At 65.2% G+C, this 54,040-nt stretch carries 61 protein-coding genes (1 of these 61 cut by a window edge); 18 read left to right on the top strand and 43 right to left on the bottom strand.

From position 1 onward, the window contains the following. Positions 1-21: 21 nt before the first annotated feature. Complete coding sequence (locus tag J0X27_RS16995) at positions 22-1,674, bottom strand: long-chain fatty acid--CoA ligase (RefSeq protein ID WP_207270326.1); 1,653 nt, start codon at positions 1,672-1,674, stop codon at positions 22-24. A 180-nt stretch (positions 1,675-1,854) separates the two neighbouring features. Next, entirely contained in the window at positions 1,855-2,496 is a 642-nt protein-coding gene (locus J0X27_RS16990) for an SDR family oxidoreductase (RefSeq protein ID WP_207270325.1), read from the bottom strand. Positions 2,497-2,660: 164 nt separating this feature from the next. Here J0X27_RS16990 and J0X27_RS16985 point away from each other — a divergent pair, with 164 nt between their 5' ends. The 3 genes from J0X27_RS16985 (at position 2,661) to J0X27_RS16975 (ending at position 6,511) form a co-directional block, all read left to right on the top strand. Then, a complete protein-coding gene (locus J0X27_RS16985) occupies positions 2,661-3,707 on the top strand; it encodes a phytoene/squalene synthase family protein (RefSeq protein ID WP_207270324.1) in 1,047 nt (348 codons plus the stop codon). Between the two features lie 344 nt (positions 3,708-4,051). Beyond that, positions 4,052-4,267: a hypothetical protein gene (locus J0X27_RS16980; protein ID WP_207270323.1), complete on the top strand. Its 216-nt coding sequence runs from the start codon at positions 4,052-4,054 to the stop codon at positions 4,265-4,267. 414 nt (positions 4,268-4,681) lie between these two features. Next, positions 4,682-6,511: a DUF11 domain-containing protein gene (locus J0X27_RS16975; RefSeq protein ID WP_207270322.1), complete on the top strand. Its 1,830-nt coding sequence runs from the start codon at positions 4,682-4,684 to the stop codon at positions 6,509-6,511. A gap of 126 nt (positions 6,512-6,637) precedes the next feature. Here the strand turns inward: J0X27_RS16975 and J0X27_RS16970 are convergent, their stop codons facing one another. Beyond that, on the bottom strand, positions 6,638-7,255 hold the full coding sequence (locus tag J0X27_RS16970) for a class I SAM-dependent methyltransferase (protein WP_207270321.1): 618 nt from the start codon (positions 7,253-7,255) through the stop codon (positions 6,638-6,640). 305 nt (positions 7,256-7,560) lie between these two features. Between J0X27_RS16970 and J0X27_RS16965 the strand changes: the two genes are divergently transcribed. The 4 genes from J0X27_RS16965 (at position 7,561) to J0X27_RS16950 (ending at position 11,369) form a co-directional block, all read left to right on the top strand. Next, positions 7,561-7,998, top strand: coding sequence for a DUF2085 domain-containing protein (locus J0X27_RS16965; protein ID WP_207270320.1), 438 nt, complete (start codon positions 7,561-7,563; stop codon positions 7,996-7,998). Positions 7,999-8,058: 60 nt separating this feature from the next. Continuing rightward, complete coding sequence (locus J0X27_RS16960) at positions 8,059-8,490, top strand: TM2 domain-containing protein (RefSeq protein ID WP_207270319.1); 432 nt, start codon at positions 8,059-8,061, stop codon at positions 8,488-8,490. Positions 8,491-8,631: 141 nt separating this feature from the next. Next, positions 8,632-9,471, top strand: coding sequence for an ion transporter (locus J0X27_RS16955; protein ID WP_207270318.1), 840 nt, complete (start codon positions 8,632-8,634; stop codon positions 9,469-9,471). 515 nt (positions 9,472-9,986) lie between these two features. Further along, positions 9,987-11,369 (top strand): FAD-dependent oxidoreductase, encoded by a 1,383-nt coding sequence (locus J0X27_RS16950; protein ID WP_207270317.1) that lies wholly within the window; start codon positions 9,987-9,989, stop codon positions 11,367-11,369. Positions 11,370-11,443: 74 nt separating this feature from the next. Here J0X27_RS16950 and J0X27_RS16945 read toward each other — a convergent pair whose 3' ends face one another. Beyond that, positions 11,444-11,905 (bottom strand): pyridoxamine 5'-phosphate oxidase family protein, encoded by a 462-nt coding sequence (locus J0X27_RS16945; protein WP_207270316.1) that lies wholly within the window; start codon positions 11,903-11,905, stop codon positions 11,444-11,446. A 446-nt stretch (positions 11,906-12,351) separates the two neighbouring features. Here J0X27_RS16945 and J0X27_RS16940 point away from each other — a divergent pair, with 446 nt between their 5' ends. Further along, positions 12,352-13,608 (top strand): Glu/Leu/Phe/Val family dehydrogenase, encoded by a 1,257-nt coding sequence (locus J0X27_RS16940; RefSeq protein WP_207270315.1) that lies wholly within the window; start codon positions 12,352-12,354, stop codon positions 13,606-13,608. A gap of 112 nt (positions 13,609-13,720) precedes the next feature. Beyond that, positions 13,721-14,488 (top strand): DUF6517 family protein, encoded by a 768-nt coding sequence (locus tag J0X27_RS16935; RefSeq protein ID WP_207270314.1) that lies wholly within the window; start codon positions 13,721-13,723, stop codon positions 14,486-14,488. Between the two features lie 45 nt (positions 14,489-14,533). Here the strand turns inward: J0X27_RS16935 and J0X27_RS16930 are convergent, their stop codons facing one another. Next, positions 14,534-15,676: an acyl-CoA dehydrogenase family protein gene (locus J0X27_RS16930; protein ID WP_207270313.1), complete on the bottom strand. Its 1,143-nt coding sequence runs from the start codon at positions 15,674-15,676 to the stop codon at positions 14,534-14,536. 55 nt (positions 15,677-15,731) lie between these two features. Then, positions 15,732-16,892 (bottom strand): DUF7544 domain-containing protein, encoded by a 1,161-nt coding sequence (locus tag J0X27_RS16925; RefSeq protein ID WP_207270312.1) that lies wholly within the window; start codon positions 16,890-16,892, stop codon positions 15,732-15,734. A 176-nt stretch (positions 16,893-17,068) separates the two neighbouring features. Here J0X27_RS16925 and J0X27_RS16920 point away from each other — a divergent pair, with 176 nt between their 5' ends. Beyond that, positions 17,069-17,878 (top strand): RIO1 family regulatory kinase/ATPase domain-containing protein, encoded by an 810-nt coding sequence (locus J0X27_RS16920; protein WP_207270311.1) that lies wholly within the window; start codon positions 17,069-17,071, stop codon positions 17,876-17,878. A 370-nt stretch (positions 17,879-18,248) separates the two neighbouring features. Here J0X27_RS16920 and J0X27_RS16915 read toward each other — a convergent pair whose 3' ends face one another. The 11 genes from J0X27_RS16915 to J0X27_RS18015 all read right to left on the bottom strand — a co-directional run bounded on the left by J0X27_RS16915 (position 18,249) and on the right by J0X27_RS18015 (position 22,964). Beyond that, a complete protein-coding gene (locus J0X27_RS16915; protein ID WP_207270310.1) occupies positions 18,249-18,500 on the bottom strand; it encodes a DUF3194 domain-containing protein in 252 nt (83 codons plus the stop codon). Then, the gene (locus tag J0X27_RS16910; RefSeq protein WP_097378803.1) at positions 18,501-18,896 is read right to left on the bottom strand and encodes a prefoldin subunit beta; all 396 of its coding nucleotides are present in this window, start codon (positions 18,894-18,896) and stop codon (positions 18,501-18,503) included. Positions 18,897-18,969: 73 nt separating this feature from the next. Then, the gene (locus J0X27_RS16905; protein WP_207270309.1) at positions 18,970-19,503 is read right to left on the bottom strand and encodes a DUF2243 domain-containing protein; all 534 of its coding nucleotides are present in this window, start codon (positions 19,501-19,503) and stop codon (positions 18,970-18,972) included. A 68-nt stretch (positions 19,504-19,571) separates the two neighbouring features. Next, positions 19,572-19,838 carry a KEOPS complex subunit Pcc1 gene (locus J0X27_RS16900; RefSeq protein ID WP_207270308.1) on the bottom strand — a complete coding sequence of 89 codons (267 nt, stop codon included), beginning with the start codon at positions 19,836-19,838 and terminating at the stop codon, positions 19,572-19,574. 5 nt (positions 19,839-19,843) lie between these two features. After that, positions 19,844-19,978 carry a DNA-directed RNA polymerase subunit P gene (locus J0X27_RS16895; protein WP_006181151.1) on the bottom strand — a complete coding sequence of 45 codons (135 nt, stop codon included), beginning with the start codon at positions 19,976-19,978 and terminating at the stop codon, positions 19,844-19,846. Between the two features lie 18 nt (positions 19,979-19,996). Continuing rightward, positions 19,997-20,260, bottom strand: a complete 264-nt coding sequence (locus J0X27_RS16890; protein ID WP_207270307.1) for an eL43 family ribosomal protein — start codon at positions 20,258-20,260, stop codon at positions 19,997-19,999. Between the two features lie 74 nt (positions 20,261-20,334). Continuing rightward, on the bottom strand, positions 20,335-20,541 hold the full coding sequence (locus J0X27_RS16885) for a hypothetical protein (RefSeq protein ID WP_207270306.1): 207 nt from the start codon (positions 20,539-20,541) through the stop codon (positions 20,335-20,337). Positions 20,542-20,672: 131 nt separating this feature from the next. Beyond that, positions 20,673-21,419 (bottom strand): DUF2103 domain-containing protein, encoded by a 747-nt coding sequence (locus J0X27_RS16880; RefSeq protein WP_207270305.1) that lies wholly within the window; start codon positions 21,417-21,419, stop codon positions 20,673-20,675. Between the two features lie 175 nt (positions 21,420-21,594). Continuing rightward, positions 21,595-22,434, bottom strand: coding sequence for a 5'/3'-nucleotidase SurE (gene surE, locus J0X27_RS16875; RefSeq protein ID WP_207270304.1), 840 nt, complete (start codon positions 22,432-22,434; stop codon positions 21,595-21,597). Between the two features lie 26 nt (positions 22,435-22,460). Further along, positions 22,461-22,712: a zinc ribbon domain-containing protein gene (locus J0X27_RS18020; protein ID WP_224214536.1), complete on the bottom strand. Its 252-nt coding sequence runs from the start codon at positions 22,710-22,712 to the stop codon at positions 22,461-22,463. A gap of 84 nt (positions 22,713-22,796) precedes the next feature. Continuing rightward, positions 22,797-22,964 carry a DUF8108 domain-containing protein gene (locus J0X27_RS18015; protein WP_224214537.1) on the bottom strand — a complete coding sequence of 56 codons (168 nt, stop codon included), beginning with the start codon at positions 22,962-22,964 and terminating at the stop codon, positions 22,797-22,799. 133 nt (positions 22,965-23,097) lie between these two features. On the opposite strand from J0X27_RS18015, the gene J0X27_RS16865 reads away from it, so the two are divergent. Next, a complete protein-coding gene (locus tag J0X27_RS16865; RefSeq protein WP_207270303.1) occupies positions 23,098-23,619 on the top strand; it encodes a DUF8173 domain-containing protein in 522 nt (173 codons plus the stop codon). 10 nt (positions 23,620-23,629) lie between these two features. Here J0X27_RS16865 and J0X27_RS16860 read toward each other — a convergent pair whose 3' ends face one another. The 5 genes from J0X27_RS16860 to J0X27_RS16840 form a co-directional block, all read right to left on the bottom strand. Next, a complete protein-coding gene (locus J0X27_RS16860; protein WP_207270302.1) occupies positions 23,630-23,956 on the bottom strand; it encodes a hypothetical protein in 327 nt (108 codons plus the stop codon). A gap of 86 nt (positions 23,957-24,042) precedes the next feature. After that, positions 24,043-24,339, bottom strand: a complete 297-nt coding sequence (locus tag J0X27_RS16855) for a hypothetical protein (protein WP_207270301.1) — start codon at positions 24,337-24,339, stop codon at positions 24,043-24,045. 58 nt (positions 24,340-24,397) lie between these two features. Beyond that, on the bottom strand, positions 24,398-25,765 hold the full coding sequence (gene truD / locus J0X27_RS16850; protein WP_207270300.1) for a tRNA pseudouridine(13) synthase TruD: 1,368 nt from the start codon (positions 25,763-25,765) through the stop codon (positions 24,398-24,400). Between the two features lie 84 nt (positions 25,766-25,849). Beyond that, on the bottom strand, positions 25,850-26,623 hold the full coding sequence (locus J0X27_RS16845; RefSeq protein WP_207270299.1) for an ABC transporter permease: 774 nt from the start codon (positions 26,621-26,623) through the stop codon (positions 25,850-25,852). After that, on the bottom strand, positions 26,620-27,609 hold the full coding sequence (locus tag J0X27_RS16840) for an ABC transporter ATP-binding protein (protein WP_207270298.1): 990 nt from the start codon (positions 27,607-27,609) through the stop codon (positions 26,620-26,622). The genes J0X27_RS16845 and J0X27_RS16840 overlap by 4 nt, the downstream gene beginning before the upstream one ends. Positions 27,610-27,976: 367 nt before the next feature. On the opposite strand from J0X27_RS16840, the gene J0X27_RS16835 reads away from it, so the two are divergent. Further along, positions 27,977-28,933 carry a TIGR03557 family F420-dependent LLM class oxidoreductase gene (locus tag J0X27_RS16835; RefSeq protein WP_207270297.1) on the top strand — a complete coding sequence of 319 codons (957 nt, stop codon included), beginning with the start codon at positions 27,977-27,979 and terminating at the stop codon, positions 28,931-28,933. A 63-nt stretch (positions 28,934-28,996) separates the two neighbouring features. Here J0X27_RS16835 and J0X27_RS16830 read toward each other — a convergent pair whose 3' ends face one another. Then, positions 28,997-30,622, bottom strand: a complete 1,626-nt coding sequence (locus tag J0X27_RS16830; RefSeq protein ID WP_207270296.1) for a potassium channel family protein — start codon at positions 30,620-30,622, stop codon at positions 28,997-28,999. Between the two features lie 139 nt (positions 30,623-30,761). On the opposite strand from J0X27_RS16830, the gene J0X27_RS16825 reads away from it, so the two are divergent. Together J0X27_RS16825 and J0X27_RS16820 are read left to right on the top strand one after the other, a co-directional pair. Further along, positions 30,762-31,778: an aldo/keto reductase gene (locus J0X27_RS16825; RefSeq protein ID WP_207270295.1), complete on the top strand. Its 1,017-nt coding sequence runs from the start codon at positions 30,762-30,764 to the stop codon at positions 31,776-31,778. Positions 31,779-31,896: 118 nt separating this feature from the next. Further along, a complete protein-coding gene (locus tag J0X27_RS16820) occupies positions 31,897-32,367 on the top strand; it encodes a cupredoxin domain-containing protein (RefSeq protein WP_207272107.1) in 471 nt (156 codons plus the stop codon). Between the two features lie 136 nt (positions 32,368-32,503). Here J0X27_RS16820 and J0X27_RS16815 read toward each other — a convergent pair whose 3' ends face one another. Continuing rightward, on the bottom strand, positions 32,504-33,700 hold the full coding sequence (locus tag J0X27_RS16815) for a M24 family metallopeptidase (RefSeq protein WP_207270294.1): 1,197 nt from the start codon (positions 33,698-33,700) through the stop codon (positions 32,504-32,506). 102 nt (positions 33,701-33,802) lie between these two features. Between J0X27_RS16815 and J0X27_RS16810 the strand changes: the two genes are divergently transcribed. From J0X27_RS16810 to J0X27_RS16800, 3 genes are all read left to right on the top strand, one after another. Then, on the top strand, positions 33,803-34,957 hold the full coding sequence (locus J0X27_RS16810) for a LolA family protein (protein WP_207270293.1): 1,155 nt from the start codon (positions 33,803-33,805) through the stop codon (positions 34,955-34,957). 207 nt (positions 34,958-35,164) lie between these two features. Beyond that, positions 35,165-36,463, top strand: coding sequence for a 3-phosphoshikimate 1-carboxyvinyltransferase (gene aroA, locus J0X27_RS16805; RefSeq protein WP_207270292.1), 1,299 nt, complete (start codon positions 35,165-35,167; stop codon positions 36,461-36,463). Positions 36,464-36,736: 273 nt separating this feature from the next. After that, positions 36,737-37,879 (top strand): thiolase family protein, encoded by a 1,143-nt coding sequence (locus J0X27_RS16800; RefSeq protein ID WP_207270291.1) that lies wholly within the window; start codon positions 36,737-36,739, stop codon positions 37,877-37,879. Between the two features lie 61 nt (positions 37,880-37,940). Here the strand turns inward: J0X27_RS16800 and J0X27_RS16795 are convergent, their stop codons facing one another. The 5 genes from J0X27_RS16795 to J0X27_RS16775 all read right to left on the bottom strand — a co-directional run bounded on the left by J0X27_RS16795 (position 37,941) and on the right by J0X27_RS16775 (position 41,904). After that, complete coding sequence (locus J0X27_RS16795; protein WP_207270290.1) at positions 37,941-38,372, bottom strand: toxin-antitoxin system TumE family protein; 432 nt, start codon at positions 38,370-38,372, stop codon at positions 37,941-37,943. Between the two features lie 3 nt (positions 38,373-38,375). Then, positions 38,376-38,900 (bottom strand): DUF7342 family protein, encoded by a 525-nt coding sequence (locus J0X27_RS16790; protein ID WP_207270289.1) that lies wholly within the window; start codon positions 38,898-38,900, stop codon positions 38,376-38,378. 85 nt (positions 38,901-38,985) lie between these two features. Continuing rightward, entirely contained in the window at positions 38,986-39,561 is a 576-nt protein-coding gene (locus J0X27_RS16785) for a DoxX family membrane protein (protein WP_207270288.1), read from the bottom strand. A 277-nt stretch (positions 39,562-39,838) separates the two neighbouring features. Next, complete coding sequence (locus J0X27_RS16780; protein ID WP_207270287.1) at positions 39,839-41,011, bottom strand: MFS transporter; 1,173 nt, start codon at positions 41,009-41,011, stop codon at positions 39,839-39,841. A 326-nt stretch (positions 41,012-41,337) separates the two neighbouring features. Beyond that, positions 41,338-41,904: a tRNA (cytidine(56)-2'-O)-methyltransferase gene (locus J0X27_RS16775; protein WP_207270286.1), complete on the bottom strand. Its 567-nt coding sequence runs from the start codon at positions 41,902-41,904 to the stop codon at positions 41,338-41,340. 211 nt (positions 41,905-42,115) lie between these two features. Between J0X27_RS16775 and J0X27_RS16770 the strand changes: the two genes are divergently transcribed. Further along, positions 42,116-42,592, top strand: coding sequence for a cupin domain-containing protein (locus J0X27_RS16770; protein ID WP_207270285.1), 477 nt, complete (start codon positions 42,116-42,118; stop codon positions 42,590-42,592). An 80-nt stretch (positions 42,593-42,672) separates the two neighbouring features. Here the strand turns inward: J0X27_RS16770 and J0X27_RS16765 are convergent, their stop codons facing one another. From J0X27_RS16765 to J0X27_RS16700, 14 genes are all read right to left on the bottom strand, one after another. Next, positions 42,673-43,425: a hypothetical protein gene (locus J0X27_RS16765; protein ID WP_207270284.1), complete on the bottom strand. Its 753-nt coding sequence runs from the start codon at positions 43,423-43,425 to the stop codon at positions 42,673-42,675. A 184-nt stretch (positions 43,426-43,609) separates the two neighbouring features. Continuing rightward, positions 43,610-44,593: a PLP-dependent cysteine synthase family protein gene (locus J0X27_RS16760; protein ID WP_207270283.1), complete on the bottom strand. Its 984-nt coding sequence runs from the start codon at positions 44,591-44,593 to the stop codon at positions 43,610-43,612. A 59-nt stretch (positions 44,594-44,652) separates the two neighbouring features. After that, a complete protein-coding gene (locus J0X27_RS16755) occupies positions 44,653-45,354 on the bottom strand; it encodes a TOBE domain-containing protein (RefSeq protein ID WP_207272106.1) in 702 nt (233 codons plus the stop codon). A gap of 75 nt (positions 45,355-45,429) precedes the next feature. Beyond that, positions 45,430-46,233 carry an ABC transporter ATP-binding protein gene (locus J0X27_RS16750; RefSeq protein WP_207270282.1) on the bottom strand — a complete coding sequence of 268 codons (804 nt, stop codon included), beginning with the start codon at positions 46,231-46,233 and terminating at the stop codon, positions 45,430-45,432. 2 nt (positions 46,234-46,235) lie between these two features. Next, complete coding sequence (locus J0X27_RS16745; RefSeq protein WP_207270281.1) at positions 46,236-46,907, bottom strand: ABC transporter permease; 672 nt, start codon at positions 46,905-46,907, stop codon at positions 46,236-46,238. 43 nt (positions 46,908-46,950) lie between these two features. Continuing rightward, the gene (locus tag J0X27_RS16740; RefSeq protein WP_207270280.1) at positions 46,951-47,874 is read right to left on the bottom strand and encodes an ABC transporter substrate-binding protein; all 924 of its coding nucleotides are present in this window, start codon (positions 47,872-47,874) and stop codon (positions 46,951-46,953) included. Positions 47,875-47,958: 84 nt separating this feature from the next. Then, entirely contained in the window at positions 47,959-48,186 is a 228-nt protein-coding gene (locus tag J0X27_RS18010; RefSeq protein ID WP_224214538.1) for a hypothetical protein, read from the bottom strand. A gap of 177 nt (positions 48,187-48,363) precedes the next feature. Further along, complete coding sequence (locus J0X27_RS16730) at positions 48,364-49,197, bottom strand: hypothetical protein (protein ID WP_207270279.1); 834 nt, start codon at positions 49,195-49,197, stop codon at positions 48,364-48,366. A 70-nt stretch (positions 49,198-49,267) separates the two neighbouring features. Beyond that, positions 49,268-50,035: a hypothetical protein gene (locus J0X27_RS16725; RefSeq protein ID WP_207270278.1), complete on the bottom strand. Its 768-nt coding sequence runs from the start codon at positions 50,033-50,035 to the stop codon at positions 49,268-49,270. A 44-nt stretch (positions 50,036-50,079) separates the two neighbouring features. Continuing rightward, positions 50,080-50,529, bottom strand: a complete 450-nt coding sequence (locus tag J0X27_RS16720) for a hypothetical protein (RefSeq protein ID WP_207270277.1) — start codon at positions 50,527-50,529, stop codon at positions 50,080-50,082. Further along, entirely contained in the window at positions 50,526-51,590 is a 1,065-nt protein-coding gene (locus J0X27_RS16715) for a hypothetical protein (RefSeq protein ID WP_207270276.1), read from the bottom strand. Before J0X27_RS16715 ends, J0X27_RS16720 begins: the two co-directional genes overlap by 4 nt. Positions 51,591-51,693: 103 nt before the next feature. After that, positions 51,694-52,977: an outer membrane protein assembly factor BamB family protein gene (locus J0X27_RS16710; RefSeq protein ID WP_207270275.1), complete on the bottom strand. Its 1,284-nt coding sequence runs from the start codon at positions 52,975-52,977 to the stop codon at positions 51,694-51,696. 2 nt (positions 52,978-52,979) lie between these two features. Continuing rightward, complete coding sequence (locus tag J0X27_RS16705) at positions 52,980-53,351, bottom strand: DUF3209 family protein (protein ID WP_207270274.1); 372 nt, start codon at positions 53,349-53,351, stop codon at positions 52,980-52,982. Between the two features lie 43 nt (positions 53,352-53,394). Next, positions 53,395-54,040 carry the 3' portion of a CbiX/SirB N-terminal domain-containing protein gene (locus tag J0X27_RS16700; RefSeq protein ID WP_207270273.1) on the bottom strand. 587 nt of this gene lie beyond the right edge of the window, so 646 of the gene's 1,233 nt are visible here — the last part of the coding sequence; its start codon lies beyond the right edge, outside the window — the gene reads right to left on this strand; the stop codon is at positions 53,395-53,397.

The raw sequence follows: 54,040 nt of genomic DNA, 5'->3' as shown, positions 1-54,040 counted from the left end.
AAAAATCGGCAGCCGCTCGCCTCAGTTCTCGTCCGGCGCGGCGTCTTCCGGAACCTGCCCCTCGACGAGGGACTGGTCGGCGTACTCCTCGCGGATGTCCTTCTTCGAGAACTTGCCCGTCGCCGTCTTGGGCACTTCCTTGATGAACTCGATCTCGTCCGGGAGCCACCACTTGGGGTACTCGTCGGCGAGCATCTCGTTGATCTCGGCGACGAGCGCGTCCCGATCGGCACCCTCGGCGGGAACGACGAACGCGACCGGTCGCTCCTGCCAGCGCTCGTGGGGCACGCCGACGACGGCCGCCTCGGCGACGCCGTCGTGGGCCATGATCGCGTTCTCGAGTTCGACCGAGGAGATCCACTCGCCGCCGGACTTGATCACGTCCTTCTCGCGGTCGACGATCTTGATGTAGCCGTCCTCGTCGACGGTGACGACGTCGCCGGTCTTGAGCCAGCCGTCCTCGAAGTCCGTCTCGTTGGCCTCGGGGCGCTTGAAGTACTCCGTCGTCACCCACGGCCCGCGGATCCACAGTTCGCCGAACTCCTGTCCGTTCCACTCGATCTCCTCGCCGTCGTCGTCGATGACCTTGAACTCGAGACCGGGAACGACCAGCCCTTGCTTGCCCCGCTTTTCGACCTGCGTGTCGTAGTCCGCGTTCTGCAGGTCGGACTTGAGGTGCGAGACCGAGCCGATCGGAGCCATCTCGGTCATCCCCCAGGCGTGAAGCACCTCGACGCCCTGGGTGTCGAACCACTCGATCATCGATTTCGGTGCCGCCGAGCCGCCGACGATGACGGTATCGAGCGTCGAGAGGTCGACGTCGTTCTCCGAGCAGTACTCCATCAGTCCCAGCCAGACGGTCGGGACGCCCGCGCTGATCGTCACGCCCTCGTTTTCGATGAGGTTCGCGAGGTCTTCGGGCTCGGGAGAGGGGCCGGGGAAGACCTGTTTGGCCCCGCCGGCGGTCGCCGTAAACGGCATCCCCCAGGCGTTGACGTGGAACATCGGCACCACGGGCATGACGACGTCGTCGTCGGCCATCGGGATCCCCTGTGGCGTCTGGGAGGCCATCGTGTGGCTCCAGAGCATCTGCTGGGTGTATTCGACTCCTTTCGGGTTGCCGGTCGTCCCCGAGGTGTAACACATCCCCGCGGGCTGTTCCTCGTCGACGTCGGGCCAGTCGTAGTCGGTCTCGTGGCCCTCGATGAACGACTCGTAGGGCGTCGCCTCGAGGTCGTCGGCCGGCTGGCTGCCCATGACGACGAAGTCGACGCCGTCGAACTCGTCGTCGGCGTCGGCGACGGCACCCGCGAGTTTCGGTGCGAGCGACTGGTCGACGAAGATCAGTTCGTCGTCGGCGTTGTCGACGATGAACTGAATGTGTGCGTCGGGGAGCAGTGGGTTGATCGTATGGAGCTGTGCCCCGATCGATGGCACGGCGAAGTACGTCTCGAAGTGACGGGAGTGATTCCAACAGAAGGTCCCGACCCGGTCACCCTCCTCGATCCCGTACTCGTCGAGCGCGTTCGCGAGTTGGCTCGTTCGATCCTCGTACTCACCGTACGTGTATCGTTGCATCCCGTCGTGATTCCGGGAGACGATTTCCGTATCGGAATACAGCTTGCTTGCCCGCCACAAGAACGGCCGAAGCGTTTGATCTGTACCTGCTGGCATTTCGTCTTACATAGAGGGACAAATACTGTATTATTCTTTCCATACATACGCTGGCATTCGTGTGTATCTTACAGATGATAATATGTAATATGGAAAACATAATGAAAATATATTCGCCACCGAGCGCCCATGATAGCCAGAGCAGGCTGCTATCGTCTGTGCAGTCCGTCAACGACGGGGTCAGCTCGAGCCGACGGTCTCGAGTGCGTCCTCGATCGGGTCGTCGCCCGACAGGATCTCGAACGTCTCGCCGAAGACGGGTTCGAAGTCGATCGCGGCCACGAGCGTCCGCGCGACGTCTTCGCGGGGAATGTCTCCTGATCCCAGCTCGAGCCCTGTGCCGGCCCGAATCTCACCGGTGCCGGGCTCGGTGGTCAACTCGCCCGGACGGACGATCGTGGCGACCAGCTCGCTGTGTCGAAGGTACTCGTCGGCCTCGGCTTTGGCGATCAGGTAGTCCCGAAGCGGCTCGGGTCCCGCCGCCGGGTCGTCGGCACCCATCGAACTGAGCATGACGAACCGGTCGACATCCGCCGCGATCGCGGCGTCGATCAGGCTGATCGCACCGTCCCGATCGATGCCGTAGACGTCCTCGCCGCCCGAGCCGGCCGCGAAGACGACCGCGTCACAACCCTCGACCGCGTGATCGACCGCTTCGGTCAGGTCCGCGACGACCGGCTCCCCGCCCAGCTCCCGCATCTCTTCGGCCTGGGATTCCTCTCGGATCATCGCTCGAGCGGTGTCGTCACGCTCGGCGAGTCGTTTCGTCACGTGCTGTCCGACCTGTCCGTGAGCGCCGGCAACGAGTACGGTCCGGGTCATGGTATCGCTTCGCCGGTCTCCCCCATACGACTTGTGCTGGCTCCGCTGGGTTCGCTCTCGTCGACGCCGATCCTCCAGGTTCCACGTCGCGTCAGCCACCGGTCGGAAGATCACGCCGCGACCGGGGTGTTTTTCCCGGATGGTCACCAAACTAACTCGAGTAGATGACCACGGGCCAGCCCGAACCCCCCACTGACGCCGATCTCGAGTGGTGTTACGACGCGGTTCACGGCGTTTCGCGGACTTTTTCGATCACGATCGATCGGCTCGAGGAGCCGATGGCCAGACACATCTGTGTCGGCTACCTCCTCTGTCGGATTGCTGATACGATCGAGGATGCGGGGCATATTCCCCCGGAGACACAGACCGAACTGCTCGCGGCGTACGACCGGTTGCTCGATCCCGACGCGTCGGGATCGGTCGCGGCGTTTATGAACGACGTCGAGCCGTGGATTCCCGACGAGCGAACGGAAGACTGGAAGGTCGTCGCCGAAACACCGCGGGTCCTACGAACGTTCGAATCGTTCGACGAGGAGCCCCGCGAGATCATGCGCGGACCGGTCCGCGAACTCGTCGACGGAATGGCGATGTTTACCGATCGGTACGCCACCGAGGGCGGGCTCCGGCTCCAGACGATCGAAGAACTCGAGGAGTACTGCTGGTACGCCGCCGGCACCGTCGGGACGCTGATCACCGGACTGGTCGCCCGTGGCACCTCCCAGGACCGAGCCGACGAGATGCGGGAGAACGCCCGCTCGTTTGCCCTGCTCTTGCAACTGGTCAACATCGCGAAAGACGTCGAAGACGATTACCACGAGGAGAACAACGTCTACCTCCCCGCCGAGTGGCTCGCTGCGGAAGACGTCGACGCCGAGTCGGTCACCGACGAAGCCCACCACGGTGGCGTCACGAACGTCATCAAGCGAGTGACGGGCCGCGCCGAGCGATACCTCGACGATGCCCAGCGCTACCTCGAGGTCGTGCCCGAACGCCACGGCAACCGGCTCTCGGCGTGGGCGATTCCCTACCTGCTGGCGGTCGGGACGCTCCGCGAACTCCGCGAGCGCCCCGAGGACGTCGTCCGCGAGGGCGATGTCAAGGTCTCCCGCGCCGAGGTGTACGCCCTCCTCCAGCAGTTCGAGGACGGCGTTTCGCGGTCGAGGCTCGACGAACTTCGCTCCACGATGTCGGAACAGCCCCTTCACCAGTAGCGGGCGGTCCGACGGCGTACTCGTGGCTCTCTCGAACGGTCTCGGCTCGACCGCGGTCACGGCGAAACCGTGGTCGGTCGTCGAACCCGTGTCATCGTGGGGCCCAGCCGAACGGATTCCCGATCGAGCCGGTGCCCGTCGACCCTGACGCCGACTCCGACGAAACGGGCCGTTTTACCGGATTCTGCTCCCCGTATTCCCGGTGCTGATTTCTAGCGGTGAGAGTCGCCCTGAACGTTTATCCCCGAGGTCCGAATAGGAGCGCGATACAGCTGCCGGACGGCCAGGGAGCAGCCCGACTCCGTTGACGAGCACCGCTTTCGACGAACCCGACACGTGCCGATATGAACGCCCAACACCCCTCTCAGTCCGATACCGAACCGACGGTCGACCGAACGACGACACGAACGCCGCCGCCCCCCTCGAGCGATCACACGGATTCCCGACGGGCGATCGATCGTGCCCCGCGAACCTTCTCCCATCGGCGGGCGGGGCGACTCGAGAACCTGATCGACGAGTGGAACGCGGCGTTTGCAAGCGGGACTCCACGGAACTCCTGACGACTCCGTCTGCGAGCGCGAAGGTATTCCTGGAACGCCAAATGAGGGCCTCCCGGAACGCCGGGTGGGAGCCACGTTCGGGAGGACAGTTTTTCCACCGGCGACAGGGTCGACGGGGCACTCCGACGGGATCGATACGGCGACCAACCGGGCAGTGTCGATCCCCGAACCACGACCATATATCAAATAAACATATATTCAATGGGAAAGTATTTATCAGCTTCTCGCCCACCTACAGCAGGTCGCACTCGGTTGTTGTCGAGACGACGATAACAGGCCGAGTCGCAGAGAGTAACCAATGATCTCCAGACACAGTAGGCAGCGGCGGCACCGTGCAGACCCCTCCCGACAGGGACGGTGGGACGACACCGTTTCGAACTCGCGATCACAACCGGGCGACGACTCGAGGTTCCGATGACCGACGAGGGGTCGATCTCTCGAAGGCGCATCCTTCGGGCGATGAGCGTTGGTAGTGGCGTGGCAGTGGCCGGCTGTCTCGGCGGTGGTGGGGGCGGATCCTGTACCGATCTCAGTCTCGATCTCCGGACCGGGACGACGAACGGCACGCCCGATACGTTCGGGACGACCGACTCCGAGTGGCGCGTCGTCAGTTCACCCGACGGGACGACGGGACAGGCAGTGAGCGTCGAGCCGGTTGATCCGTGGGTCACGCTGCCGACCGCAAACTGGATCGATCCGTACGGCACCGGTGGGTGGCCGACCACTACGGACCCCCTCGGAGACTACGTCTACGAGATCGATTTCGAGGTCCCGGAGGACTGGAGCGACGAACAGTGTGAACTCCGGATCCACCAGTGGTCGGTCGACGACGACGCGACGATCGAACTCGAGGGACCGTCCGGAACGGTGACCCTCGCCCAGGACTCGGGTCACGCGACGCTGAAAGGGCCAGTGACCCAGCCGGTTAGCCCCGGTCAGTACACGCTGAGAGCCGAAGTGGCCAACGCCATGACGGTCACCGGGCTGTTGATCGACGCGGAGTTGGTCTGTACCTGTGACGACGAGCCGAGCGACGAGGCGTGTGATCTCTCGATAGCCAAAGAACACGTCGGAGACGGAAGCCCGGTTGCAGTCGGCGAGACGACCGAATTCGAGATCACGGTCTGTAACGACGGCGACGGTACGTGCCGGCCGGGCCCCGTCACAGTCGTCGACGACCTGCCCAACGGACTGTCGTCCGTCACCCATACCGGCAGCGGCTGGAACTGTACCGAAAGCGGCGGGGTCGTCACCTGCGAACACCCCAACACGAACGGCCTAGGCCCCGGGGACTGTCTGCCGACGCTCACGCTCGCCGTCGACGTCGTCGGCGGCGACGATATGGACGACCGGATCGTCAACTGTGCCACTGTCAAGCAGGGGGACGCGAGCGCGAGCAACAAGAGCGACTGTGCGACGGTCCCGATCGTGAGCGACGGAACTGGGGACGGCGCGTGCGATCTGGCGATCACCAAGACCCACGACGGAACGCACGTCACGCCGGGAGACACGACGACGTTCGAGATCAGCGTTTGCAACGACAGCGAGCACCGCTGTCGCGGATCGGTCTCGGTCGTCGATCCGCTCCCGAACGGTGTGAGCTTCGTCTCCGGAAGCGGGAGCGGCTGGACGACCGCGGACAACAACGGGGTCGTTACCGCTACCCATCAGAACAGCGCCAGTCTGGCACCCGGAGACTGCCTGCCGACGCTCTCCCTCGAGGTCGAAATCGGCTCGATGGACGAAACGGGCGATGCGATCGTCAACTGTGCGAGCATCGACGGCGACGATGCCGACCCCGACACCAACCGCAGTTGTACCACTGTCCCAGTTCGTCCCGCCAGCGACGGCTGTGACGGCCTCGAGATCGAAAAGCGGACAGGCGACCAATTCAGGTACGGACAGCAGGCGACATACGAGATCGACGTCTGTAATACCAGCAAGCGACACTGCGATGGCCGTATTACCGTGACTGACGACCTTCCGGGCGGAATTTCGTTCGTCTCCGCGTCCGGGAGCGGCTGGAGCGCCTCGGTGGCCGGCGGAACCGTCACTGCGGTCCACTCGAACGCCACCGGACTCGGACCGAGTGACTGTCTCCCGACGCTCACGCTAACCGTCGACGTCGCACCGGCAGCCCAGTTCCCCGGCGGCTCCGACGGTATCCGCAACTGTGCTCGGCTCTTCACCGACGGCACCGTCGTCGACGAGGGGTGTGTCTCTCACGTGATCACGAACGAGTAGGCACGGATTGTACTTCGTGCAACACTGGTTTCTCGGTCCCAAGACGGGATCGTTCCAGCATCCGGCGGCTATCGAACCGACTGTTCATCCCGCCGGAACGATCACAGTGCTCAGCGGCCAGTCGCGTTACTGTTGGGGAGGACGGAACGCTCGAACGGTATCCCGCTTGTCGGATCTGGCGGCGACCTCGACGAACCCCAGATCGGTGAACACGCGGTTCCAGTTGCGGTGATACAGGGGAAACTCGTCGTCGACGTATTTCACGTCGGGTTCGGCCGACTCCGAGTCGTCGCCCTCGTTCTCGATCGTGATGAGGAGATCGTCGGTGATCCGGGCCAGATCCTCGAGTACCCCCTCGGCCTCCGGGGGAAGGTGCTGGAGCGTCTCCACCGAGTAGACGACGTCGAAGTGACCGTCCGCGAACGGTTCGATGGCGGCTTCGATCGTGTCGTGATAGAACGTGCCGGTCGCGGCGAGGTCGGGATAGGTCTCCGCCATCACGTCGAACGCGTCGTCGTTGACATCGATACCGGCCAGGTTCTCGAACCCGTGTTCGAGCAGGTACGCGAGGTGGCGACCCGAACTACAGCCGACTTCGAGAATAGCGGCCTCTCGATCGACGAACCGCTCGAGGATACTGCGGACGGACTCGCTGCGATGGTCCGCCCCGTAGTCGGCGTAATACTCCGGCGAGTACACCCCGGACCGTTCTGCCCACTGTCGGTGGACCTCCTTAGAATTCACGTGTACTATCCCCGGCGCGCACCTAAAGTCTAGTCGACTCGTCCCGGTCATCGCCGACCGTTGTCGTGTGGTCGGCAGCCGACGGCGGATCGAATTGCTCGACGAACCGCCCGGCGAGTGCTATCGACGGCAGTCGGGATCGGCTCTGAGCGATGACGGACTCCCGAGATCGGCTGTGAGTGGAGCGCAGGGCCCCCTCTCGTCCGGACAGCGCACCGATGGTGGAACCGCCCACGAGAGGGCAGTCCAAGCCCGTCTCGCCGCTCGTCCAGTAGATACATGTCGTCTCTCCGAGAGGGACGACTATGCGGATCGATACCGCAGAACTACGAGAGGGTCTGGCCGAAACGCGACGATTCGCGCTCGCACACCATCTCCCGTCCGAACGCTATCGGTGCTATTCACCCGTTCTGTTGGGCCGTCGCGTTCATCTCTGTGCGAGATGCCTGGGAATCTATCCCGGACTCCTCGCGGGCTTCCTTTCGCAGTTCCTCGTGTTTCGAGAAGCGGATGCCCTTCTCGTCGTCGCGTTATTTCCACTCCCCGCTCTCATCGATTGGGCAGTCACGACGTTTCGTGATCGTCGGGGCTACAACGGCGTTCGGACCGTGACCGGTGCGTTACTCGGCTACGGCTACGGCCTTGGCCTCTCGTTGGTACTGTTCGAATCGAATCTGGCCGTTCTCGGAATCGGTAGCTGCTATGGAATTATAGCCGTCGTGTCGATATATTACGCGTGGTGACTGGATTGCAAACGATCAGTTACTTATGTCGAGTATACGAATCTATCACGAGATAAAAATATGAAGCACTGCATCAATTGCGGCGAGCAGATCGACGACGAAGCCGAGGTGTGCACCAACTGCGGGGTCAATCAGCAAACGTCTCTCGAGAGCGGGCACGAAGACCGAGGCGAAAACGAGAAGTATTGTATTAATTGCGGCGAGTTGATCAATAAGCAGGCGGAAGTGTGTCCGGACTGTGGCGTTCAACAACCCTCTCTCGGCGGTACCGACTCGGAGAAGGTCGCGGCCGGCGTTTTGGCGCTGTTGCTCGGCGGATTGGGCGCACACAAGTTCTATCAGGGCAACGTGAAACTCGGCGTCATATACTTGTGCTTCTTCTGGACCGGTATCCCCGCACTGCTCGGTCTGATCGAAGGGATTCTGATATTGGTCGCCGACGACGCCGAATACGAGGCGAAGTACGCCGACGGGAGCCTCCTCGGACGATAAGGCCGTCGACCGACGACGCCACCCGTAATATATTTTCTCTCGACGATCCCGAGCGATACCGGATCCGCCACGCTCGATTCGTCGGTTTCGGACCGGTAACCAGAGAACCTACCTGTCCCGCTCGAGGAATGTGCCCATCGAATGTCCACTGATCCGTCGCCCACGGGCCACGACTGGCGCGACCTCGTCCGCTATTATCTGTTGGATCACCGGACCCCGCTCGGGAAGGCGATCGACATCGTCCTGTTGGCGTTGAACCTCGTGTTCGTCGTCGTCTTCGTCGCGGAGACGTATCCGCTTCCCGCCGGCCTACAGGTCGTCCTCTGGCGGCTCGAGGTCGGTATCGCCGCCGTGTTTCTGGTGGAGTACGTGCTCCGACTGTACGGTGCCAGGGATCGCCTCGAGGAGGTCCGAAACCCCTACGCCGTGGTCGACTTGCTTGCGATCCTCCCGACGCTCCTCGTAGTGGTCCTGCCGGGAGTCGCGACGGTCGCCAACATCGGTTTTCTCCGTTCGGTCCGGGTCGTTCGCGTGCTTCGATTCTACCGGTTTACGCAGGACGCGGAGTTTTTCTTCGGGACGATCTCGGACGACGCGTTGCGGGCGCTGAAACTACTGTTGACGGTGCTGGTACTGCTGTTCGTCTCCGCGGGCCTGTTCTACAGCGTGGAACACGTTGTCAATCCCGATGTCCGAACGTTCGGCGACGCCTTCTACTACGTCGTCGTGGCGCTGTCGACCGTCGGGTTCGGGGATATCGTACCGGTGACGACTGCGGGACGGTGGGTCACGGTGGCGTCGATCCTGGCCGGGATCATCGTCATCCCCTGGCAGGCCAGCAAGATCGTCCGCGAGTGGACCGACAGGGAGAAAGTCGACATCACGTGCCCGAACTGCGGCCTGTCACACCACGACCCGGACGCCTCACACTGCAAGGCGTGTGGCCACGTCATCTATCAGGAACACGATTCGCGCAGCTAGATCGACCGTCGTAATCTCCTTGGCGAGACGGTTCTCGATCGGCAACTGTAGATCTCTCGAGTGGACTGACTGCCTCGAGACGCGACAGAGTACCGTTCCACCCGTCGACAGCGGGGCCGGCGGGGATCGGACCGCCGAATTCGACTCCCCAGTGCAGGCGTGGACCGCCACTGGCGGTTCACGAACGGGCCAGTATCGGTCTCGAGTACCGCCGTCGCCGGGGCAGCCCCGATAGTACGTCGACTGTCGATACTGCTGCGGGTGAACGACACCGTCCGGGCCCGATCAGGCGAGGAAAGCGGTAATCAGTGGCCAAAAACGCGGCTCATGAACGATCCTCGAGTTACCTTATATGGGCATTTCAGCGTCTGAAACGCGATTCTTCGGCACCGCTCGCATACCCGAACCTACAGTCGTCGATGGGGGAGTCGACGATCAACGAAAGCCCGATCGAAAAAATATGAGTTATCAGTGTGGAGTCGAGCGTATGCAATACAGAGCCACACGATCCAACAATGTCTGGTAAATACGACTTGGTAATCGTCGGCGGCGGTATCAGTGGCGCGTCCCTGTTGTACACGACCGCGAAGTTCACTGATATCGACTCGATCGCGCTGATCGAGAAGGAATCCGAGATCGCAGCGATCAACTCTCACCACACGAACAACTCCCAGACCCTCCACTTCGGGGACATCGAGACCAACTACACGCTCGAGAAAGCCGAAGAGGTCAAAGAGGGCGCGGAACTCCTCGCGGGATACCTGGAGAACTACGATCCCGACCGGGAGATGCACGCCAAGCGCAGCAAGATGGTGCTGGGCGTCGGCGAGGAAGAGGTCGACAAACTCGAGCAACGCTACGAGGACGAGGGCTTTGGCGACCTCTACCCGAAACTCCGCCCGATCGACCGCGAGGAGATCGGCGAGATCGAACCCAAGGTCGTCGAGGGGCGCGACCCCTCCAAGGATATGCTCGCGTTGCAGACGCCCGACGGCTACGTCGTCGACTACGGCGAGACGACGAAGTCGTTCGTCGAGGAGGCGGAAGCAGAGGCGGCCGTCGACGTCTTCACCGGGACGGAAGTCACGGACATCACGCCGACGCTCGATGGCTACACGATCGAAACGGACGCTGGACGCTTCGACTGCGACGCCACCGTCGTCGCCGCCGGCTCCCACAGCCTCCAGATGGCCAAGGAACTCGGCTACGGTCAGGACAAGGTCCTGCTCCCCATCGCGGGGAGCTTCTTCCTCGCGGACGATTTCCTGAACGGCAAGGTCTACACGCTCCAGATGAAGAAACTGCCTTTCGCCGCGGTCCACGGCGACGCGGACGTCCACGACGGCAGTATTACGCGGTTCGGACCGACCGCGAAACTCGTTCCGACGCTCGAGCGGGGTCGCATCTCCACTGTCGAGGACTTCCTCGACGTGTTCGGACTGAACGCGGCGGCGTTTTTGAGCTACGCCAACATCCTCTCGGACCGGATCCTCCTGCCGTACGTGCTCCGCAACCTCGTCTACGACCTCCCCGAGGTCGGCCGGAAACAGTTCCTGCCCCACGTCCAGAAGGTCGTCCCGAGCGCCGAACTCGAGGACATCGAACGCGCGAAAGGCTACGGCGGCGTCCGACCACAGATCGTCGACACCAAGAACAAGTCCCTGGACATGGGCGAGGCCAAGATCGTCGGCGACGACGTCATCTTCAACATCACGCCGTCGCCGGGTGCCTCGACGTGTCTCAAAAACGCGATGCGGGATACGCACACGCTGCTCGAGTTCCTCGACGGCGAGTACGAGTTCGACGAGGAGGCGTTCAGGTCGGAGACGATCGACAACTTCCCGCGTGCCGACGAGTCCGACGATCCGAAAGTGGTGACGCCCAGCGCTGACGACTGATTCGGTCACCCCTCCCAAGTGACTGGAGTCGTCGCCAGAACTGCTGTCCGGAGCGGAGACTGCGATTCTACCCGTCAGGTCGATTCGTCGTCCGAGTCCGCACGCATTCGATCGGCGTAGTCCCAGCTGTAGATCTCTCGAGGCTCGATTCGAATCCCCACCTCCTCACGATCGTCGGCGAGCAACCACTGTGCGAGCGACGAGTCCGCCCCGCCGAGGTAGCGTTCGACGAGCTCCCGCAGGACCGGCTTGCCGTCGGGAGCGATGTCGACGGTTCCGTTCCCTCTGATTCCCCGATAGGGAATACGGTTCGTCGAGATGTCGAAGGCGATCTCCGGATCGTGACGAAGGAACCGGACGATGTCCGCGTTCGCTCCCGTCGCACACTCGAGCGACCCGTTTCGGTAGCGATACCACAGCGTGACGACCCACAGCGATCCGTCGGGCCGGTGCGTGGCGATCCGGATCGGAATCGTCGCCTCCTGTAGAAAGGCCTCGACCTCGTCTTCAGTCCAAGCGCCACGGAAGTCGGTCATACTCGAGCCGTTCGCGTCGGAGTTTGAAAAAGTTCGACCCCAACGATGGGGTTCGTCGGTTGGTCGGTGGCCCCGTCTCGTACGTGAGCGAGCTATCGTCGGGACGCTATCGACTGGGCCCTCGGGACGCCGTTCCTCGCAGCCCGATCAGGTCGACCCCATCAACGAGGTGTTTACGTCCTCGGCTACGGAACGCGAGTGGGCCGACCGCGTCCGCGAGGCGAAACGCGAAGCCGATGCCGCGGGACGGGGCGGCTTCGCGGTCGCGGGGTGATGATCGACGCGCCGCCGATCGCACACACAGAGCGGATCCGGCCGAGGTTGCCGACGATATTTGAACGATTGTTTAGAATATAAGGTCGTTATTACAATCAATGTGATTGAGTCCCCCGTTCCATGGTAGACATTCGCTACGTTTATCCATCGGTCGGGGAAACTAGCCGCGTATGAGCGAGGATACCAATCCGTTCGAGAGCCTGCAATCGCAGATCGACGACGCTGCAGCGTACCTCGATGTCGGCGACGACGTCATCGAGCGACTCAAACACCCCGAGCGAGTTCTCGAGACCAACCTCACGATCGAACGCGACGACGGCGACCTCGAGCGATTCAAAGCGTTTCGGTCGCAGTTCAACGGCGACCGCGGGCCGTACAAGGGCGGCATTCGCTACCACCCGCAAGTCTCCCGCGACGAAGTCAAAGCGCTGTCGGGCTGGATGACCTACAAGACCGCGATCGTCGACATCCCACTCGGCGGCGGCAAGGGCGGCATCGTCATCGATCCCGACGACTACTCCGAGAGCGAACTCGAGCGTCTCACCCGGTCGTTCGCGAAGGAACTCCGGCCCATGATCGGCGAGGACCGCGACGTGCCCGCACCCGACGTGAACACCGGCCAGCGGGAGATGAACTGGATCAAAGACACCTACGAAACCCTCGAGAACACGACCGAGCCGGGGGTCATCACGGGCAAGGCCCTCGACTCCGGCGGGAGCGAGGGGCGCGTCGAAGCGACCGGCCGTTCGACGGTCCTCGCGGCACGCGAGGCCTTCGACTACCTCGACAAGGACCTCGAGGGCGCGACCGTCGCCGTGCAGGGCTACGGGAACGCCGGCTGGATCGCCGCCAAACTGATCGACGAGATGGGGGCGACCGTCGTCGCCGCCAGCGACTCGAGTGGCGGCATCTACAACCCCGACGGCTTCGACCCGGTTGCGGCGAAAGACCACAAAAACGAGACCGGGAGCGTCGTCGGTTTCGAGGGAAGCGAGGAAACGGTCACGAACGCGGACGTGCTCACCCTCGACGTCGACCTGCTGATTCCCGCCGCCCTCGAGAACGCGATCGACGCCGACCTCGCCGAGGAGGTCGAAGCGGACGTGATTTCGGAGGCCGCGAACGGGCCACTGACCCCGAACGCCGACGCCGTGCTCGAGGACAAGGACGTCTTCGTCATCCCGGACATCCTCGCGAACGCCGGCGGCGTCACCGTCTCCTACTTCGAGTGGGTGCAAAACCGCCAGCGATTCTCCTGGTCGGAAGAACGCGTCAACGAGGAACTCGAGGGCGTCATCGTCGACGCCTTCGACGCGCTGGTCGACACCTACGAGGAACACGACCTCGAGAACCCCCGAACCGCGGCCTACGTCGTCGCGATTCAGCGGGTCGCCGACGCCTTCGAGGAAGCCGGAAGCTGGCCCTGACGGATCGTCGTCACGAATCGTCGCTCTCACGTCAACCGACGCACTCTTTCGGATTGACAGACGTTCGGTGTTCCAACAAGCACTTACCATCCGGACCGTCATCTGCACGGAAATGAAACGACGAAGCGTTCTCGCGGGAGCCGGCGTCGGTACGATCGCGAGCCTCTCGGGGTGTCTGGGCCTGCTCGGGATGGACGAACACGAGTCCTCGCCGGCAGGCGTCGAGGGGGGCGCTCGCGAGGAGACCGGGTACGAACAGGTCGCGATCGAGGAACTCCCCGTCGACCGGGACGTCGGCGTCGGTCCAGTAAGCGAGACCGTCTCCGTCGTGAACTACATGACGACCCACGAGAAGGCAGTGGATATCGCTCCCCTGGAGCAACGCCAACGCGCGGCCGCCTTCAACGTCGTGACGTCGCCACAGGTCTCCGTTCTCGGACAGGAACTCAACCCCCTAGAGGAGATGTCAACCGGAGAACTCGTCGATCTCGTCAGGAACAACTACGACGGCATCGAGAACATTTCCCGCGACGAGGACGCCGAGATCACGGTCCTCGGGCAATCGACGACCCGAACACGGTTTACGGCCGACGCCGAGTTCGATGGACACAGCATGGACGTCGACGTTCACGTGACCGAAGCGGTCGACGCCGACGACGATCTGCTCGTGACCATCGGTGTCTACCCCCAGCAGCTCCGACCCCAGGAGGAAGCCGACATCGTCTCGCTGGTCGAAGCCGCGACCACCGGCGTCGACGAGGCGGCCTCAACCGACGGGTCCGGCTCCGACGGGAGCGAGACGGAGAGCGGCGACGCCGAAACCGACAGCGACGACGAGAGCGGGGCCAACGAAACCGGCGACGACGGAATCCTCGGTTGAGTCCGTTCGCCGGTTCGCGTCGGGAGCCTCGGCGAGCGACCGCCCTCAGAGGCCGAGTTCCCGGCCGATGACGAGGTGCTGGATTTCGCTCGTCCCTTCGCCGATCTCCATGAGTTTCGCGTCGCGGTAGAACCGCTGGGGGGCGAAATCGGTCGTGTAGCCGTAGCCACCCAGAACCTGGACGGCGTCCTCGGCGACCTCGCGGGCGGCCTCGCTGGCGTCCAGTTTCGCGAGGGCGGATTCCCTGGTGACCGGCTCGTGCCGGTCGTACGTTCGGGCGGCCCTGTGGGTGAGGAGGCGCGCCCGCTCGGTCTTGCGGTGCATGTCGACGATCGTGTCCCGGATCGCATCGAATTCACAGATCGGCTGGCCGAACTGCTCGCGTTCTTTGCTGTAGTCTTTCGCGTGTTCGTAGGCACCCTGTGCGAGTCCGGTCGAGAGCGCGGCGATCGAGATCCGGCCGCCGTCGAGGGTCTTTTTCGTCTGCTCCCAGCCCTCTCCTTCCCCACCCAGCAGGCGGTCCTCGGGGAGGCGTACGTTCTCGAGCGTGATTTCGCAGGTCGGCGAGGCGTTGAGTCCCATCTTGTCCCAAACGGTGGTCACCTCGAAGCCGTCGTCCTCGCGTGGATCCACGATGAACGTCGAGATGCCGTCGTAGCCCGCGTCGGGGTCCGTAACCGCCTTCACGAGGATCGATCCCGCCTCGGAGGCGTTCGTGATGAACTGCTTGGTGCCGTTTACCACCCACTCGTCGCCCTCCCTTCGAGCGCGGGTGTCCATGTCCGAGGCGTCCGAACCGCTGTCGGGTTCGGTCAGCGCCCACCCGCCGACGTACTCGCCCTCGGCGAGGGGTCGGAGCCAGCGGCGCTTCTGGGCGTCCGTACCGAACAGTTCGATCGGTTTCGACGCGAGCGACGTATGTGCGACGTAAGAGAGACCGATCGCGCCCGAGACGCGGCCGAGCTCCTCGGCGACCAGCGCGTACATCAGCGTATCGCCGCCGAGACCGCCGTACTCCTCGTCGATCGGGACACCCATCATGTCGAGTTCGGCGAGTTGCTCGAATATCTCCGCGGGGAACCGGTGGTCGTCCTCGATCTCCTGGGCGATCGGCTCGATCTCCCGCTCGCAGAAGTCCCTGACGGTCTCCCGGATCATCCGGTGTTCGTCGGGCAGGTCGAACTCCATACGTGGTCCTTGTTAGCGCTCGAGATAAGCGCACCGACGGACCGCTCTCGAGGCCCTATCGCCAGTCGTCCTCGTCGCTGTCGCCCCCTTGATTTCGATCCCCCGGCTCGTCGTCCCATCGATCATCGTCTCGGTCGTCCCTCCCGTTCGATCGATCCGAGTCGGGACCATCGTCGGGGTCGAACCCGCTGGAGCCGTTTTCGTCCCCGCGACCAGTTCGGTCGATGGGGCCACCGCCGCCATCACGGACCGCCTCGCGTCGGTCGGGAATGAGATCGAAGTCGCCCTCCGTATCGCCGAGGACCAACAGCGCGTAATAGCGGAAGTACGTCGTGATCGGAACGGCGAGTAGCAACGCCAGAACCGTAAACAAGAGCAGACCGACGATGGCGACGAGGATCGCCAGAATCGCGCCCACGGTATCGAGCGTGACGACCAACAGGAAAACGACGATCCCGAACGGAATCGCCAGTATCAGCCCGCCGAACGCGATGACGAACGACGCCGCGATTCCGACGACGAACTGGAGGATCCAGACTAGCAAGAGATACACGACGTACTCGGCCCAGTTCGCTTTTATCGTCGTCCAGAACCGGCTCCAGGAGTCGAGGACGCCACGATCCTCGAGCAGCATGACCGGCGTGACGAAGTCGGTGGTAAATCGCATGACGATGGCATAGACCAGCCCCAGCGCGAGCGCGTACAACAGATAGGGGACCAAGAGCACGATCGTCGCCCCACCGAATCCCGCGTCCATCGACAGGAACAGCAACACGGCCGGGGCGATAGCGAAGAGGCCGACCACCACTCGCAGCCCCAATCGGAACGCGAACAACCACAGCCCCTTCCCCAGGTTCGCCGAGAAGTACCGCCGCACGTGGACCTCGGACGATCGAAGCGACTCGAGGAAGACGAACTCCATGACCGCAGCGATGGCCTCGTAGACGAGCCAGAGCACCAGCACGATCGCGAGAATCACCAGGACCCAGAACAGTACCTCTTCGGTGAGAACCTCCTCGGTCGGTTGCTCACCGTCGACCGTCGGACCCTCGGGTCCCGTGTCGGTGTTCCCACCGGGAAACCCCGGCGCACCGAATCCCAGCGAACTGACGAAAAAGACGACGAGCGCGAGCCTGAGCCAGGTGCCCCGCCGAACCGGCGTCAGTCGATTTCGGGTAACGTCTATCGCATCGCTGATGTCGTCGATGGCGTCCATACTGCTCGACAGTTCTATCCCATCGGTGAAAATGATGGTGTTTTGACGAACCCCCGACTGGGGAACCGAGGTCGGTCGGCTCCGTAGCGATCACGCCCCGACTGAAACCCTGGGCGGACACCTTCTCCCAGCAACACTTCGTGGAACATTTAACGCCGACCCGCGACAGGTTCGGTATGGACATCCGCCGGCTCGCACGAGGGACCGTCGAGTGGAGCCGTATCGAGCGTGTGGTCCGCACGCTGGCGGATCGCTACGACCGCGAGTGCGTCCGCGTCGAGTTCCTCGAGGCCGACAACTGGCTCTCGACGCCGTGTGTGATCGACGACGAGTGGTTCGTCAAGATCGTCTCCCGACAGAACGCCCTGGTCCACGCGGTGTTGACGACCGGCCGGAACGTCGGCGCGTTCTCCTCGGGTACCGAGGGCTTTTTCGATCGGTTCGACACGCCCCGCGAGATGGTCGAACACGAGTACGAGGCGACCGAACGCATGCAGGAGATCGGCCTCAACGCGCCACGGCCGATCGACGCCTTCGAGGTCAACGGACTCGGCGTGCTCGTCCTCGAGTACCTCCCGGAGTTTCGATCGCTCGACGACGTGCCCGACGACGTCGTCGTCCAGCGCGCCCCGGAGTTGTTCGCCATGCTCGCGACGCTCCACGAACACGGGCTGGCCCACGGCGACCTGCGGGCGGAGAACATCCTGCTCTGTAACGACGAGTTCTACTTCATCGACGCGACCAGCGTCCACGACGACCGGGTCGACGAAACGACCGCGTACGACCTGGCCTGTGCCCTCGCCGTCCTCGAGCCCCGGATCGGGCCACGGGAGGCCGTCGACGCGGCCGCGACGGCCTACAACCCTTCACACTTGCTCTCGGCGCGGGAGTTCCTCGATTTCGTCCGGCTCCGCCCCGACCACGAGTTCGACTCGACGACGCTTCGCAGCGAACTCGAGAAGGTGGCCGACCTGAGCGGGGAGTAAGTGAGCCGACCGCGACGGACGGGCGGGCCGGCGAGGGGACGGAACCGACGCCGGAGGATACGACGAAGGCAGGCGCGGAGCGCCACGGGGACCGCTGAGACGGTTTGGTGTCCCGACTTCCCGGTGGGACCGCAGGGTGGTTCCGGTCCCACCGGCACTGACGGACAGGAGACCGTATGACACACGCCACCCTACAGGCCGAGGATGACGACCGTTCGGCTCGCGGGCGGTCAGGGTTCGCCACCTTTCCTGCCGATTGGAACGGCGGTCGCGACGCGTCGGCTGGGAGACTGGAACCCTTGGGTCGTCGACCGATCAGCGGTCCGCGACGACCGGAGGAAGCGTGTGCCGTTCGCCCTCGAGTCCCGCGTTAGGCCTCGAAGAGGTCGTCGACCGCGCGTCGCGCCGCGAGTGCAGCGTCGTCGGCGACCCGTTCGGGGTCGGCGTCGTCCTCCTCGGGCGCGTTGAGGTAGACGTCGACCTCGAGGACGCCGTCCTCGAAGACGACGGTGACGTCGTAATCGCGGACGGCGGACTGCTTGTACTGTGAAAAAATAACGTCTTCAGCAGCGTCGGCGGCCGTCCGAACGACGGTCTCGTCCGACGGCTCGTCGGTCGACATTTATGCGCCGCCAGCGCCCGGGCCGCCTGGGCCGGCCGGGCCGCCGCCCATGCCGCCGCCGAGGAGGTCCTCGAGCTCGTCCTGCAGGCTCTCGAACTGGTCCTGAACGCGATCTTCCTGTTTCTCGAGGGTCTCGAGGCGGATCTCGAGGGAGTCGACCTTGTCCTCGAGGTCCTCCTCGGCCTGGTCGTAGTCGGTCTCGACGAGGAGTTCGCCGACGTTCCGGTACATGGTCGTTCCCTCGTCGATGTTCTCGAGTTCGTCGAGGGCGTTCTGGGCCTCGGTGAGACTCGATTCTGCTTCCTGTTTCTGGACGGCGACTTCCTGTGCCGTCTCCTGGAGGTCCTGTAGCTGCTCGATTTTCTCCTGTGCTTCCGGCGGCAGGTTTCCTTGCATATCTCGACCGTCGCCCTCCGGACTGATAAAGCCAAGCTTTGTCTTCCGCCCCGGCGGTCGGACTCCTATCGCGTCAGTCCGTCGTGACCGCCTCGTCACTGGCCGTCGGCGTCACCGCGCTGTCGGTTCGGATCACGAGGTATCCGCCACCGAGGAAGAGCACTCCCCAGAGCAAGAAGAGCACGTCCCAGAGGACGATCGGTCCCGGGCCGGCAGGCCAGACGTGGTGAATCCTGAGCAGCTGATGGTTCACCAGTCCTTCGACCAGGTTGAAGACGCCCCACCCCATGATCACTGCACCCAGCAACGTCCGACCGGAGTTCGGAACCGGGTGGAACCGCCACGCTCGAGAGAGCAACACGACGCCGATGATCGTAAACAGGTACGTCGCGAGGTGAAAGAGCCCGTCGGCCACCACGTTGAGTTCGAGGTCGGTCGCGACGCTCGCCGCCGGATGGGACGAGAGCATGTGATGGAGCTGCAGGATCTGGTGAAAGACGATTCCGTCGAAGAAGCCGCCGAGACCGACGCCGAGTGCGAGGCCGGCGATCACCAGCGGCTTCGCGTCCCGTCGCAGTCCGAGCCACGGTCCGTCCCGTTCGGCCATACGGCGGATTCGGCGACGACGACGAAGACCGCGTTGCCTGCCGGTACAGGGCTGGCTCGAGCCACTCGCTACTGGGAATCGAGAATACCGACACCCACGTCGGCGGTCCGCTCCGCGACGTCGACCAGCGAAAACCAGGTGTTCAGCGCCGCTCGCAGCGCGATCACGTCGTCGGCGTCGATCTCGACGACCACACGTGTGCCCTCCCGCTCGAGAGTCGTTTGCGAGCGCTCGTCGTCGATTTCGCCGATTTCGCGGGCGACGCTCGCGGCGACGAGTCGGGCACGTGACGCGGTCTCGTAGTCGAACTCGAGGGTCGCGTCGTGAGAAGCCACGCTGGTTACTGGACGTCGACTTCCTTCACGTCGCGGCTGCGTTCTTTCAGGAGTACGCGGTGACCACAGTAGGGACAGCGGACGCCACCGTACTCGTCGAGCTGGACGTCGCGTTTACAGCGAGAACATTTGTAACTCATACTGGGTATCGGAACGCGTTATTCGTCGTCCTCTGAGAGGGCAGCGCGGATCGAGCGCTGGACGGTGCGGCCCGCGGGGGTTTCCGGACGGTACGCGCCGCCGGTAAAGACTTCGCCGGTCTCCTCGTTCTTCCAGATGCCGGTCCCGACGCGTGTCACGTCGTCGCCGTCGACCTCGGCGTTCTGCATGTCGTCTTCGATCTCGCTGACGCGACGTCGTGCGACGCGGCCGTAGCGAGCACCGAAACGGCCTGCGCTACCGACCTGTCCTTTCTTGGCCATAGTACTCCCCTCTATCGGCAGCGGATTCTTAAACCTGTTGAGTCACGGCAGTCTCCCAGCCGGTCGCCCATCGGTCACGACCCGCCGATCCGTGCGGCGACCGGCCACGCGAGTAGTTCCACGAAGACGAGGGCGAGCGCGGCGAGGTATCCAGCGATCGCAAGCGGTGCGGCGAGCAGTCCCGTCCCAAAACCCGTCACCCCGATCAGCGTCCGAACGAGGAGACCGCTGACCGCCAACAGCGGGATCAGCGTCAGGACGGCGTCCGGTCGATCGAGCATGGCTAATTATATCTAATTACAGCCGGCCCGTTAAGCCCGGGACAACCAGCAGGAACTGACACTTCCATCGGGCCGACACAATATTTGCCTCGAGAATCCCCCGACCGCGAAACCGTCACCGATACCGGACCTCACTGAAATTCCGCGTCCGCGAGCACGTCGTTGAGATCCTCGCGGATCCGTTCGCCCATCTCCCGGTCGCGGGCGGTCGTCACGACGCGGTTTTCCTGGACGCTCGAGCCATCTCGGAGGAGCATGCGCACGTTGCCGCCGTCGTCAGCGCGGGTCACCTTCGCGCGCATTCCCGATTGGGATCCCTTCCCGCCGGCGTCGATGGGGCCCGGAATCACCTTCTTGACGTGGGGGTGGTCCGCGACGGCGTGGATGGCCCGCATCCCCGTTCGGCCGCCGATGAGCGTCGAGTGACTGCCGCTGATCTTCTCGGACGGCGGCGTCTCGACGACGTCGAGCGCGCGATTCCCGCGGCGCTCGAGGACCGCCATCACGGGATCGTCGTCGTCGACGCGATAGAACGGGTAATGGACGTCTTTCCGAACCGCGCGAATCACGTCTCGCGTCCCGCCGGCGTAGACCTCTTCGGGCCGCTTGCGCCGGATCTCGTCGCCGATCAGGCCCGCGAAGTTCCGGAGTTCGATCGGCTCGTTCTCGCCGTCCTCCGGGGTCGTCGTGATCGTCGTCCGACCGAGAACCTGCTCGTCGGCATCAGCGCTGGGGTCGTCGGGTTCGCCGGCGAGCATCGTGATGGTCGCCCTGTCGCGTGCCGCCTCGAGGACGATCGCCTCGGTGTTTTCCTCCCGGCAGACCAGACAGAAGTCCCCGGGTTTCTCGAGGGGCGATGCGCAGTGACGACACTCCATACCCGTTCTTGTCGGGACGGATGTAAAACAGGCCTGTTTTCGACCGGACCAGATAGTCGAGACCGTTCGGCTGTCGGATCTCCCGAAATTCGATCTGACGGTCGACTCGATACGGGGTCCGGAGTAGCCGCTCCCGGCGGCACTCGGTCCGTCGGTTCCGGCGTTTCCGTCCGCGTCACAGAATGTCGCCGAGAATCCGACGAACCGGCTCCGTGTCGACGACGTCGTAGGGGACCCTGAGCGGGGAAATCGACACCGCCTCCTCGAGGAGGGCGTGCCGATCGGTGTCCTCGTCGTCGGGAATGTCCCGGTTCGCCATCTGCTGCCAGAGCCGGTTGGTCAACTCGAACCCGCCGTTCTCGAACGCGGCGTCCATCTCGTAGACCTCCGTCGGGCGCGTGATCGCGACGCCGTTTGGCTCGCAGTCCGGCCGCGGGACGTTCACGTTCAGGTAGTCGACGCGGTCGAACAGACCGGTCCCGGCCGCCCCACCGACGAGCGCGGCGGCGATCTCGCCCGCTCGCTCGAAGTCCGTCGGCTCGAGGTCCGCGTCGTAGCCCAGCGTATCCATCGAGACGGCGATCGACGGCGTCCCGAGGAAGGCCGCCTCCATGGCGGCGCTGACGGTTCCCGATCGGGAGAAGACGTAGGCACCGAGGTTCGCACCCGAGTTACAGCCCGAGACGACGATATCGGGTGTGGGCTCGAGGGCCTTGGCCCCGACGATGGCACAGTCACAGGGCGTGCCATCGATCGCGTAGCCGAGTTCGTGGTCGGTGTGGGGGACCGCCGCGGTGAACGAGTCCGCTGCCAGGTCCAGCGAGAGGTCGTCGTCGGTCGACGACCGCGTCCGACCATAAGAGAGCGACCGACCCACCGCGCTGCGGTTTCGGTCGGGCGCGACGACCGTGACCGTCCCGACCGCCGAGAGCGCGTCGTGCAGCGCCCGGATACCGGGCGCGTCGATCCCATCGTCGTTCGTCAGGAGAATGTGGGGGTCCGAGTCCAGTTCCATTGCCTAGTCGTTCGATAGCGGGCGAGCTACGTATGGGTTCGGTTCCGTGGGGTCCGGGACGAGGGGGTGTCGGCTGCGTCGGCGAATTTCGTCCCACAGGCCGAACAGTACCGTGCCCCCTCGGAGACCACCGCATCACAGTCGGGACGGACGACGCCCTCGGTTCGGTCGGGACCGGTCTCGAGGTCGTCGCCACAGGCCGGACAGTACGCGGCCGACGACGGAACGGCCGCGCCACACGACGGACTGCCGTCGGGTCGTCCCGGAGAACGCGACACTCGGATTTCGAGACGTATAGTAGCCACTGAAAGTCAATGCACACCTGACCGCATGATGGCGTTGCGGTCAGTGTGTCAATCGTTTCAGTGGCTACTATAGTTGTACGCACCCCAGGCGACGTTGCCCAGCCCCATCGAGAACCGGACGGTGGGGACGGCGACCTGGACGTGTGAGAGTACCGACCCGAGCTTGCGATCGACCAGTACGACCCGATCCGGCGTCTCCTCCTCGATCGTCCACCCCTGGACCACGAGGTCGTCGATCTCCCGCTGCAGGTGTTTGCTGTGAATACGTGTGAGAGGACGCGAACGGCCAAAAGGCTGTCAGCGAACTCGGGTGACCGCCATCGCCCTTATCTATATGCTCGTCATCTGTTCAGGGACTATGATCGGATTCGGGGAGGCGGGCCTCGCAGTTGGGGTGATCGCGCAGGCTGCCCCTGGCGTGGACATCGATATCGGCACGACCGGCGGACTCCTCGGGGGCGCGATCGGGGCCTTTCTGACCACGCTGGTCGTCGGCGCGATCCTGGTCGCCGTCGGTCCCGAGTATACCGAGCGGATGATGGGCGACGTTCTCGAGGAGCCGATCGGCTCGTTCCTCTACGGGATCGCGTCGCTGCTCGGGATCGGCCTGCTGATACTGCTCCTTCTCGTCACGATCGTCGGGATCGTCGTGGCGATTCCGCTGTTCCTGCTGGCGTATCTCGTCTGGGCGATCGGCGGCGCGATCGCGTATCTCGCCGTCGCCGATCGACTCGTCGGGCGCAACGACGAGTGGCTCACGCAACTGCTGGTCGCCGCGGCGATAAGCGGCGCGCTCGCAGTCACGGGCGTCGGCGGCGTTCTCGCGATCTGTATCGGTGCCGCCGGCTTCGGTGCCGTTCTTCGAGACGTACTCGAGTGAGAGCGTGGGGTCACTGCAGGAGCGCCGATACCCGGTCGATCACCGGGCTGTGCGAGACGCCCATCGCGCGGTACATCCGCCCTTGCACGAGAATCGAGACGAGCATCCCGCAGGCGAGAATCGTCGGATACCACGTCGTCGGGATGCCGTTCCAGTGGACCCACGACGCGCTGGCGATACCGCAGACGGTGAACGCGATCGAACTGACGAGGTGCAGCCTCGAGAGCAGCGGTTCGCTCGCTCGTTGTGCGGTGGTGTAGATGCGCTGTTCGGCCAGCCCCAGCACCCCCTGAACGACGTACAGAGCGGACAGAACCAACGAGAACTGTTCGAACATACGGGTTGGCTATTCGTGACAGTCGTATAACTATTTTGCCGCTTGCTTCCCAGCAGTCCCGCCGAGGGCCGAGCGGGCCGTCGGCGTCACCACGGCAGATAGCGCCGAACCCGAGCCACCAGCGACGGCTCGTGACGGACGCGGAGCGTGGTTCCCGCGGCGTCGAACACCGCCTCGGTCGCGGGGATCCGCTCGCCGTCCGGAAGGAGAACGGACTGCTCACCGGCCGGAACCGTTCCGCCGCTGCTCGCACGGAACAGCGACCGCGAGCGTCCCGTCGGCTCCGGGACGGGCTCGCTGTACTCGATTTCGTACACCGTCGCTCCATCGACGGTCGTCTTCTGCCAGTCGACGATCTCGCGGGTCTCATCCGTCCCGATCATTCCGATCAACTGGTGGGTGTGACGACACTCGACGTATTAGTTCTCCGGTGAATCGATCTCAGCCGAGGTCGATGGGATCCACCTTCAGATACTCGCGCGAGACGACCGTCGCGTACGACCCCTTCGGCAGCGCGAACGCGAGCGTCAGCGGCTCCGTCTCGAGGCGCAGATCCGTCCGCAAGAGCATCGCGCGCCGGGCCCCCGTCGAGCCGAACTCGCCGGGCAGATCGAAGTCCGCCGGCTCGAGGCCCAGTTCGTCGAGGACGGCGCGTTCGATCTCGCCCTGTTCGCCGTCGGCCAGTTCCGTTTCGGTGCCGACCAGCGGCGCGGTGACGAACGCCCGGCCGCGCTCGCAGTGGCGGGTCACCGAGTCGACCCGGCGCTCGTCGACGCGCTGGAGCCGGTCGGTGTCGGGGAGTTCGAGCCCGTCGGGCGCGTCGGTATCGGCAAAACAGACGACATCGCCGGCGACGGGGCGATCGAACGGGAGCCCGCGCTCGAGCCGTTCGGAGAGCATCAGGTTGAACGCGTAGGACTGTGCCGCGTGGACGAACAACCGCTGGAGATTCGAGGGGACCCGCTCGAGGGCCTCCCGAAAGGCCTCGGGGCCTGGCTCGCCGTCGTGTTCCGCGAGGGCGTGGATCATCGAGCGCTCGTAGCGGAGCCGACGTGGCACTCGCTCGAGGGCTTCCTGCCAGTCGCGGGTCTCCTCGACGAAGGCCCGGGCCTCCTGCGTGGATTCGGGTTCGGCTTCGGTGGGGTTCCCGAGGTAGGCCATCACTGCGCCCTCCCAGTCGTCGCGGGCGATCGCGAGGCCCACTTCGTGGGTGACCGGCCGACGGCTGCCGAAGCGCTGCTGGCCGAAGAAGTTCGGAACGCCGATCGAGACGGCCGAGTCGTCGGCGTCGACGCCATCGCCGTCGGTCTCGAGCCCGCCGAAGTTGCACAGTTCGTCGGTGATCGCCCCAGCGTTGTCGGGGCGCTCGGGATCGGTGACCACCAGTTCGAACGCGTTACCCGCGAGGTCGCCGAACTCGAGGTTTCGGCCGGCCTTGCCCAGTACTTCGATCTCGACGTCGTCGATCTCGGGCAGGTCCTCGGGATCGGCCCCGTAGACAGAGAACAGTTGCGTCGTCACGGCGTACTTGTCCTTCGTCCCGGCCCAGTTGACCCGCTCGCGAGAGATGCCGAGCGCGTCCGAGAGCCGCGAGGCGAAATCGTTGGTATCCCACCCTCGCAGCGTCGCTCGAAAGACGAGGTGGGGGTAGGCGTCCGTCGGCGCGTCGACGGGTTCGGTGTCGAAGCGCTCGAGTTCGCGGACCCGGAAATCGGCGTCGTCCTCGCGGAGACGGCCGCCGACGCCGTCGGTGTCGCTGACGTAGTACTCCATCCCGACAGCCTGCTCGGTGGGGTGGCCTGGGCGCATACTGATTGGCGACGATTCGAGTGCCGCGCGTAAATCGGTTCGTTCTCGCAGGCGGTCGATCGCGGCGTTACCCGTGAGCCGCGGTCAGTCCGTCTGTGGGATCGACCGCGCACCGAGGGCGAACGCGAGGACTGCGAGGACAGCGAGAATCGCGAGATTCGCGATCGCGGGATCGACGCCGGCGACTGCGGCCGTCTCCGCACCCGAATACGTCGCGGCTCGTACGCCGCGTGCGAAGTACGTCAGCGGCGAGAGGTTCACGAGCGGCTCGAACCAGCCCGGTAGCTGGGACAGCGGGACGAACGTCTCCGAGAGGAACAGGAGGGGAAGACCGATCCCGTTGCTGGCGGCGACCGCACCGTCCTGTGAATCGGTGTAGCTGCCGAGCATCGCCCCGACGCCACAGAAGCAAACGACGCCGACGAGGACGTAGGGGACCAACAGCGGCGAGAAGACGATCGACGCACCGGTCAGCACGATAACTAGTCCGAGGATGAGCAGGCTCGCCAGTCCGATGATCGCCGCGTTGACGACGGTCTGGGCGAGCAGCCACTCTCCCCGACCGAGCGGCGTCGTCGCGAGCTTCTCGAAGCGGCTCCCCTCGCGGTGTCGCGCGACCTCGCTGCCCATCCGCGAGAGGGGCGTAAAGAGGACGACGACGGCGAGATAGCCAGGCACGTAGAACGCCGGGGGTTCGGTGAACAGCCCGCCACCCGTGGGATCGGTGCGGATCAGCGCCCCGAAGATGACGATCAGGATCACGGGGAAGAAGAACGTAAAGAAAACCGCCGTCCGCCGGCGGACGAACGACCGCCAGCCGGCACTCGTCTCGGACCGGACGCGTCCCATCCGGCTCACGCCGTCTCACCCGCCCGTGCGAGATCCGACTCCCCTGCTCCACCGTCGTCGCTCTCGAGGCGATCCGTCCGCGCCTGCTCGGTCGCGTCGGCCAGTTCGAGATAGACGTCCTCGAGGTCGGGTTCGGCCCACGAAAGCTGGGTGTACTCGACGTCGCGTGCCTCGAGGTAGTCGACCACCGTCCCGATCGCTGCGGGCTCGATGTCGCGGACGACGATCGCGCCGTCCGTGCTTCGGCGTCGACCGCGCTCCGGGCGGTCGACCGGATACTCGAGGTCGGCGAAGGCCGCCGGATCGGCCGCGGTTTCGACGGTCAGCCGGCTCGAGCCGCCGTGGTCGCGGACCAGGCGTTCGGGGGGACCCTGTGCGACGAGCGAGCCGTCGGCCAGCAGGCCGACACGGTCGGCGAGGCGCTCGGCCTCGGCCATGTCGTGTGTCGTGAGCACGACGGTCGTTCCGCCGGCCGCGAGGTCCTCGATCAGCCGCCAGACGGTCCGGCGGCCGGCGGGGTCGATGCCGGTCGTCGGCTCGTCGAGGAAGAGCAGATCGGGGTCGTTGACCAGCGCGGAGCCGACGCAGACCCGTCGTTGCTGCCCGCCCGAGAGGTCTTCGTACCAGGTGTCGCCGGCGTCGACGAGGCCGACGTCGGCGAGGACGGCGTCTGGATCGCGCGGGTCGTCGTACAGCCCCGCGTAGTAGGACAGGAGTTCGCGAGCGCTGAGTCGCCCCGGCGGCGAGAACTCCTGTGGCAACACGCCAAGGCGGTCGCGGTCGACGGCCGTCGGCGAGTCGTCGAGGATCCGGGCCGTCCCGCTATCGGGGTCGGTCGTCCCCGTCAGCGCGCGGACGAGCGTCGTCTTGCCGGCCCCGTTCGGGCCGATCAGGCCGAAGACTTCGCCGCCCTGGACCGACAGCGAGGCCCCGGACAGGGCGACGGTCTCGCCGTAGGCCTTCTCGAGGTCCGTCGCTTCGACTACGGCTTCCATACGGGTCGGTTCCGGCGCGGCGTGGGTAAGGGGTTCGGTTCGGGGTTCACGTGGAGTCGTGGATCGCGCCGCCGCTGAAAGTGGCTTCAGCACGTCCGACGGAAAGAGAGCGTCCTGCTACCGTGGCAACGCGGAGTAACCACGCCCTCCCCAACCGATTCGCTCGCTCCGGAGTCGCTCGCTCATCCCTCGCACGATGTCGAACTGTCCCTCACTTCCGTTCGGCACAGTTCAGCGCGCGCCACCGCAGGTCAGATACTCGAGGCGCAATAACTGGCGTCGAGATCGCGTCACCGGACACGGCCGCGCTCGCTCTTGCCCTCGCAGGTGCAACCGTTACCCGACGGTCCGTGGTAGCTGGCGGAGAATGACCCAACTCGGGTACACCCTCTCGAGCGAGGAGCACGGGCCGACGGAACTGGTCGACATCGCCCGTCGCGCCGAGACGGCCGGTTTCGATTTCCTCTCGATCTCGGATCACTTCCATCCGTGGGTGTCCGCCCAGGGGGAGTCACCGTTCGTCTGGTCGACGCTCGGCGGCATCGCGACGGTGACCGACGACATCGAGGTCGGCGTCGGCGTCACCTGCCCGACGGTCCGGATCCATCCGGTCAACGTCGCCCACGCGGTCGCCACCGTCGACGAGATGCTCGGCGATCGCTTCACCTTCGGCGTCGGTACCGGTGAGAACCTCAACGAACACGTCACCGGCGAGCGCTGGCCCGAACACGACGTGCGCCTCGAGATGGTAGACGAAGCGATAGACGTCATGCGCTCGCTGTGGACCGGCGAGACGACGAGCCACCACGGCGAGTACTACACGGTCGAGAACGCGCGGCTCTACACCTGTCCCGACGAGCAGCCGACGACGATCGGGAGCGCGTTCGGCCCGCAGACGGCCGAATGGGTGGCCGAGAACGCGGACGGGCTCTGGTGTTCCGGCCCGAAATCCGAGCCGGTCGCGGCCTACGAGGACGCCGGCGGCGACGGCCCCAAGTACACGCAACTGCACGGCTGCTACGCCGACAGCGAGGCGGAAGCGATCGAAACGGTCCTCGAGCAGTGGCCCAACGGCTCGATTCCGGGCGAACTCGGCCAGGAGTTGCCGACGCCGGCTCACTTCGAGCAGGCCGCGGGGATGGTCGAGAACGAAGACATCGCCGAGGCCGGCACGACCACCGAACCCAACCCGCAGGCCCACATCGATAGCATCGAGGAGGCGATCGACGCCGGCTACGACCACGTTTACTTCCACCAGATCGGGGACGAACAGGAGCGGGCGATCGAGTTCTACGAGGAAGAGGTGCTGCCGTCGTTCGAGTGAGCCCCGCGACGGGCGCTCGGGGCGGTCGCCCGTTTCACGGCTGCGTGCTCGAGGCGAGGGGTCTCAGCACGCGAGTGCGACGAACTGGTTGACCGCCTCGTCACTTCCCGCAACGATCAGCATGTCGTCCTCGCGGACGACGAACTCCGGGCCGAGGTCGGTCAGCAGGTCCCCGTTGCGTTCGACCGCGACGACGGTACAGCCGGTCCGCGCTCGCAGGTCCACGTCGCCGAGGCTCCGCCCGGCGATCCGCGGCGCGGTCGTCCTGACGAGTTCGAACTGCGTCTCCGGCGTGAGGATCTCCTCGTCCTCGATCAGGATGGAGCCGAGCATCCGGCCGGTCACCGTCGACAGCGACAGGACGTACTCGGCTCCGGCCCGGTAGAACTTCGGAATGTTCTCGGTCTCGTTCGCTCGTGCGATGATTTCGACGTCGGGCGCGACCTGTTCGAGGACCAGCGTCGCGTAGATCGTCGTCGCGTCGTCGTCGAGGGTGAGGATGATCGCCCGGGAGTCGTCGACATCGGCGGCCTCGAGGACTGACTCGTCGGTGACGTTACCGACGACGTCGACGCCGGGAACGTCCTCGAGGTCGACGACGCAGGTCGAGACGCCCCCGGATGCGAGCGTTTCGACGGCGGTTCGGCCGACGACGCCGTAGCCGCCGACGACGACGCGGTCCGGGTTGTGCCGCAGCGCCGACACCGTCCGCGATTTCAGCTCCGTGAGGTCGTCTCGACGGCCCGCAACGAGCAGGATCGTGTTCCCGTCGATCACGTTTTCGGAGCCGGGAACGGGGACGAACTCGCCGTTGAACCACGCGCCGATGACGGTGATCCCCATCCGGTCGCGGATGCCCGACTCGGGGATCGTCTGGCCGACCAGATCGCTGTGGTCCTGGACGAGCAGTTCGGTCACCGCGAGATCCTCGCTGAGTTCGATCGTGTCCCGGAGTTCGGCCGAGACGGTCGTCGTCGCTTTCGTCGCGAGGCTCTGGCCGAGTACGTGCCGCGGCCGGACGATCTCGTCGGCCCCGGCGTAGCGGTGATAGCTCGCGACCTCGGCGTCTTCGACCACGCTGACGATTTCGAGGTCGCTCGAGAGTTCGCGAGCCGTGAGGATCACCATCGCGTTGGTTTCGTCGTCGATGTCGGTGACGAGAGCAGTAGCCTGCTCAGCGTTTGCCGCGTGGAGCGTTTCCTCCTGGTCGAGTTCGCCGTGGATGGCGTTCGTCCCCTCGTTGTTGAGGTCGACGACGAGTTCGGCGTCGTCGTCGATGAAGACGTAGGGGACGTTCGCCGCCTCGAGTTCCCCCGCGAGGACGTCCGAGCGCGGTGTGTACGAGCAGATGACGACGTGGTCGGAGAGGTCGGTCGACTTCGGCGGCCGGTCCTCGAGGGCCTGCTGAAAAAGCGGAACGACGATCAACGGCAAGGCGAGAAAGACCAGCAGGACGCCGGTGAGGTTCATCCCGATCACGAAGAGGTTCATCGCGGTGCTCTCCCAGGGGGCGTCGCCGCCGAAACCAGCCGTCGTGAGCGACTCGATGACGGCCTGAATCGACTGTACGTACGTTTTGGTCTCCCCCTCGAACGCGGCCATTCCCAACTGATAGAGCCCCGCGTAAACGAGGACGAGAACGAGGACGGCGACCAGCGAGAGGGCGATCCGCCGCCACCAGTGGTTCATTATCCGTACGTGACTATCGAGTGGTTTGTAGCTTCGGAACTTCGAGCAGATAGACGCCCTCGAAATTCACACCTACTGACCGCCGTCGGGCAATCACCGCTTCCCCACTCGTTTTGACGCTCGCCGCTGAACGCTCCCCATGGAGTATACGACGCTCGGAAATACGGGTACGACAGTATCGAAGCTCTGCTTCGGAACGTGGCGCTTTGGCAAGCAAAGCGACGGCACCGTCGAGACCGACCGCGAGGAAGCGCACGAACTGCTCGACGCCTGCTGGGAGCACGGCATCAACTTCATCGACACCGCGAACGTCTACGGCGATCCCAACGGCAAGAGCGAGCGCTGGATCGGCGAGTGGCTCGAGGACCGGGGCCACCACCGGGAGGACCTCGTCCTCGCATCGAAGGTCTACTTCCCCTTCGACGGCCGGGGTGAACCCGGGCCGAACGACTCCGGACTCGGCCGCAAGCACATCCGCGCCCAGATCGAGGGCACCCTCGAGCGATTGGGGACCGACTACCTCGACCTCTACTACATCCACCGCTGGGACGATGACACGCCGATCGAGGAGACGATGCGGACGCTGACCGAACTCGTCCGCGAGGGCAAGGTCCACTACCTGGGGGCCTCGAGCATGGCCGCCTGGAAGCTCACCAAGGCGCTGTGGACCAGCGACGTCGAGGGCCTCGAGCGCTTCGACGTGACCCAGCCGATGTTCAACGCCGCCGATACGGACGACGTGAGCGACTACCTCGACGTCTGTGCGGATCGGGATATCGCCGTCTGTCCGTACTCGCCGCTTGCCGGCGGGTTTTTGACCGGGAAGTACGAGCGCGCAGATGACGGAACCGTCATTGCGCCCGACGGTGCCCGCGGCAGCCTCACCGATCTGTTCGAGGACCGCTACACCAGCGACACCGCCTGGGAGGTGCTCGAGGCCGTCGAGTCCGTCGCCGACGAGATCGACGCCACGCCGGCACAGGTGTCGCTGCGGTGGTTGATGGCGCAGGATCGGTTCACCTGCGTGCCGATCGTCGGCGCACGGACGGCCGACCAGCTCGAGGAGAACGTCGGCGCGGTCGACCTCGAGCTGTCCGCCGCGCAATTCGAGCGGATCGACGCGGCGCGTGGCGCGGACGACGGCGACTATCGCTGAGCTCGCCGCTCGTCGCTGGGGTGACGTTCCCATTCGGTCGGATTTCTACAGACGTTTATTGCTGTTTGGGCCCTAAGCGAACGTGATGACACGAGAGAGGGGCATGTCCCGACGACGGATGCTCGAGCTAACAGGTGTCGCAGCGTCGACGGCGTTCATCGCCGGCTGCGGTGGCAGCGGTAACGGTAACGGCGGTAACGGTGGGACCGACGGTGACGGTGGTAACGGCGGTAACGGCGGGAACGGGGGGAGCGGAGAAGTGCTCGAGCCCGGGACGCAGATCGAGTTCGACGGGCAGACGTCCGGCTGGCTCGGCATCGCGCCCGACTCGATCGCGGACGCGGAGAACCCGACGATCACCCTCCAAGAGGGGGAAACCTACGAGATCGGCTGGACGACCGGTGACGGCGCACCGCACAACATCGCGATCTACGACGAAAACGACGACGTCGTCGACGACCTCCAGACCGAACAGGTGACCGAGCCTGGCGACGATCAGTGGCTCGAGTTCGAGGCCAGCAGCGAGATGGTCACGTACATCTGCGAGGTCCATCCGACGACGATGGTCGCCGATATTCAAGTCGAATAGCACAGTCGCGACGCGATAGATAGCGAACGCGAGACGGTTGCGTGCCGCCGAACGACGGGGCCGTTTCGACGGACCTCGTTCGGGGACAGGACTTGCTCTGTCTCCAACGGTCCCCGTCTCGCCTGTCCGTCCCTCCTTACTGTCGACCGCTAGCCGTCGGCTCGAGCCCGATTCGGTACTCCGTCAGGTTCTCGTGCCCGTCCGCGGTGACGACCACGAGGTCCTCGATGCGGACGCCGCCGACCGCGGGGTCGTAGATGCCGGGTTCGATCGAGATCACGTGGCCCGGTTTCAGTTCGCCGCCCGAGGGCGAGACGCTGGGCTGTTCGTGGATGTCGAGGCCGACGCCGTGGCCGGTGCTGTGGATGAATCCCGTCTCGGTGGTTGGGTCACTCCGCAGCGTCTCGTAGCCCGCCGCTTCGATCACGTCACAGACTGCGTCGTGAACCTCGGCCCCCGTTACACCCGCTGCGACCGTCTCGAGGCCGGCCTGGTAGGCCCTTCGCGTGACCTCGTAGCGCCGTCGGGCTTCCTCGCCGGGGTCACCGCGAGCGAACGTCCGGGTCATGTCGGCGAAGTAGCCCGTCTCCTTGTCCCGCGGGAAGATGTCGATCACGATCAACTCGTCGGACTCGAGCGGGCCGCTGCCCCGATCGTGGGGGTCCGCGCCGTCGGCCCCGCAGGCGACGATGGTCTCGTCGAGCGCGCAGCCGTGTCGGAGCAGTGTGACCTCGATTTCCTCCGTGACGCGCTCGCTGGTGAGTGCCTCGCCGTCGTGGACGAGGATTCCGTCTTCGACGTCCGCGGTCGCGATCAGTTCCTCGGCGGTCGCCATCGCGGCCTCGTTAGCCCGTTGGCTCGCCCGAATCTGGTCGACCTCCCAGTCGGTTTTCGTCGCGCGGATGTCCGTCACGATGTTCTCGCGTTCGACCGTCACCGTGTGTCCCTCCTCGCGGAGCCCGTCCGCCGTTCCCGTCGGGAAGTTTCGGGGGACCGCGACCGACGCCACCTCGTGGTCCTCGAGAAAGGCCGCGAGCGTGCGGATCTTCCCCTCGTACTGGCCGTATTCCCCGACCAGTTGCTGGTAGTCGTACGCTGCTCGCCGAGTCACGGACTCCGCGTTCGCGTCCGCACTCGCACGACCGTACTCGAGGCCGGAGACGAGCAGGTGGACGCCGTCCTGGGTCACCAGCGTCTGGTAGGGGTCCGGTGCGGTAAAGCCGGAAACGTATCGCTGGTCCGAATCCGAGGCATCGTCATCGATCAGGTAGCCGTCCAACCCCTCGGCCGCGAGGTACTCGCGAAGCGCGGCGAGATCGACATCGACGTTCATGGACGATTCTGGGAGTGCCGACTACATAATCTCGGGGTTCCCGGCCGTTCCGGACCGATCCGAATCCACAAACTTATCAATAGAGGATACTGTATCACGCGTATGAAACGTCGCCGGCTCCTGGCAACGGGGGCTGCAGTCGCACTCGCCGGCTGTGTCAGCTATGCGGGCGACACCGATGTATCCCCCTCGAGCGAGACACTCATCCGGGAGGCAATCGAGCAGCGGCGCGGCATGACCGATCTCGAAGCGCGCCGAACCATCCGAGTCGAAACCACCGAGGACGCGTTCCAGCGGACCGAGGAAATCGCTCGAGAGCCGCCGGCCAAGCAGCGTATCGAGGTCGTCGAGTCGACCGATCCGGACGTTCCGGTCGGCTCGGTCATCGTGACGAACCGGACGACGACCTGGGAGTATAACCCGGCGACGAACGTCGCGGACAGGCAGTATCATCCGAACAAGGTCGACACCGACGGGACGAAACGCGAACTCGAGGAACTGCGATCGGCGTACCGGCTCGACTACGGGGGGACCGGGACCGTCGGTGATCGCACGGCCCACGTCATCGAGACGCGACCGCCGGTCGAGGACATCGATCGATCGATCAACCTCGTCGTCGGTGATACGGAGTTCGTCATCCCGCTGGACGCGGCCGAGGACGGCGAGGAAATCTCGGCGAATCGAACAGTATGGATCGACGACGAGTACCGGTATCCGATCAAGGAGCGAACCACCATCGCTGACGACGAGGAGACGCGCTACGAACTGACCGTCACGTACCAGGACCTCGCGATCGACGAGGGGATCGAGGAGGATACGTTTACGTTCCTGCCGCCGGCGGACGCGACAGTCGTCACCGACGGTCCCGAACCCGACGGCGTCTTCGACTCCCGGTCGGCCGCCGCGACGGGACTCCCATACGACTTGCCGGACCCGGACGTGCCTGGCCCGTACGTACTCGATCGGATCACCGTCGTCGAGATGGGCGACCAGTACGGTGGACTGACTACGACGCTGTGGTACAACGATCCGAACGTGATCGCGCGCGAACTCTACGTGACCGTCCGGGAGTCCCAGCGGTTCAGGCCGACCTCGCCGGCCCTCGAGGAGATCGATCTCGACGGCCGAACCGCATACCGTCGCGACGAGGGGGTCCGGACCATCTTCTGGAACTGTGCCGACCTGTCCTACGAAGTCTCGAGTCTGCGAGCGGAGACGCCGCTGCTCGAGATCGCATCGTCGATCGACTGTTCCTGAGCGGGCTGTATCACTAGTGGCGGTACGCCTGTACCGCAGGGTCGGCGGGGATCAGACCGCCGGGTTCGACCCTGCAGTCGACGGGTGGAACGGTACGAGGTCCCGAAGCCAGGTTCCGTTCGATACCGGTATCGGTCCCGGTCCGTCGCGGATCGAGAAACGCCCGCAATCGGTACCGTCATAGGTAGACCGTACGACACCCCGAGCATGAACGTCACGATCAGGCCCTCGAGCGTCGAGGGGACGGCGCAGGCACCGCCTTCGAAGAGTTATACCCACCGGGCGATCCTCGCGGCGGGCTACGCCGACGAGGCGACCGTCCACGACGCGCTCTGGAGCGCGGACACGCAGGCGACCGCCCGGGCGGTGGGACTGTTCGGTGGCGACGTCGACCGATACGACGACGGGATCCTCGAGATCGACGGCTTCGACGGCCGTCCCGAGGTGCCGGCGGACGTCATCGACTGCGCGAACAGCGGGACGACGATGCGTCTCGTCACGGCGGCGGCCGCACTCGCGGACGGGACCTCGGTGCTGACCGGCGACGAATCGCTGCGCTCGCGCCCGCAGGGCCCGCTCCTCGAGGCGCTCGCCGACCTCGGGGCCGAGGCGTACAGCACCCGCGGGAACGGACAGGCCCCGCTGGTCGTCACCGGCCCCCTCGCGGGCGGCGACGTGTCGATCCCCGGCGACGTCTCCTCTCAATACATCACCGCCTTGCTGATGGCCGGTGCGATCACCGAGGAGGGAGTCACCATCGACCTCGAGACCGAACTCAAGTCCGCGCCGTACGTCGACATCACGCTCGAGGTGCTCGCGGCGTTCGGCGTCGAGGCCCGGAAGACGGAGACGGGCTTTCACGTCGATGGCGGGCAATCGTACGCGCCGGCGGGCGGCGAGTACGCGGTTCCCGGCGATTTCTCGTCGATTTCCTACCCGCTTGCCGCGGGCGCGATCGCCGGCAATGCGGGTGAGAGCGTCCGCATCGAGGGCGCACACCCCAGTGCGCAGGGTGACAGCGCCATCGTCGACATCGTCGAGCGAATGGGTGCCGACGTCGACTGGGATCGAGACGCAGGGACGATCGACGTCTCGACGGCTCCGCTCTCCGGGATCGAGGTCGACGTCGAGGACACCCCGGATCTGCTGCCGACGATCGCGACGCTGGGTGCGGTCGCGGACGGCGACACGCGGATTACGAACGCCGAGCACGTCCGGTACAAGGAGACCGACCGCGTGAGCGCGATGGCCGACGAGTTAGGAACGATGGGGGTCGAAACGACCGAAGAGCGGGATTCGCTGACGGTCCACGGCGGTGCATCGACGCTCGAGGGCGCGACCGTCCAGGGGCGGGCCGACCACCGCATCATCATGGCGCTGGCACTCGCGGGGCTGGTCGCCGACGGCGAGACCACCATCGAAGGTGCCGACCACGTCGATGTCTCGTTCCCCGGCTTCTTCGGGCTGCTCGAGGAGTTGGGTGTGGAACTGGAGCGACGGGACTAGTCCCCGAACCGACGGAAAACACGCGACGGTGAACCGATCGATAGTCCGTCCGTTCTGGAAGCGATTGCCAGTGAGACACTCACAACTCAGGAGGCTCACGTCGCGTCCGTCCGGCCGATCGATGGTCGTAGGCCACAACTGACACTGGTTGCTCGCTCGCGGATCGTGTGTGGTCTTGGGAACCACCCTCCCTGACGGCCTCCCTCTCGACGAACGGCTCGCGTACTTCCGACAAAGATAGCTATTTATGTCCACGAAAAATGATGGTATACAATGTCAGCCAATACGCCGGTAATCGTTAGCGCTGTTAGAACTGCACAGGGGAAAGAAGACGGTGCGCTCGCGGATATCCGCAGCGAGGACCTCTCGATCCCGCTGGTCGACGAGATGCTCGCCGAGACGGGCGTCGAGGGCGAGGCCGTCGACGACCTGATGTGGGGCTGTGCACAGCAGCGCTCGGAGCAGCGGACGAACATCGCGCGCCAGATCGCGCTCTTCTCGGAACTCGGCGAGTCGGTTCCCGCAACGACTATCGACCGACAGTGTGCCTCCTCCGCACAGGCGATCATCAGCGCCGCGGACTCGATCGCCGCGGGTCGCCACGACGCGGTCATCGCCGGCGGCGTCGAGAGTATGAGCCGCGTCAAGATGGGCGGCGGCGATAGCGACGACATGTATCCCCCACTCGACGAGACGTACGGAATGCGAAACCTCCAGATGGGGATGACCGCCGAGAAGGTCGCCGAGAAGTACGACATCAGCCGCGAGGAACAGGACGAGTACGGCGCGCGCAGCCAGCAGCGTGCGGTCGAGGCCACCGAGGAGGGCAAGTTCGACGACGAGATCGTTCCCATCGAGACCGAGGACGGCGTCCACGACGAGGACGAGGGCCTCCGACCGGGGACGACGCCCGAGAAACTCGCCGAACTGCCGACGGTGTTCAAGGAAGACGGCACGGTCACGCCCGGCAACGCCTCCCAGATCGCCGACGGCGCGGCTGGCGTCATGCTGACCAGCCGCGAGTTCGCGGACGAGAACGACCTCGAGGTGCTGGCGGAAGTCGGCACCAGCTACGTCGCGGGCGTCGATCCGACCATCATGGGCGTCGGCCCCGTGCCGGCGACCGAGGGACTCCTCGAGCGCGCCGGCCGCGAGATCGACGACTACGGACTCGTCGAGATCAACGAGGCGTTCGCCAGCCAGACGCTGTACTCCCAGCGGGAACTGGGCATTCCGGACGACCAGTTGAACGTCAACGGCGGCGCGATTTCGATCGGGCACCCGCTGGGTTGTTCCGGCGCGCGACTGCCGGTGACGCTCGTCCACGAGATGAACCGCGAGGGCGTCGAACGAGGCATCGCGACGGAGTGTGTCGGCTTCGGCCAGGGTGCGGCGATCGAGTTCGAGTTGCCCTGAGGCGAGTCGACTGGGCTTTTTCGTCCGGACGTTGCGACCGGGTTCGAACTCCGTCGTCGGATCACTCGTGTCGCTCTCGAAGTCGGGTTTCGACGTACTCCAAGACGTCGAAGAGGACGCCGAGGTGGTGATCGGACTCGAGCGGTGAGGGTGCGGCAGACGACGACGCGTTCGGCGGCGGATGAAAATGCTCGCGAGGGGCGGTCGGTTTCGGATGGCGATCCCACCGACACTGCCAGGTCCGGTCGTCGCTGGCTTCGAGGTAGTGAATCGTGTAGTCGCCGCCGACGAACCAGCGAACGTCGAGTCGACTCCCGTTCACGCTTGCCGGGTACCGTTTCTCGTCGAGTCGGAGTTCGAGGACTCTCGGAGAGATCGAATCGGGTCGAAACTCCCAGTTCGAAACGAGCGACCGCGTGGTCGCACGCCGTGCGAGTACCTCGAGCGTCGGCACGTCGAGCGGCCCGCTCGGTCCCTCTTCTCGAGCGGTCACGGTTCAGACCCGTGCCCGTTCGTCGGCTGACGATTCCGCCCGCTGGACGGCTCGTTTCAGGAGCGTGATGTCCCGCCGAATCGTCCGCCACTCCGTGAGATCCTCCCAGCGATCGTGGAGGGTCTCGTGGTCCGCGATCGAGTCGTCCGGGACGACGGCGTCCGGTTCGGGGACGCCGTATCGTTCCTGTCGCTCTCGATCCGCGTCGATGAGTTCCTCGAGGCGGGTGTGAAGTTCGCTCGCGCTGTGGTCACGGACCAGCGTTTCGACGCGTTTCCACCGAAAGTACGACTGATTCCGCCGGTACAGTGCTGGCCGCTCGTTCGATCGGTCCGCGATCCCCATCTCGACGAGTTGCTCGAGCGCTCGTCGAGCGCCGTTTTCGGAACAGTCCGCCCGCGACGCGAACTCCCCCGCGGAGGCGGGATCGGTGGTACCGACGAGGCAGTCGTAGACTCGTTGGAACGTCGTTCGATTCCCGCTTCGATCCTCAGGCGGGGTTTCAGCGGATCCGAAACGATCCGTCATAGTCTCCCTTCGAGCGGCGAGATCATATATCTTCCTCACAGCACAGATATCTGTGCTACTGCCCGAGAGAAAAGAACGGAGCCGCCTACCCGAGGACGTACTCGAGGCGGGGGTAGCGCTCGAGGAGCGTCTGGCCGCCGAGGTCGTAGGTCTCGATGGAGGCGTCGAGGCCGAGGATCCGGCCGGCACCGAAGGCGGCGACGGCGAGGAAGACGAGCATGTACGCGAAGTCCCCGTTGATGACCCCGTGGGCGATGTCCCAGTTCCCGAAGTAGAACATGAGCATCATCAGCGCGCCGAAGAACGCCGCGAGGCGGACGAGCGCGCCGACGAGCAGGCCGAGGCCGATCAGGAGTTCGCCCCACGGGACGGCCACGTTCGCGAACTCGACGAACCAGGGCGTCGCGCCCATCCAGGCGAAGAGACCCGCGAGCGGGTTGCCGTTGGTCGCTGCGACGTTGGTCAGGTAGCCGCCGGCGCTGAACGGTTCGGCCGCGACGATCTTCGTGAACCCGGAGTAGGCGAAGGCCCAGCCCATCATGAGCCGGAGCGAGAGGACGAACCAGGCCGAGAGGCTGTGGGCGCGGCCGCCGACCGTGTAGCCGCCGATGGTGCTTTCGAAGGTGTTACGCGCGTCTGCGGAAATCGTGGATGAAGTCATGATGAAGGAAGGAAACTTCCTACTTCCTAGAAGGATAGGATACTATATAAATCTATTTGATATTCTATTTCGTGGTTACTGATAAGTTATAGAGATACGATTCACGATCTCGAGATCGGCGAACGCGTGGCAGGTGGGGGACCCGAACGGTCTGCCGCCGTCCCTGCTGTCGCCGACTGTGCCGCTCGTCGACCCTGAGAGATCGTCACCGGTGAGACGGGGCCTCGGAGGCGATCCTCGAGGATCGGAACTGCGGTTTTCGAGACGGCCTCAGGGGTCAGTATCCGAGATCGAACAGCCAGTTGACCGCGAGCGCGAGGAACGTCACCGAAAACAGTCCGGCGAGGATGAGAAACGCCGTCCCCCAACTGAACAGGTCGGCGAACAGTCCGACGCCGGCCGAACCCGCAGAGCCGACGACAGTGTAACACGTCCGGACGAGTCCGAAGCCGGCACCGCGTTCACTGGTGTCGAACTGATCGAGAAACCGGGGATCGATCGCGGCGAAGAAACTCGAGCCCAGTCCCGCCAACACCACGGCGGCACCGAGTGTCACGGGGGACCGGCCGACGACCAGTCCGAAGAGTCCGATGGCACCGGCGAACATCGAGCCGGCGATGGCGAGGTCGCGCCCGTACCGATCGGAGAGTTCGCCGAGCAGGAGCTGGCCGACGGTGCGAACGATGAAAAACGCGGAAAAAGCCGTGCCGGCGAGGGTCGCCGAGTAGCGGTGGTAGTCGACGAAAAACGTCGGCAGAAACGTGAGCAACCCCTGGACGATAAACGTGCCGAGCATCGCGACCACGAGGGTAAACGCGACTGCCGGCCGCGAGACGAGGTCGAACAGCACGGTGAGTTCGAACCGATCGCGCATCAGCTGCTCCGGCCGCCGGGGCTCCGTGGGGTCGATTCGCCAGGCGAAGAGGACGAAAACCGGGAGGCCGACGACCAGCGCGAGCGCGAGCGCCGGCCGCCAGCCGTACCGGACGCCGACCCAAGCCGACGCGACGGGCGCGACCAGTCCCGCGATCGGGGCACCCATCGAGTGGATCCCCACCGCACGGCCGAGTTCGTCGTACGTCCGCGACAGCAGCGTCGTCGCCACGGAGTAGTGCAGTCCTGCGACCGATCCCAGGAGGAAGGCGACCACGACGAACACGGCAAAGATCGGCGCGAACGCGAGCAAGAGGCTCGCGATCACCGTCCCGCCGACGGCGACGAGTATGATCTGCTTTTCCCCGTACCGATCGCTGAGGACACCACTCGGGAACTGCGAGAGGCCGTACGCGAGCCACATCCCCGTCAGCGCGAGCCCGATCCGCGTGTTCGAGACGTCGAACTCCGCGACGATGAACGGAATGACCGGACTGATCGCCATCCGGGCGAAGTACGTGACGAAAAACGCGAGCAGACAAAGCACGAGAACAGTCGTTCGGTACTGCCAGCGCATTCCTGTCTATTGGGTCCCGGAGTGGCCTCTATAAGTGTAGTGACATCGGAAAGAACGCGCCCGACAATCGTCTCCCGCTACGGGTGGCATCGAGCCGTTCTCACACTATCGACGGGCGGTCTCTCAGCCGCGATGCTCGTGTTCTACGGGAGGCGAGAAGACGTCGAGGTATTCCAACGGTTTCCCTTCGTAGAACGGTGCTCGCCAGCGGGGACATTTCGGCCTCCAAAGCATCGTCGCGCGACGGCTCCGTCCGCGTCTCGATCGCAGTAGCCGCCGTCGATTCCGTTCGCGTCCGCAAGCCGATATTCGCCCCCGCAACGATCTTACTCCCGTTCCGAGTTCGCGTCCGAATCCGCCGATTCGACGCGCTTGCCCGTCTCCATCGGGATCACCCGCCGATCGGCGTCGTCCCACTCCTGCTCGAGTTCTCGTCCCTCGAAGAGGCGATCCAGAAAGACCGCGAGCCCGGCGACTTCGGAGTGGGGCTGATTAGTCACGCCGACGTTCCAGTCGGCTTCCTCGTAGACGTCGAAGGGGACTTTTTCGGAGCCGACGACGAGCAACAGCGCCTCGCCGTCGCTTCCGTGTGCCGTTCGGATCTCGTCTTCGACGTCCTGAACGCGCTCGCCGTACATCGTGAGGTGGACGACTCGCCCCGTCCAGTTTCGGATGAGTCCCTGCGGGGAGCCGGTGAGTTCGGCCGCGAAGGGGCCGCCGAAGCGCTCGGTGATGTCCGCCACTGTCTCGAGTGACTGGCCGGCGTTGTCGGGAAAGACGACGCGGTCGGCCCCCAGTGCCCGCGCGGTCAGTCCGACGTGGGTCGTCATCCGGTCGTCCCGACCGGGTCGGTGACCGAGTCGAAGGACGGCGACCTCGCTATCGTCGTGCATGTCCGAACTCACTCTCGGCGGAGGTTAGGGGGTTTCGTTTTCCATGGGTCGTGGCTGAGCGTGTTCGGAATCGTGGGTGTGCTCAGGATCGGCGGTCCCCGTCTCGCTCCGACTCGGAGCCAGTCGTTCCGGACGCATGGCGGAACCGGGCGGGACGACGCGTTCGAGTGCGACGCGAAATTGTAAGTGATTGACGTGAGTGGGCTATCGTATGGACAAGACGAACGAAGCCGAGATCGACTGGAAAGAGTACGACCGCGAGGAGACCGCGTTCCGCCGCAAAGAACTCTCGAACGCCGTCGACGCGTCCGGGCTCGGCTGTAGCCTCTACGAACTTCCCTCCGGGATGCGATCGTGGCCCTACCACTACCACACGGCCAACGAGGAAGCGATCTACGTACTGGCCGGCGACGGCCAGCTCGAAACCGAGACCGGCCTCGAGTCGCTGACGGCGGGCGACTACGTGACCCTTCCGGCGGACGAGAGCGGGGGCCACCGCGTCGTCAACGACAGCGAGGGCGCGCTCCGCTATCTGGCGATGTCGACGATGAACGAGCCCGACGTCACCGTCTATCCGGAGATGGGGAAGTTCGGCGTGTACGTCGGGTCGCCCCCGGGCGGTCGCGACGACCGATCGCTCGAGGGCTACTACTACATCGACGACGAGACGGCCTACTGGGAGGAGTAGTGCGGTCGACCGCCCGGCTATCAGGTCCGTGCTGACCACCGTTCCGCCGTCAGATCCGTACCCGGGACAACCGACGCCGTTTAGGAATCGCTCTCCGTTTGATCGTGCGACGAGCTCGCACTCTCGCTTGCGGACGCGCTCTCGCTCGCCATCCCCATCCCGTGGACCTGACCGTGTCGATCGACGACGCTGGCCGAAATCCGCGTCAGGGGCTCGGGCTCGAACGTCGCCCGAACGAGCCGTCCGACGGTGGTTTCCTGGGCGATACAGGCCTCTTCTTCCTCGCCGGTGGATTCTTGCTCCTGTACTGCCGCCTCGAGGGCGAGCGTGTCCTCGCCGTCGCTGTCGTCGATCTCGATCGACTCGAGGACCAGCTCGTGGCAGGGGTTCGGTGCGCCGGCTTCGATCGGGACCAGGATCGACGTCTCGAAGTCCGTGTCGTCGACAACGTCGGCGACCTCCTCCGGCGTTGGCTCTCGTTCGGCGAGCCACTCTTGGGCACGGTCGCGATTCTGCAACAGCGCCACGTTCGGCGATGTCGACCGTTTCGGATACCGGTAGGCGTGGGTTTCGTGGTCCACCAGTTCGGTGGGTGTGTCGTCCGAGGCGTCGTCGGTTTCGCCCGAGTCGTCAGTCTCGTTGCCCGAACTATCGGTACTGTCATCCGAGCCGTCGTCGGTTTCGGTACCCGTCTCGTCGTCGGTATCGGGCGAACCGTTGCCGTCACCGTTACCGTCGGACTCGCTTCCGAGACCATCGCCGAGACAGCCGGCCGAGATCGCACACAGAGAGGCGGTTGCACCCAATAACGTTCGTCTGGAGGGACTTGTCATCGCTATCTGACCATACACGAGGGTGACTAAAGGTAGTTCGGCTAGCTAAAACACGCTTTTTGGTCGTCCCGATCCGCGGTCGAGCGTCCGGCGACGGCGTCTCATACGGACGACTGTCAGTCAGTGCCGGCGCACCCGCGACCCATCCTGCGGGTGCGCCGGGAAACCGGTACAGCAAACCGTCTCAGTCGAAGAGGCCGGTCGAGAGGTAGCGCTCGCCGCTGTCCCAGAAGACGGTGACGACCAGCGGGCAGTCGTCGGCCGTCGCTCCCCCGTCTGTTTCGGGCGATGGCGGTTCCGTTCCCTCGTCGAACGCCGTCGGTATTTCCGGACACTCGAGGTCGGGTGCTGCGATCTCCCGTGCGATCCGCTGGGAGACGAGACTCGTCGCCCCGCTGGACTGGCCGACGAGGACCCCCTCCTCGCGGGCGAGGCGACGACACTCCGCCTCGGCGTCCTCGAGCGCCACGGTCTCGACGCGGTCGAGCAGGTCGCGATCGAGGTTGTCGCTGACGAAGCCGGGCCCCATCCCCTGAAACTCGTCCGTTCCGGCCTCGCCGGTCGAGAGAACGGCGTTTCGTTCGGGTTCGACGGCGACGATCTCGACGTCGGGAAACTCCTCGCGGAGGCGACGCCCGATCCCCGAGATCGTCCCGCCGGTGCCGACGCCGGCGACGAAGGCGTCGATCTCGCGGTCGCCGACCTGCTCTATGATCTCCGGCCCGGTCGTCTTGTAGTGGGCCTCGGGGTTCGCGGGGTTCTCGAACTGGCCCAGTTGGACCGCGCCTTCGGCCTCGAGTTCCTCGGCGCGGGCCCGGGCGTCTTCCATGTCGCCGTCGACCAACTCGAGGTCGGCCCCGTAGGCCGCCATGACCTGCTGGCGTTCCTTCGACTTGTCCGACGGCATGACGATCGTCAGGTCGTAGTCGCGGGCGGCGGCGACGAGCGCGAGCCCGATCCCCGTATTGCCGCTCGTGGGTTCGACGAGCCAGTCGCCGGGTTCGATCAGCCCGTCGCGTTCGGCGGCCCGTACCATCTCGCGGGCCGGCCGATCCTTGGCCGAGCCGCCGGGGTTGAACGATTCGATCTTGGCCGCGACCGTCACGCCCTCCGGCGAGTCGACCTGGACGAGCGGCGAGCCGATAGTGTCCAGGATACTCCCTTTCATGCGGATTTCGTAGGCGTTCCAGCGGTAAACCCGTGTTGGACCTCGACAGGATCTGCCGGCTACTCCGTCACGCCGACGCCACGTGCCGCCGTTGCCTTCACCGAGGCGACGATCGATCGGCCGGGCTCGAGGCTCAGGGCGTCGACGCTGCGCCGGGTGACCAGGGCGACGAGTTCGGTGCCCCCGTCGTCTGCGTCTGCCTCGAGTTCGATTCCGACACGCGCGACAGCGTCGCCGGCCTCGAGCCACGAGACGGTCCCCGAAAAGCGGTTGCGAACGCTCGTTCCCTCGGCCCGCGGGACGTCGCTCGGCGCGTGGAGACTGACGGCGTCGGATCGAATCGTCACGGACGCAGTCACGGCGTCGGCCGGAACGACCGCCAGAATCGCTCCGACATCGGTCTCGACGGTCGCCAGTTCGCCATCGCGGTCGACGACCGGGCCCGTGAGCACCGTCTCGTCGACGCGGGCGACACCCTCGTAAGCCGCGACCAGCCGGTCGAATCGCGACAGGAGATCCCTGGCCGTTCCCGTCAGGGAACTGCCGCCGCCGTCGGCACCGCCGCGCGTTCGCTCGACCAGCGGCCCGATCGCTTCCTCGAGCGTGACCACCCGCTGCTGGAGCCTGGGATAGGACCGCTCGAGGGCGTCGGCGGCACCCGACAGCGAGCCACAGTCGTCGATCGCATGCAGCATCTCGACGTCGCTGCGGTCGACGGCTACGTCGTCGATTCGCAGATAGGGGTCGAACTCCTTTTCCATGGTCATCGGTACTTACGGCACTCTCTCAGCCGCGATTCGGCTGGCGATCGACGCCGCTCGAGTCCCCGTTCGCGCTCAGGCGAGAAGTTCGTTTTCATCGTACAGGAGATCACCGCGAACGAAGCGTGCGGTCCGTTCGTCGCGAGGGGTATCGAACACCCGCTCGGGCGAGCCGACTTCGATCAGTTCGCCCTCGAGCAGGAACGCAACGCGATCGGAAATCCGCTCGGCCTGGTGCATGTCGTGGGTCGCGAGCAAGACGCCGTGATCGTGGCCGCGGGCCCGCTCGATCGCGCGCTCGAGAATGGCCGTGTTCCGCGGGTCGAGGTCCGAGGTCGGCTCGTCGAGGACGAGCAGATCGGGTCGCGGAGCGAGCGCGCGAGCGAAGGACACCCGCTGGGCCTCCCCGCCCGACAGCGAACTCGCCGCCCGATCCCACTCCTCCCGGAGCCCGACGAGTTCGAGGGCCTCGAGCGTTCGATCGTCGACCGTCGGCGACCCGTGAATCCAGCGGCTCGCGAGTCGCTCGGCGAAGTCCCGGACCCGGCTGGACCACGGCCGACGAATCCGCCTGCCGGCGTCGACGTTGCGCGCCACCGAGGTCGCAAACAGGCTCGCCTGCTGGAAGACGACCCCGATCCGCCGGCGGAGTGTGAGTCGCTCGTCTCGAGGGAGCGACCACGGATCCGTCCCGTCACTCCGGACCGCGCCGTCGGTCGGCCGTTCGAACAGCGACGCCAGCCGCAACAGGGTGGTCTTGCCGGCCCCCGAGGGGCCGATGATCGTCACGACCTCGCCGGGTTCGACGGCGAGCGAGACGTCCGACAGAATTCGGGTCCCGTCGACGCCGTAGGAAACGCCCTCGAGTTCGAGATGCATGATTATCGCCCTCCGAGTCGCAAGACGAGTCCGTTGACGAGCAAGACGAGGACGAGCAACACCGCACCGAGTACCAGCGCCGTCTCGAACTCGCCCCGTCTCGTCTCAAACGTGATCGCGGTCGTGATCGTTCGCGTCTTCGAGGTTCCGTCGGCGTAGGCAATGTTGCCGCCGACGATCAGGACGGAGCCGACCTCGCTGACTGCGCGCCCGAACCCGGCGAGGATACCCGTAATAACGCCGTATCGAGCCTCTTTGAGCGTGATGAGGGCGACATCCGTTCGGGTCCCGCCGATCCCGTAGGCCGCGTTCCGGACGGTGTCGTCGACGCTCTCGACGGCCGACAGCGCGACGCCGGTGATGACCGGCGCGGCGAGGATACACTGGGAGATGATCATCGCCTCGGGCGTATAGACGAGATTCAGCGATCCCAGTGGGCCGTTGTTCGAGATCGCCAGCAGGACGAGTAGTCCGACGACGACGCTGGGGAACCCCATTCCCGTGTTGATGACGGCCGTGACGAGACGCTTCCCCCGAAAGTCGGCAAAGCCTACGAGGAATGCGATCGGCAGGCTCAACAGCGTGCTCAGCGCGACGGCAGTCAGGCTGACCGTCAGCGAGATCCGGATAATGCTCCGGAGATAGTTGGGTTCGGCGATGGACTCGAGTGGCATCTGGTGGTGGTCGGTTCGTGTCGATGGGTTCTGTTCGTACCGATCAGTCCTCGTCGGCGTTCGATTGCCATCCCTCGGGAACGTACTGCTGGAAGTCCGGATCCTCGGCCAGCGCTTCGGGGTAGAACAACTGTTGGTCGTTGGCGGTGAACTCTTCGATCACCGCCTGCCCGTCGGGACTCGTGACGAAGCCGATGTAGGCCATCGCGAGCTGGTAGTTGACGTTCGAGTGGATCTCGGGGTTGATCGCCATGATGCCGTAGGGGTTCGCGAGGAGCGCCGGCCCGCCCTCGATCGGTCCCTGGAGCAGGAGCTCGAGGTCGACGTTGTCCTGCATCGAGAGGTAGGTTCCGCGGTCGGCCAGCGTGTAGGCGCGCGACTCGCTCGCGACCGTCAGCGTGTCGCCCATCCCGCTGCCGGTTTCCTGATACCACTCGCCGCCGGGCTCGAGGCCGGCTTCGTTCCAGACCACGCGCTCCTTGGTGTGTGTCCCGGAGTCGTCGCCGCGAGAGGTAAAGGTCGCTCGAGCGCTGGCGATGGCGTCGAACGCGGCGGTCGCCTGTTCCGTCTCGCTAACGCCAGCGGGATCGTCGCTCGGACCGACCACCACGAAGTCGTTGAACATCAGATCTCGTCGGTTGACGCCGTAGCCGTCTCGCATGAACTCGTCTTCCTGTGAGCGGGCGTGGACGAGGATGACGTCCGCGTTGCCGTTGCGGGCGGATTCGATCGCTTTCCCCGTCCCCTGTGCGTTGGCCGCGACGGGCGTCCCGAACCGTTCCTGGAACGCCTCGTTGACCTCGTCGAGCAGCCCCGTATCGTACGTACTGGTCGTCGTCGCGAGCGCGAGTTCTTCGCCGGTGATCGATCCGTCGCTCTCGGCGTTCCGCCCTCCGAGACACCCGGAAACGGCCGCAGCGATCCCGGCTACACCCGCCCCGAGCATCTCACGACGTCGATATTCCATCTATGGAACAACGATGGAATACAGTGGTATAAACGTACCGCTCGAGGAACCCGTCGGTGGTTACGGATCGCTCTCGATGACCCACTACGGGCGAACGCGTAATGAGATCCGGTTACGCGCCACCGCGACCACGACGTGCTGGACGTACCGCATACTCGTCGCGATCGCCATGCTCCCGTCCATCAGTACCTGTTGGGTGACACCGTCGGGATAGATCCGATACTCCACCTGTCCCGTCTCCGCCTCGCGCAACTGGCAGGACGCGCCGTCCTCGTCGAGGAACGTGTAGAATCCCGGCGTCGCCGCCGGCATCGGGCCGACGCATTCGAGTAACTCGCCGCGTCGCTGATCGTCGCGAAGCGAGGTTCTGACTCGTTCGGTGTCGAATCCGCTTCGACCGACGATTCGAACCGGCCCGAACTCGTCTTCCTCGATGACGTGGACCGGAAACGGTGAGAGTTCGACCTCGCTCGAGGGCGAGCCGATCGGCTAGCCGTGCTTGTCCGGCATCGTCGAGTGACGCGTGACTCCGCGCATGTCCGCCCGTTCGGACGGGGGCGGTGGCATCGTCGAATGGCGACTCGCACCGCCCGACGTTCCGCGAGTCCGGTCACCGCCGAGCCCCGATCCGAGAACACCCTCGTCTGCCTCCTCGTCCGTCGCTTCCGCTTTATGCGCCGCTTCTTCGGTCCCACCCTCGTCCGCGGACCCAGCGTCGATAGCCGTCTCGTCGGCCGCCGACGCGTCGCTGCGGGCGGTCCCGTCACTCGCGGATTCGAGTCGCTCTCTGAGTTGTGCGACATCGCCGCCGAACTGCTCGAAGGAGGACCGCATCGACGAGCGGAGTCGATCCCCGAGGTCGTCGGACGTCTCGTCCGCCGTGTCGCCTCCGGTTGCCTCCGTGTCCGCATCCGCTGTGGTGTCCGCGTCCGGCTTCGCGGATTCCTCCCGGTCACCGATCGTCTCCCGAAGGCCGTCGGCGGTCGCATCGAGAGTCCCGTCGTCCGCCCGGCCGGCAAGTTTCGCGAGGTGGAGCAACCGCTGCAGGTCCTCGAGGGTCTCCTGGTCGCCCCGTGCGATGGCCTCCGGAATCGACGCCGGTTCGGTTCCGTCCGCGAGCGTGTCCAGTCCCACCGCGGCGAGCAGGTCGGCGGGGTCGGCGGTTTCGAGTAGCTCGTTTGCTTCCTGGGCGGTCTCGAGCAGGGTCATCTCGGGAGCCTCGTCCTCGCCAGCCGAGCCGTCGTCGGCGACGATCGAGTTGCTCGACGCGGCGGCCCGGTTCAACACCTCGTCCACTCGATCCCGTAGTCGTGAGTCGTTCATAGCTGTCTCGTGGTATGACTACACCAGCGTCGGTCCCGCTACCCGTGATGGGGAGGGACCTGTCGGTCGACTACTCGGCTGTTGCCTCGGCTTCTGACTCCGAGTCCGAGTCGTCGTCGCCCTCCTCGTCGATCACTGCACCGATGATCGCCTCGGTCATCTCCTCCCGGCTGAGGTTCGCCTTCACGCCGACGTCCTTCGCGACCGACTGCAAGTCGCTGTAGGACATCACCCCGAGGAAGTCCTCGAGGGTGTCCGTCCTGAGGCCCTCGAGGTCGTCCATCGACGGCTCCGCCTCGGCCTCGTCGGACGCCTCGGCTTCCGTCGCTTCCTGCTCGGCTGCAGCCGTCTCGTCTTCACCGTCGGCGTCGCTCTCGGACACGTCCTCCTCGGGTGCCGCCTGCGAATCGCTCTCCGACTCGTCTTCCGTAGGTTCGTCGCGTCCGTCGCCCCCGATGCTATCGAGAAGTCCCTCGACGCTGTTGCCGTCGGTCACACTCCTGGCTACCGACTCGAGCGAATCGCGACCCGTGATCTCCGAGACCGAGTCCTCGAGAGCGTCCCGAATCGCCGCCGATACTTCGGTTCTGATCTCGCCGAGTCCTTTCCCCTCGTCGACGCCTTCGGCGATCGTCTCGTGGACTTCTCGGCCGACCGCCGCCCCGACCTCGCGGCCGAACTGTTCGCCGAACTGTCGACCGACCGCTGCGCCGACCTCGCCGCCGTCGATGCTGTCCTCGATAGGCCCGTCGCCGAGCATATCGGTGACGTCGAGTTGATTGCTCACCTCGTTGGCCACCATCCCCTTCAGTCCGGATCCGTCACTCACGGCAACCACCTCGAGCCGGGTCGTCGAGCGAGAGCGTGTGCTGCATCACGGTGTTACTCCTCGGCGTCGGACGCCTGCTCCGATTCTTCGTCCGCCGATGCTTCGCCTTCCTCGCCCGGTTGGGAGTCGTCTTGGGCCTCACCTTCGCCGCTCTCGTCGTCCCCTTCGGTCTCGGGCTCGTCCGCTTCGGTAGCCTCTTCGTCCGCTCCCTCGCCTTCCTCAGTCGTTTCCTCGCCTTCCTCGGCGGCCTCCTCGCCTTCCTCCTCGTCCTCGTCGCCGGAACTGAGGAGTTCGTCGACGACCATATTCCCGATCGTTCGCCCGAGGGATTCGCCGATCGCTCGTCCGAGAATCGCGCCGATCTGTCCGCCAAGCGCCTCTCCGAGAGGTTTGTCCCCGTCGATCTCCTCTTCCCACTGGGTGCCCTCGACCAGTTCGTCGACGTCGACGTTTTCGGTGATCTTTTCGGTATCGATCCGCTGTGTGATTGAATCGTCGCTCATGATGATGCCTCCGCCTGTGACGGCTCCGCCTGTCCGCCGGCCTCTTCCTCACGATCCGGCTCGAGTCGTTCGATTAGCTGTTCGATCACTTCGCTGACGATCATCGCCACGATCTCCTCGGTCGGGAAGCTGGGAACGAGCCCGGACAGCGTCCCTCTGAGCCAGCTGGCTGCCCTGGAGATGCGACCCGGCGTCTCGTCGCCCTCGCTCGGTTCCGCTTCCTCGTCGTCGGCTGCTGCTGGTTCCGCTTCCTCGGCGTCCGGTTTGTCGGTCTCCGACGGTTCGCCAGCGTCACCGCCAAAGAGTCCACTGAGCCACTCTCTGGGCTTTCCAAGCGCGTTGCTGAGCAGCTCTTTTGGCTTGCTAACCAGGGACCTGAACAACTCTTTTGGCTTGCCCAGTAGCGACTGGACCTTGTCCAGCAGGGCGCTGGGACCGTCGAGAAGTCCCGTGACTGCCGATAGCAAGTTCCCGAGCAGGTTGTTTCCGCCGGGTCGTGCCGAGACGTCGAGCGTGACCGGATTCAGGTTCACCTCGAGGCCGAGCAGATCCAGGAAGAGGCCGTCGAGGTCGAGGTGGAGGACGCCGGCCGTTTCGTCGTCCTGGTAGACGTCTTCGGCGTCTTCGACGTGGTACTCGTCTTCCTCGCCGTCGGCGTCCTCTTCTTCCGTTTCAGCTTCTTCGCCCTCCTCCTCGGCTTCCGTTTCGTCTTCTCCTTCCGTGGCCCCGGTTTCTTCCTCGGTATCCTCCTTTTCGTCCTCGTCTTCGCTTTCGACTGCGCCTTCGGATTCGTCTTCCCCTCCCTGGGTCTCCTCGCTTTCGGCAGGGTCTGCCACCCCTTCCTCGGCGTCGGCGTCCGCTTCCTCGGGGGCCACGTCGGCGTCGCTCGCGTCCTCGGGCTGGTCGTCGGACTCCGCCATCTCCGCCCGTCCGCCGTCGGTCATCACCCGGCGTGGCGGTCCCGTCGTCCGCTCGGTTTCGTCGAGACGGCTCGAGGAGCGTTCGACCCGCCCCGGATCGGAACGCACCTCGCGGCCGTCGCGTGCAGAACTCTCGGTCATTATACGGGAACACGGACGCTCGTGAGCGTTGTGGGGGTTGGCCTTGCGTATGCGACTAGCCAACTCGCCGGGGATCGTCCGCGAAAACGACCGATCGACGGCGCTACTCGAGCGACCCGACCCGAAGTGCGTACTCGCCGCGCGTCTCGCCCTCGTCGTGGTATGCGACGGGTTCCTCGATGGCTGCGACCGTTTCGCCCTCGACAGCGGCCGCCGTCGCGATTCCGTCGAGGCGCTCGGTGGCGCTCGCACCGGACTCGAGGTCGAACCAGCGGACGGCGTGGGTATCCGGGTCGCGAACGCGGAAGTTCTGGGCACAGGGAGCGACGAGTCGCCCCCCGTCGGCGGCGAGGCCGTGGACGAAGCCGCGAACCTCATCGTCCCACAGGAGGGCACCGTCGGCGTCGAACGCGGCGATCCGGTGTTCGTTCGGATGACGACGCTCCGTCTCGCGGCTCTCGACCGCGTAGGTGTTGCCGGTCACGAACGCCACGCGACCGTCGTCCGCGTAGGCGTGGTTCGGGTAGGCGTACAGCGTCTCGTCCTCGAGTTCGGTCTCGACCGCGAGGTCGACGCGCCAGCGCTCGGCACCGCCGGGCCCCAGCAGGTAGCCGCGTTTGTCGCCGTGACTCGAGACCGCGATCGACTCCCCGTCGAAGGAGACGTCGCCGACGCGGCGGTCGCCTTCCGTTCCGGGATCCCAGCTCCACAGCGGATCGCCCGATGCGGCCTCGAGAACGACGAGCCCGGTGTCGTGATCGCCCATACAGCGGTTGTAGCCGACCGCGAGGCGCTCGCCGTCGGCGTCGAGATCGAGCGCGATCGGCGAGGCGTCGGTCTCGGCAGTCCAGCGGACCGAGCCGTCGGCGGCGAACGCGTAGACCGTGCTGTGCCACCGTCGGATCTCGCCGTCGCGTTCGTACCGTCGCGCCGCAGCGTACAGACGGCCATCCGCTCCGCTCTCGAGGGCGACGACGTAGGGCAGGTAGAAGACGGTGTCTTTGACCGCCTCGCCGAGGTCCTCGACGGTGTCGTACCGCCAGCGCCGGTCGCCCGTCGCGGCGTCGTAGGCAGCGATCGTCCCGGACTCGCCCCGGCCGGCGACGACGATCGTTTCATCGCCGTCGTCACTCGACCCTCCCTCGAGCGACGCGATGCCGACCGCGTGATCCGGATGCTCGACCGTCCACCGGGCCTCGAGCGAGTCGGCATCGCGGGCGGTGACGGTGCCGTCCCACTCGCCGGTCACGACGAGATTTCCGGACTCCGCCACCTCGACCGCCGATCGGGTCCACATATGGCGGCTGCGGGCCGTTTCGATCTCGCCGAGCGGGACCGACCGGAACTCGAGGGGCCGGTCGCGTTCGGTATCGGCAGTGTCGACCATGGTTACTCCTCTACTGGGAAGGTCTCGTGGAGGGTGTCGTGGGCGTCGCCGAGTCCGTCGACGATGCTCTCGCCCTGCACGCTCAATCGCTGAACCGCTCGCTCGGCGTCGCGGACCGCCAACAGCCGTCCCCGCGTGTAGTCGTACTCGGGGTCGTCGCTGTCCATCGCGGCGACCTCCTCCTCGAGGTCGACTAGCGCGGCATCGAGGTGGCGCTCGATCGCCGCGAGGCTGTCGGCCTCCGCGAGGCCCTTGATCGGGCCGTCGAGATGGCCCTCGAGTTCCTTCTCCGCGTGATCGCGGGTGCTATCGTCCCCGACGCCGAGGACGGTCATCAATCCGAGTCGTAGCGCTTCGATTTCGTAGCAGCTCATGGTTGGATGTAGTGATTTTTCGTTCGTGTGTTTCGGAGCGGCGTTACAGCGTCTGATCGACGAGTTCGCTGACGATGCGGTCCCGATCGAGGTGGTCGCCCACGATCCGTTCCGCGTCGTCGTCCTCGACGCCGCCGTACCAGACCCCGTCGGGGTAGACCGCGACCATCGGGCCGTCGCCACAGCGACCCAGACAGGACGAGCGCGTGATGCGGGCGTCGCAGTGCTCGGAGTCCCGCACCTCCTGGCGCAGACGCTCGAGGACCGCCGGCGACCCCATCTTGGCACACGTCTGGTTGGTACAGACCGCGACGTGTTTTTCCGGCGCGTCGTGGCTGTCGGGTTCCTCGTCGATATCGTCGCGGTCGGCGTGGGCCTCCTGGTGGGCCAGCGCGCGGAGCATGGCCCGCGCGCCGCCGACGTCCTCCTCGTAGCCCTCGAGGTCGACCTTGTACTTGCACGTGTCACAGGACATGGAGACGCTGTCAGTCCGCGCCTCCTGCCAGCGGTCGGCGAAGACGTCGAGCAGTCGGGAGTCGGTCCCGAGCGGATCCCCGGCCAGCGCGTCGACGTAGGGGTACTCGTCGTCGAATTCGGCCGTCCAGTCCCGAACCCGCTGGGTGAGGACGCCGTCGCCGAGCATGTACGGCAGGACGACGACCGCGTCGGGGCGGTGCTTCGAGAGTCCG

Origin of the sequence: Natrinema longum (genome assembly GCF_017352095.1) — an archaeon.
In the GTDB taxonomy this organism is placed as follows: domain Archaea; phylum Halobacteriota; class Halobacteria; order Halobacteriales; family Natrialbaceae; genus Natrinema; species Natrinema longum.
The sequence above is the reverse complement of the archived record's forward strand: the minus strand, read 5'-3'. Positions and strand labels throughout refer to the sequence as shown.

Excerpts from the sequence above, each read along its gene's own strand:
- J0X27_RS16995 (WP_207270326.1), bottom strand. The coding sequence starts at position 1,674 with ATGCCAGCAGGTACAGATCAAACGCTTCGGCCGTTCTTGTGGCGGGCA.
- J0X27_RS16990 (WP_207270325.1), bottom strand. The coding sequence starts at position 2,496 with ATGACCCGGACCGTACTCGTTGCCGGCGCTCACGGACAGGTCGGACAG.
- J0X27_RS16985 (WP_207270324.1), top strand. The coding sequence starts at position 2,661 with ATGACCACGGGCCAGCCCGAACCCCCCACTGACGCCGATCTCGAGTGG.
- J0X27_RS16980 (WP_207270323.1), top strand. The coding sequence starts at position 4,052 with ATGAACGCCCAACACCCCTCTCAGTCCGATACCGAACCGACGGTCGAC.
- J0X27_RS16975 (WP_207270322.1), top strand. The coding sequence starts at position 4,682 with ATGACCGACGAGGGGTCGATCTCTCGAAGGCGCATCCTTCGGGCGATG.
- J0X27_RS16965 (WP_207270320.1), top strand. The coding sequence starts at position 7,561 with ATGCGGATCGATACCGCAGAACTACGAGAGGGTCTGGCCGAAACGCGA.
- J0X27_RS16960 (WP_207270319.1), top strand. The coding sequence starts at position 8,059 with ATGAAGCACTGCATCAATTGCGGCGAGCAGATCGACGACGAAGCCGAG.
- J0X27_RS16955 (WP_207270318.1), top strand. The coding sequence starts at position 8,632 with ATGTCCACTGATCCGTCGCCCACGGGCCACGACTGGCGCGACCTCGTC.
- J0X27_RS16950 (WP_207270317.1), top strand. The coding sequence starts at position 9,987 with ATGTCTGGTAAATACGACTTGGTAATCGTCGGCGGCGGTATCAGTGGC.
- J0X27_RS16945 (WP_207270316.1), bottom strand. The coding sequence starts at position 11,905 with ATGACCGACTTCCGTGGCGCTTGGACTGAAGACGAGGTCGAGGCCTTT.
- J0X27_RS16940 (WP_207270315.1), top strand. The coding sequence starts at position 12,352 with ATGAGCGAGGATACCAATCCGTTCGAGAGCCTGCAATCGCAGATCGAC.
- J0X27_RS16935 (WP_207270314.1), top strand. The coding sequence starts at position 13,721 with ATGAAACGACGAAGCGTTCTCGCGGGAGCCGGCGTCGGTACGATCGCG.
- J0X27_RS16930 (WP_207270313.1), bottom strand. The coding sequence starts at position 15,676 with ATGGAGTTCGACCTGCCCGACGAACACCGGATGATCCGGGAGACCGTC.
- J0X27_RS16925 (WP_207270312.1), bottom strand. The coding sequence starts at position 16,892 with ATGGACGCCATCGACGACATCAGCGATGCGATAGACGTTACCCGAAAT.
- J0X27_RS16920 (WP_207270311.1), top strand. The coding sequence starts at position 17,069 with ATGGACATCCGCCGGCTCGCACGAGGGACCGTCGAGTGGAGCCGTATC.
- J0X27_RS16915 (WP_207270310.1), bottom strand. The coding sequence starts at position 18,500 with ATGTCGACCGACGAGCCGTCGGACGAGACCGTCGTTCGGACGGCCGCC.
- J0X27_RS16910 (WP_097378803.1), bottom strand. The coding sequence starts at position 18,896 with ATGCAAGGAAACCTGCCGCCGGAAGCACAGGAGAAAATCGAGCAGCTA.
- J0X27_RS16905 (WP_207270309.1), bottom strand. The coding sequence starts at position 19,503 with ATGGCCGAACGGGACGGACCGTGGCTCGGACTGCGACGGGACGCGAAG.
- J0X27_RS16895 (WP_006181151.1), bottom strand. The coding sequence starts at position 19,978 with ATGAGTTACAAATGTTCTCGCTGTAAACGCGACGTCCAGCTCGACGAG.
- J0X27_RS16890 (WP_207270307.1), bottom strand. The coding sequence starts at position 20,260 with ATGGCCAAGAAAGGACAGGTCGGTAGCGCAGGCCGTTTCGGTGCTCGC.
- J0X27_RS16885 (WP_207270306.1), bottom strand. The coding sequence starts at position 20,541 with ATGCTCGATCGACCGGACGCCGTCCTGACGCTGATCCCGCTGTTGGCG.
- J0X27_RS16880 (WP_207270305.1), bottom strand. The coding sequence starts at position 21,419 with ATGGAGTGTCGTCACTGCGCATCGCCCCTCGAGAAACCCGGGGACTTC.
- surE (WP_207270304.1), bottom strand. The coding sequence starts at position 22,434 with ATGGAACTGGACTCGGACCCCCACATTCTCCTGACGAACGACGATGGG.
- J0X27_RS16865 (WP_207270303.1), top strand. The coding sequence starts at position 23,098 with ATGATCGGATTCGGGGAGGCGGGCCTCGCAGTTGGGGTGATCGCGCAG.
- J0X27_RS16860 (WP_207270302.1), bottom strand. The coding sequence starts at position 23,956 with ATGTTCGAACAGTTCTCGTTGGTTCTGTCCGCTCTGTACGTCGTTCAG.
- J0X27_RS16855 (WP_207270301.1), bottom strand. The coding sequence starts at position 24,339 with ATGATCGGGACGGATGAGACCCGCGAGATCGTCGACTGGCAGAAGACG.
- truD (WP_207270300.1), bottom strand. The coding sequence starts at position 25,765 with ATGCGCCCAGGCCACCCCACCGAGCAGGCTGTCGGGATGGAGTACTAC.
- J0X27_RS16840 (WP_207270298.1), bottom strand. The coding sequence starts at position 27,609 with ATGGAAGCCGTAGTCGAAGCGACGGACCTCGAGAAGGCCTACGGCGAG.
- J0X27_RS16835 (WP_207270297.1), top strand. The coding sequence starts at position 27,977 with ATGACCCAACTCGGGTACACCCTCTCGAGCGAGGAGCACGGGCCGACG.
- J0X27_RS16830 (WP_207270296.1), bottom strand. The coding sequence starts at position 30,622 with ATGAACCACTGGTGGCGGCGGATCGCCCTCTCGCTGGTCGCCGTCCTC.
- J0X27_RS16825 (WP_207270295.1), top strand. The coding sequence starts at position 30,762 with ATGGAGTATACGACGCTCGGAAATACGGGTACGACAGTATCGAAGCTC.
- J0X27_RS16820 (WP_207272107.1), top strand. The coding sequence starts at position 31,897 with ATGCTCGAGCTAACAGGTGTCGCAGCGTCGACGGCGTTCATCGCCGGC.
- J0X27_RS16815 (WP_207270294.1), bottom strand. The coding sequence starts at position 33,700 with ATGAACGTCGATGTCGATCTCGCCGCGCTTCGCGAGTACCTCGCGGCC.
- J0X27_RS16810 (WP_207270293.1), top strand. The coding sequence starts at position 33,803 with ATGAAACGTCGCCGGCTCCTGGCAACGGGGGCTGCAGTCGCACTCGCC.
- aroA (WP_207270292.1), top strand. The coding sequence starts at position 35,165 with ATGAACGTCACGATCAGGCCCTCGAGCGTCGAGGGGACGGCGCAGGCA.
- J0X27_RS16800 (WP_207270291.1), top strand. The coding sequence starts at position 36,737 with ATGTCAGCCAATACGCCGGTAATCGTTAGCGCTGTTAGAACTGCACAG.
- J0X27_RS16790 (WP_207270289.1), bottom strand. The coding sequence starts at position 38,900 with ATGACGGATCGTTTCGGATCCGCTGAAACCCCGCCTGAGGATCGAAGC.
- J0X27_RS16785 (WP_207270288.1), bottom strand. The coding sequence starts at position 39,561 with ATGACTTCATCCACGATTTCCGCAGACGCGCGTAACACCTTCGAAAGC.
- J0X27_RS16780 (WP_207270287.1), bottom strand. The coding sequence starts at position 41,011 with ATGCGCTGGCAGTACCGAACGACTGTTCTCGTGCTTTGTCTGCTCGCG.
- J0X27_RS16775 (WP_207270286.1), bottom strand. The coding sequence starts at position 41,904 with ATGCACGACGATAGCGAGGTCGCCGTCCTTCGACTCGGTCACCGACCC.
- J0X27_RS16770 (WP_207270285.1), top strand. The coding sequence starts at position 42,116 with ATGGACAAGACGAACGAAGCCGAGATCGACTGGAAAGAGTACGACCGC.
- J0X27_RS16765 (WP_207270284.1), bottom strand. The coding sequence starts at position 43,425 with ATGACAAGTCCCTCCAGACGAACGTTATTGGGTGCAACCGCCTCTCTG.
- J0X27_RS16760 (WP_207270283.1), bottom strand. The coding sequence starts at position 44,593 with ATGAAAGGGAGTATCCTGGACACTATCGGCTCGCCGCTCGTCCAGGTC.
- J0X27_RS16755 (WP_207272106.1), bottom strand. The coding sequence starts at position 45,354 with ATGGAAAAGGAGTTCGACCCCTATCTGCGAATCGACGACGTAGCCGTC.
- J0X27_RS16750 (WP_207270282.1), bottom strand. The coding sequence starts at position 46,233 with ATGCATCTCGAACTCGAGGGCGTTTCCTACGGCGTCGACGGGACCCGA.
- J0X27_RS16745 (WP_207270281.1), bottom strand. The coding sequence starts at position 46,907 with ATGCCACTCGAGTCCATCGCCGAACCCAACTATCTCCGGAGCATTATC.
- J0X27_RS16740 (WP_207270280.1), bottom strand. The coding sequence starts at position 47,874 with ATGGAATATCGACGTCGTGAGATGCTCGGGGCGGGTGTAGCCGGGATC.
- J0X27_RS18010 (WP_224214538.1), bottom strand. The coding sequence starts at position 48,186 with ATGCCGGCGGCGACGCCGGGATTCTACACGTTCCTCGACGAGGACGGC.
- J0X27_RS16730 (WP_207270279.1), bottom strand. The coding sequence starts at position 49,197 with ATGAACGACTCACGACTACGGGATCGAGTGGACGAGGTGTTGAACCGG.
- J0X27_RS16720 (WP_207270277.1), bottom strand. The coding sequence starts at position 50,529 with ATGAGCGACGATTCAATCACACAGCGGATCGATACCGAAAAGATCACC.
- J0X27_RS16715 (WP_207270276.1), bottom strand. The coding sequence starts at position 51,590 with ATGACCGAGAGTTCTGCACGCGACGGCCGCGAGGTGCGTTCCGATCCG.
- J0X27_RS16710 (WP_207270275.1), bottom strand. The coding sequence starts at position 52,977 with ATGGTCGACACTGCCGATACCGAACGCGACCGGCCCCTCGAGTTCCGG.
- J0X27_RS16705 (WP_207270274.1), bottom strand. The coding sequence starts at position 53,351 with ATGAGCTGCTACGAAATCGAAGCGCTACGACTCGGATTGATGACCGTC.